Origin of the sequence: Nocardia sp. NPDC059236 (assembly GCF_042754085.1) — a bacterium.
Taxonomy (GTDB): Bacteria; Actinomycetota; Actinomycetes; order Mycobacteriales; family Mycobacteriaceae; genus Nocardia.
Map to the genome: position 1 here is coordinate 1 of NZ_JBHZAF010000027.1, position 56087 is coordinate 56087.

54 protein-coding genes and 3 pseudogenes (1 of these 57 running past the window's edge) are annotated in these 56087 nt (G+C 66.7%); 36 read left to right on the forward strand and 21 right to left on the reverse strand.

What is annotated here, in order from left to right:
* Positions 1-182: 182 nt before the first annotated feature.
* On the forward strand, positions 183-662 hold the full coding sequence (locus tag ACFXIV_RS41840; protein WP_379402606.1) for an SUKH-3 domain-containing protein: 480 nt from the start codon (positions 183-185) through the stop codon (positions 660-662).
* A gap of 112 nt (positions 663-774) precedes the next feature.
* Here the strand turns inward: ACFXIV_RS41840 and ACFXIV_RS41845 are convergent, their stop codons facing one another.
* The 3 genes from ACFXIV_RS41845 to ACFXIV_RS41855 form a co-directional block, all read right to left on the reverse strand.
* Positions 775-1707, reverse strand: a complete 933-nt coding sequence (locus ACFXIV_RS41845) for a hypothetical protein (protein WP_379402605.1) — start codon at positions 1705-1707, stop codon at positions 775-777.
* 158 nt (positions 1708-1865) lie between these two features.
* On the reverse strand, positions 1866-2894 hold the full coding sequence (locus tag ACFXIV_RS41850; RefSeq protein WP_379402604.1) for an SEC-C metal-binding domain-containing protein: 1029 nt from the start codon (positions 2892-2894) through the stop codon (positions 1866-1868).
* 494 nt (positions 2895-3388) lie between these two features.
* Complete coding sequence (locus ACFXIV_RS41855) at positions 3389-5212, reverse strand: plasmid pRiA4b ORF-3 family protein (protein WP_379402603.1); 1824 nt, start codon at positions 5210-5212, stop codon at positions 3389-3391.
* A gap of 216 nt (positions 5213-5428) precedes the next feature.
* On the opposite strand from ACFXIV_RS41855, the gene ACFXIV_RS41860 reads away from it, so the two are divergent.
* Positions 5429-6145 carry an LppP/LprE family lipoprotein gene (locus tag ACFXIV_RS41860; protein WP_379402602.1) on the forward strand — a complete coding sequence of 239 codons (717 nt, stop codon included), beginning with the start codon at positions 5429-5431 and terminating at the stop codon, positions 6143-6145.
* A gap of 192 nt (positions 6146-6337) precedes the next feature.
* Here ACFXIV_RS41860 and ACFXIV_RS41865 read toward each other — a convergent pair whose 3' ends face one another.
* Positions 6338-9745, reverse strand: a complete 3408-nt coding sequence (locus tag ACFXIV_RS41865; RefSeq protein WP_379402601.1) for a DEAD/DEAH box helicase — start codon at positions 9743-9745, stop codon at positions 6338-6340.
* Between the two features lie 429 nt (positions 9746-10174).
* Here ACFXIV_RS41865 and ACFXIV_RS41870 point away from each other — a divergent pair, with 429 nt between their 5' ends.
* Complete coding sequence (locus ACFXIV_RS41870; RefSeq protein WP_379402600.1) at positions 10175-10540, forward strand: hypothetical protein; 366 nt, start codon at positions 10175-10177, stop codon at positions 10538-10540.
* 148 nt (positions 10541-10688) lie between these two features.
* Complete coding sequence (locus ACFXIV_RS41875; protein WP_379421435.1) at positions 10689-12428, forward strand: DUF6531 domain-containing protein; 1740 nt, start codon at positions 10689-10691, stop codon at positions 12426-12428.
* Here ACFXIV_RS41875 and ACFXIV_RS41880 read toward each other — a convergent pair.
* Positions 12373-12834 (reverse strand): ATP-binding protein, encoded by a 462-nt coding sequence (locus ACFXIV_RS41880; RefSeq protein WP_379402599.1) that lies wholly within the window; start codon positions 12832-12834, stop codon positions 12373-12375. The two genes, ACFXIV_RS41875 and ACFXIV_RS41880, sit on opposite strands and share 56 nt — an antisense overlap.
* A gap of 277 nt (positions 12835-13111) precedes the next feature.
* On the opposite strand from ACFXIV_RS41880, the gene ACFXIV_RS41885 reads away from it, so the two are divergent.
* From ACFXIV_RS41885 to ACFXIV_RS41895, 3 genes are all read left to right on the forward strand, one after another.
* Positions 13112-14779, forward strand: coding sequence for a DUF262 domain-containing protein (locus ACFXIV_RS41885; protein ID WP_379402598.1), 1668 nt, complete (start codon positions 13112-13114; stop codon positions 14777-14779).
* Positions 14780-14883: 104 nt separating this feature from the next.
* Entirely contained in the window at positions 14884-15240 is a 357-nt protein-coding gene (locus tag ACFXIV_RS41890) for a hypothetical protein (protein WP_379402597.1), read from the forward strand.
* A gap of 465 nt (positions 15241-15705) precedes the next feature.
* Entirely contained in the window at positions 15706-16086 is a 381-nt protein-coding gene (locus ACFXIV_RS41895) for a hypothetical protein (RefSeq protein WP_379402596.1), read from the forward strand.
* 158 nt (positions 16087-16244) lie between these two features.
* On the opposite strand, the gene ACFXIV_RS41900 is transcribed toward ACFXIV_RS41895, so the two are convergent.
* Positions 16245-16847: a YbhB/YbcL family Raf kinase inhibitor-like protein gene (locus tag ACFXIV_RS41900; protein WP_379402595.1), complete on the reverse strand. Its 603-nt coding sequence runs from the start codon at positions 16845-16847 to the stop codon at positions 16245-16247.
* A gap of 473 nt (positions 16848-17320) precedes the next feature.
* On the opposite strand from ACFXIV_RS41900, the gene ACFXIV_RS41905 reads away from it, so the two are divergent.
* The gene (locus tag ACFXIV_RS41905) at positions 17321-18454 is read left to right on the forward strand and encodes a CapA family protein (RefSeq protein WP_379402594.1); all 1134 of its coding nucleotides are present in this window, start codon (positions 17321-17323) and stop codon (positions 18452-18454) included.
* Positions 18455-18797: 343 nt separating this feature from the next.
* On the opposite strand, the gene ACFXIV_RS41910 is transcribed toward ACFXIV_RS41905, so the two are convergent.
* Positions 18798-18941, reverse strand: a complete 144-nt coding sequence (locus ACFXIV_RS41910) for a hypothetical protein (protein ID WP_379402593.1) — start codon at positions 18939-18941, stop codon at positions 18798-18800.
* A 90-nt stretch (positions 18942-19031) separates the two neighbouring features.
* Between ACFXIV_RS41910 and ACFXIV_RS41915 the strand changes: the two genes are divergently transcribed.
* On the forward strand, positions 19032-20012 hold the full coding sequence (locus ACFXIV_RS41915; RefSeq protein WP_379402592.1) for an alpha/beta hydrolase family esterase: 981 nt from the start codon (positions 19032-19034) through the stop codon (positions 20010-20012).
* A 51-nt stretch (positions 20013-20063) separates the two neighbouring features.
* On the opposite strand, the pseudogene ACFXIV_RS41920 reads toward ACFXIV_RS41915, so the two are convergent.
* Positions 20064-20243, reverse strand: a pseudogene (locus ACFXIV_RS41920) (IS5/IS1182 family transposase); the annotation flags it as partial.
* Between the two features lie 131 nt (positions 20244-20374).
* On the opposite strand from ACFXIV_RS41920, the gene ACFXIV_RS41925 reads away from it, so the two are divergent.
* The 5 genes from ACFXIV_RS41925 to gcvT all read left to right on the forward strand — a co-directional run bounded on the left by ACFXIV_RS41925 (position 20375) and on the right by gcvT (position 25465).
* Positions 20375-20998: an antibiotic biosynthesis monooxygenase family protein gene (locus ACFXIV_RS41925; RefSeq protein ID WP_379402591.1), complete on the forward strand. Its 624-nt coding sequence runs from the start codon at positions 20375-20377 to the stop codon at positions 20996-20998.
* Positions 20999-21366: 368 nt separating this feature from the next.
* Positions 21367-22050: a hypothetical protein gene (locus tag ACFXIV_RS41930; protein WP_379402590.1), complete on the forward strand. Its 684-nt coding sequence runs from the start codon at positions 21367-21369 to the stop codon at positions 22048-22050.
* Positions 22051-22052: 2 nt separating this feature from the next.
* Entirely contained in the window at positions 22053-23192 is a 1140-nt protein-coding gene (locus ACFXIV_RS41935; protein WP_379402589.1) for an exonuclease domain-containing protein, read from the forward strand.
* Positions 23193-23269: 77 nt separating this feature from the next.
* Positions 23270-24286 (forward strand): alpha/beta hydrolase, encoded by a 1017-nt coding sequence (locus tag ACFXIV_RS41940; protein ID WP_379402588.1) that lies wholly within the window; start codon positions 23270-23272, stop codon positions 24284-24286.
* A gap of 78 nt (positions 24287-24364) precedes the next feature.
* Positions 24365-25465, forward strand: coding sequence for a glycine cleavage system aminomethyltransferase GcvT (gcvT, locus tag ACFXIV_RS41945; protein WP_379402587.1), 1101 nt, complete (start codon positions 24365-24367; stop codon positions 25463-25465).
* Between the two features lie 247 nt (positions 25466-25712).
* Here gcvT and ACFXIV_RS41950 read toward each other — a convergent pair whose 3' ends face one another.
* Entirely contained in the window at positions 25713-26549 is an 837-nt protein-coding gene (locus ACFXIV_RS41950) for a hypothetical protein (protein ID WP_379421434.1), read from the reverse strand.
* Positions 26550-26661: 112 nt separating this feature from the next.
* On the opposite strand from ACFXIV_RS41950, the gene ACFXIV_RS41955 reads away from it, so the two are divergent.
* Complete coding sequence (locus ACFXIV_RS41955) at positions 26662-27762, forward strand: branched-chain amino acid aminotransferase (RefSeq protein WP_379389608.1); 1101 nt, start codon at positions 26662-26664, stop codon at positions 27760-27762.
* A gap of 92 nt (positions 27763-27854) precedes the next feature.
* Here the strand turns inward: ACFXIV_RS41955 and ACFXIV_RS41960 are convergent, their stop codons facing one another.
* Positions 27855-28568, reverse strand: coding sequence for an MBL fold metallo-hydrolase (locus tag ACFXIV_RS41960; protein WP_354847762.1), 714 nt, complete (start codon positions 28566-28568; stop codon positions 27855-27857).
* A gap of 115 nt (positions 28569-28683) precedes the next feature.
* Between ACFXIV_RS41960 and ACFXIV_RS41965 the strand changes: the two genes are divergently transcribed.
* Positions 28684-29559: a hypothetical protein gene (locus ACFXIV_RS41965; RefSeq protein WP_379402585.1), complete on the forward strand. Its 876-nt coding sequence runs from the start codon at positions 28684-28686 to the stop codon at positions 29557-29559.
* A gap of 136 nt (positions 29560-29695) precedes the next feature.
* Here the strand turns inward: ACFXIV_RS41965 and ACFXIV_RS41970 are convergent, their stop codons facing one another.
* Together ACFXIV_RS41970 and ACFXIV_RS41975 are read right to left on the reverse strand one after the other, a co-directional pair.
* Positions 29696-30661, reverse strand: coding sequence for a carbohydrate kinase family protein (locus ACFXIV_RS41970; protein ID WP_379402584.1), 966 nt, complete (start codon positions 30659-30661; stop codon positions 29696-29698).
* Positions 30662-30865: 204 nt separating this feature from the next.
* On the reverse strand, positions 30866-31216 hold the full coding sequence (locus ACFXIV_RS41975; protein ID WP_033089671.1) for an iron-sulfur cluster assembly accessory protein: 351 nt from the start codon (positions 31214-31216) through the stop codon (positions 30866-30868).
* 194 nt (positions 31217-31410) lie between these two features.
* Between ACFXIV_RS41975 and ACFXIV_RS41980 the strand changes: the two genes are divergently transcribed.
* Positions 31411-32082 (forward strand): DUF3043 domain-containing protein, encoded by a 672-nt coding sequence (locus ACFXIV_RS41980; protein WP_379402583.1) that lies wholly within the window; start codon positions 31411-31413, stop codon positions 32080-32082.
* A 68-nt stretch (positions 32083-32150) separates the two neighbouring features.
* Here ACFXIV_RS41980 and ACFXIV_RS41985 read toward each other — a convergent pair whose 3' ends face one another.
* Positions 32151-32375 carry a hypothetical protein gene (locus ACFXIV_RS41985; protein WP_379402582.1) on the reverse strand — a complete coding sequence of 75 codons (225 nt, stop codon included), beginning with the start codon at positions 32373-32375 and terminating at the stop codon, positions 32151-32153.
* Entirely contained in the window at positions 32372-32494 is a 123-nt protein-coding gene (locus tag ACFXIV_RS41990; RefSeq protein WP_364616437.1) for a hypothetical protein, read from the reverse strand. The genes ACFXIV_RS41985 and ACFXIV_RS41990 overlap by 4 nt, the downstream gene beginning before the upstream one ends.
* Before the next feature lie 86 nt (positions 32495-32580).
* Here ACFXIV_RS41990 and ACFXIV_RS41995 point away from each other — a divergent pair, with 86 nt between their 5' ends.
* From ACFXIV_RS41995 to ACFXIV_RS42025, 7 genes and pseudogenes are all read left to right on the forward strand, one after another.
* Entirely contained in the window at positions 32581-33546 is a 966-nt protein-coding gene (locus ACFXIV_RS41995) for a helix-turn-helix domain-containing protein (protein WP_379402581.1), read from the forward strand.
* A 60-nt stretch (positions 33547-33606) separates the two neighbouring features.
* The gene (locus tag ACFXIV_RS42000; RefSeq protein ID WP_379402580.1) at positions 33607-33879 is read left to right on the forward strand and encodes a hypothetical protein; all 273 of its coding nucleotides are present in this window, start codon (positions 33607-33609) and stop codon (positions 33877-33879) included.
* A 97-nt stretch (positions 33880-33976) separates the two neighbouring features.
* Positions 33977-35821 carry a nicotinate-nucleotide--dimethylbenzimidazole phosphoribosyltransferase gene (gene cobT, locus ACFXIV_RS42005; protein ID WP_379402579.1) on the forward strand — a complete coding sequence of 615 codons (1845 nt, stop codon included), beginning with the start codon at positions 33977-33979 and terminating at the stop codon, positions 35819-35821.
* Between the two features lie 201 nt (positions 35822-36022).
* Positions 36023-36769, forward strand: a complete 747-nt coding sequence (locus ACFXIV_RS42010) for an adenosylcobinamide-GDP ribazoletransferase (protein ID WP_379402608.1) — start codon at positions 36023-36025, stop codon at positions 36767-36769.
* 301 nt (positions 36770-37070) lie between these two features.
* Positions 37071-37877: a DUF4239 domain-containing protein gene (locus ACFXIV_RS42015; RefSeq protein ID WP_379402578.1), complete on the forward strand. Its 807-nt coding sequence runs from the start codon at positions 37071-37073 to the stop codon at positions 37875-37877.
* A 42-nt stretch (positions 37878-37919) separates the two neighbouring features.
* The gene (locus ACFXIV_RS42020; RefSeq protein ID WP_379402577.1) at positions 37920-38885 is read left to right on the forward strand and encodes a hypothetical protein; all 966 of its coding nucleotides are present in this window, start codon (positions 37920-37922) and stop codon (positions 38883-38885) included.
* Positions 38886-39002: pseudogene (locus ACFXIV_RS42025) on the forward strand (2-keto-4-pentenoate hydratase); the annotation flags it as partial.
* 20 nt (positions 39003-39022) lie between these two features.
* On the opposite strand, the gene ACFXIV_RS42030 reads toward ACFXIV_RS42025, so the two are convergent.
* A complete protein-coding gene (locus ACFXIV_RS42030) occupies positions 39023-39886 on the reverse strand; it encodes a MetQ/NlpA family ABC transporter substrate-binding protein (protein WP_379402576.1) in 864 nt (287 codons plus the stop codon).
* A gap of 147 nt (positions 39887-40033) precedes the next feature.
* Between ACFXIV_RS42030 and ACFXIV_RS42035 the strand changes: the two genes are divergently transcribed.
* From ACFXIV_RS42035 to ACFXIV_RS42045, 3 genes are read left to right on the forward strand one after another with little or no spacing between them, the layout of a single operon-like run.
* Complete coding sequence (locus tag ACFXIV_RS42035; protein ID WP_379402575.1) at positions 40034-40909, forward strand: MetQ/NlpA family ABC transporter substrate-binding protein; 876 nt, start codon at positions 40034-40036, stop codon at positions 40907-40909.
* On the forward strand, positions 40906-42009 hold the full coding sequence (locus ACFXIV_RS42040) for a methionine ABC transporter ATP-binding protein (protein WP_379402574.1): 1104 nt from the start codon (positions 40906-40908) through the stop codon (positions 42007-42009). Before ACFXIV_RS42035 ends, ACFXIV_RS42040 begins: the two co-directional genes overlap by 4 nt.
* Before the next feature lie 26 nt (positions 42010-42035).
* On the forward strand, positions 42036-42698 hold the full coding sequence (locus ACFXIV_RS42045) for a methionine ABC transporter permease (protein ID WP_364616575.1): 663 nt from the start codon (positions 42036-42038) through the stop codon (positions 42696-42698).
* 28 nt (positions 42699-42726) lie between these two features.
* Here the strand turns inward: ACFXIV_RS42045 and ACFXIV_RS42050 are convergent, their stop codons facing one another.
* The gene (locus ACFXIV_RS42050) at positions 42727-44145 is read right to left on the reverse strand and encodes a DUF1254 domain-containing protein (protein ID WP_379402573.1); all 1419 of its coding nucleotides are present in this window, start codon (positions 44143-44145) and stop codon (positions 42727-42729) included.
* 138 nt (positions 44146-44283) lie between these two features.
* Between ACFXIV_RS42050 and ACFXIV_RS42055 the strand changes: the two genes are divergently transcribed.
* Positions 44284-44670: an amidohydrolase family protein gene (locus ACFXIV_RS42055; RefSeq protein WP_379402572.1), complete on the forward strand. Its 387-nt coding sequence runs from the start codon at positions 44284-44286 to the stop codon at positions 44668-44670.
* Positions 44671-44898: pseudogene (locus ACFXIV_RS42060) on the forward strand (amidohydrolase family protein); the annotation flags it as partial.
* A 55-nt stretch (positions 44899-44953) separates the two neighbouring features.
* Here the strand turns inward: ACFXIV_RS42060 and asnB are convergent.
* Positions 44954-46921 (reverse strand): asparagine synthase (glutamine-hydrolyzing), encoded by a 1968-nt coding sequence (gene asnB, locus ACFXIV_RS42065; RefSeq protein ID WP_379402571.1) that lies wholly within the window; start codon positions 46919-46921, stop codon positions 44954-44956.
* 314 nt (positions 46922-47235) lie between these two features.
* Here asnB and ACFXIV_RS42070 point away from each other — a divergent pair, with 314 nt between their 5' ends.
* Together ACFXIV_RS42070 and ACFXIV_RS42075 are read left to right on the forward strand one after the other, a co-directional pair.
* Positions 47236-48354: a cytochrome c oxidase subunit II gene (locus ACFXIV_RS42070; RefSeq protein WP_379402570.1), complete on the forward strand. Its 1119-nt coding sequence runs from the start codon at positions 47236-47238 to the stop codon at positions 48352-48354.
* Between the two features lie 12 nt (positions 48355-48366).
* On the forward strand, positions 48367-48783 hold the full coding sequence (locus tag ACFXIV_RS42075; protein ID WP_354847810.1) for a cytochrome c oxidase subunit 4: 417 nt from the start codon (positions 48367-48369) through the stop codon (positions 48781-48783).
* A gap of 132 nt (positions 48784-48915) precedes the next feature.
* On the opposite strand, the gene ACFXIV_RS42080 is transcribed toward ACFXIV_RS42075, so the two are convergent.
* Both ACFXIV_RS42080 and ACFXIV_RS42085 read right to left on the reverse strand, forming a co-directional pair.
* Positions 48916-49734 carry an SDR family NAD(P)-dependent oxidoreductase gene (locus ACFXIV_RS42080; RefSeq protein ID WP_379402569.1) on the reverse strand — a complete coding sequence of 273 codons (819 nt, stop codon included), beginning with the start codon at positions 49732-49734 and terminating at the stop codon, positions 48916-48918.
* 122 nt (positions 49735-49856) lie between these two features.
* On the reverse strand, positions 49857-51116 hold the full coding sequence (locus ACFXIV_RS42085) for an FAD-dependent oxidoreductase (protein ID WP_379402568.1): 1260 nt from the start codon (positions 51114-51116) through the stop codon (positions 49857-49859).
* Positions 51117-51283: 167 nt separating this feature from the next.
* On the opposite strand from ACFXIV_RS42085, the gene ACFXIV_RS42090 reads away from it, so the two are divergent.
* From ACFXIV_RS42090 to ACFXIV_RS42100, 3 genes are all read left to right on the forward strand, one after another.
* Positions 51284-52486, forward strand: coding sequence for a hypothetical protein (locus ACFXIV_RS42090; protein ID WP_379402567.1), 1203 nt, complete (start codon positions 51284-51286; stop codon positions 52484-52486).
* A 114-nt stretch (positions 52487-52600) separates the two neighbouring features.
* Positions 52601-53155 (forward strand): NADAR family protein, encoded by a 555-nt coding sequence (locus ACFXIV_RS42095; protein WP_379402566.1) that lies wholly within the window; start codon positions 52601-52603, stop codon positions 53153-53155.
* A gap of 29 nt (positions 53156-53184) precedes the next feature.
* Positions 53185-53721 (forward strand): NUDIX domain-containing protein, encoded by a 537-nt coding sequence (locus ACFXIV_RS42100; protein ID WP_379402565.1) that lies wholly within the window; start codon positions 53185-53187, stop codon positions 53719-53721.
* Here ACFXIV_RS42100 and ACFXIV_RS42105 read toward each other — a convergent pair.
* A complete protein-coding gene (locus tag ACFXIV_RS42105; protein WP_379402564.1) occupies positions 53718-54137 on the reverse strand; it encodes an SRPBCC family protein in 420 nt (139 codons plus the stop codon). The genes ACFXIV_RS42100 and ACFXIV_RS42105 overlap by 4 nt on opposite strands.
* 200 nt (positions 54138-54337) lie before the next feature.
* Here ACFXIV_RS42105 and ACFXIV_RS42110 point away from each other — a divergent pair, with 200 nt between their 5' ends.
* The gene (locus ACFXIV_RS42110) at positions 54338-54670 is read left to right on the forward strand and encodes a hypothetical protein (protein ID WP_379402563.1); all 333 of its coding nucleotides are present in this window, start codon (positions 54338-54340) and stop codon (positions 54668-54670) included.
* Between the two features lie 3 nt (positions 54671-54673).
* Here the strand turns inward: ACFXIV_RS42110 and ACFXIV_RS42115 are convergent, their stop codons facing one another.
* On the reverse strand, positions 54674-55423 hold the full coding sequence (locus ACFXIV_RS42115; protein ID WP_379402562.1) for an SDR family oxidoreductase: 750 nt from the start codon (positions 55421-55423) through the stop codon (positions 54674-54676).
* A 351-nt stretch (positions 55424-55774) separates the two neighbouring features.
* Here ACFXIV_RS42115 and ACFXIV_RS42120 point away from each other — a divergent pair, with 351 nt between their 5' ends.
* Positions 55775-56087, forward strand: the 5' portion of a protein-coding gene (locus ACFXIV_RS42120; protein WP_379402561.1) for a QsdR family transcriptional regulator. Its footprint extends 284 nt past the window's final position; 313 of the gene's 597 nt are visible here — the first part of the coding sequence; the start codon lies at positions 55775-55777; the stop codon falls past the right edge of the window.

The following is a 56087-nucleotide window of genomic DNA, read 5'->3' on the forward strand; positions in this document are numbered from 1 at the left end:
TGGTACTGCACTCGACAGGGTGTGGGAGAGTAGGACACCGCCGGAACATCCTTCGCGAAGGCCCCCAGCTCATGCTGGGGGCCTTCTGCGTATCCAGGGCAAGTCAACCAAATCGATACGTGCCTAACACGATTCAGCACCGAATAGTCTCTATGCGCTTCTATTGGCCGAATCCAATCACGTTGCAAGCTCTCACAGCCGCGGGCTGGACCCCACGTCGCCGAGTAGACATCACCGAATGGATCGACCGCCTGGAGGCCGAAGGCTTCCAGGTCTCTCGCCCCGCGGCATCAATCCTCGAATCCTTCGGCAAACTCGCCATTCGCCCCCCGGACCTCGCCGGCGCCCTGTGGCCTTCCGACCTCATCTTCTTCGACCCCATCGACGTGGCCAACGGCATGTACGACCGCTACGCCGACTTCGAATCAGCCCTCGGCCACCGCATGACCCCCCTAGCCGCCAACGCCACCGGCACAACCTTTCTCCTGATGCTCGACAACGGCAACGTCGTCTCCGATGGCATCCTGGCCCTCCACCTCCTGGGCCCCAGCTTCCCCCAGGCCCTCGACCTCATCCTCCGCCGCCACCGCACCCCCGACCAGATCCTCACGTACCACCGCGGCCGGCCGATCTCAGCAGCCCGGCAAACCCGAGCATCCTAGGTGTCGGCACAGCCTCAGAGTCATGGTGACGGGTGCGGTCCACCCGTCACCAACGTCGAGTTCTGCCGCCTAGCGCGAGGTCATCTGTGCCTGACGCCGTAATCCGGCAGGTTTATGCGGGGTCCTCGAAGACGCTGTCGACGGTGCGGGCCGTGATGGATTTGTCCAGCCAGTCGAGGAGACGTTCGGGTTCTGTGCAGGACGTGATGCGCTCACGGGCCGCGGCGGTGATGGTGACTCCGTTTCGCTCCAGTGTGTGAATAACGGCTACGGCAAGCCCCTCCGCACGTCCTTCAGCGAGTCCTTCAGCGAGCCCTTCAGCGAGCCCTTCGGCATGTCCCTCGGTGCGGGCCTGCGCGCGCAGGCGCTGGGAGGTTTCGGAGCGGAAAAAGGAGAGGTCCACGGTCATCAACTGCCTCCAGAGTCGTCCGGCCGGGCTTTTGCCCAACCCGAGTTCAGTGAGTTCGGCGAAGATCAGTGCGTCGTCCTCGTCGACTTTTTGCAATGCGGTGGCCAGCGTTTTCAGTATGTCACCGATGCCGGGGTCGTTGGCATGGGTGATCGCGGAGAGGGTGGCCAGCGGAATATCGCTGATCGCCTCCTGTAGATCGGTTACCGGCCGCACGTTGTGCGGGCCCAGGACCAGGGGCCGGACGACGAGGCTGGCCCATTGGCGTGGGCCGATATGTTGTGGACCGGCGGCCCATGCCGCGGTCGCGGCGTCCTGGCATACGACGAGCAGGACCGGGTGCAGGTCGTACTTCGCGTGGACGTGTGCGAGGTAGTAGGCCCATGCGCTCGGCTTGCGCTTGTCGTCTCGGCTCTGCGCCTCCACCAGTAGCAGGAATGGGCCTTCGTCGGTGTCGACGCGTAGGAGTGTGTCCACGCGCCGCTCCAGCGGTTCGATCTCAGTGAGATCGTTGGGTAACAGCGCCACGGTATTCGGTTTGGGGAACGGCAGATTCAGCGCGTCGAACGCGCGGCCGAAGACGTCCGGGTGGCGTTGGAAGAGACGGTGCATCGCTTCGTGTTTGGAGCCGACCATGCGATGAAGCTATCGCGTCGGATCGAATGTGTGTGCGATTGTTGTGATGTCGTCCGGACCCTCCCGATTTGCACGGGACTCGGCGGGTTGGCGACCGGGTGCAACCGGGAAGGTTCCTCGCGCTCGTTCCGCGCGTCGAGCGCCTCATCGGCGGGATCTCAGTCCGGTCGCCCGCAGCACTTCTTGTACTTGCGGCCGGAACCGCACCAGCAGGGGTCATTTCGGCCGGGTGGCCAGGGTGCGGCGTGGTGGGCGGTGTCGACGAGTTGCGTCGCGAAAGCGGCTCGCGTGGCGGGTAGTTCGGGGTTGGTGTCGGTTCGGGCCGCGTATTCGGCGAGCCCATCGACGGTCGTGGTGATCACCCGTGGCGACCGTCCCGGCTCGAGCTCACGCAGGGAGTGTTCCACCGCCGCGCGGTGCTCATCGAAGGTGTCGTAGGCGTGCATGGCCGGCCATCGCCGAATGGCTTGTGCGAATTCGTGTTCCGGGAAGAACAGGACAGCGGCTCGTACGGGTTTCGTGGGGAGGTCGCGTTGGGTCAGATCGGCGATCACGCGCGCGCGGTGCTGGTCGACGCCCAAGTCGGTCTCATCCTCCGGCAGTCCGAGCAGTTCGCGGACGCGGGCGCGACCCGAGGCCAGCCGGAATCGTGTCAAGGATTCCCGGGCATCATCGTCTGCCACGGACATCCGCACCCGATCTAGTCCCGATTCGAACCAGCGCAGTGCCTCCTCGAGATCCCCGTGCTCCTCGAAGGCCTCGCCAGCGATCTCGTACGCCTGGTAATCGTCGGATCCCTCCGCGAATACCACCTCGAGCAGGTCGTAGGCCTCCTTCTCGTCGCCGTGCTCGAGCAGGAATGTCGCATACCAGACGCGCGCGTCGGCGGCGACCGGACCGCCGTCGGCGATGGCGTCCAGATACCGCCGCCGTGCTTTGTCGTAGTCGCCGGCCGTCGCCCAATACGAGGCGGCCTCGGTGAGGTTCTGTGCTCGGTCCAAAGGTTCGCCCGTCGCGGCCTCCCGCTCGTAGTCCTGGGCGATCTCCTCGGGAGGCTGCTGAAAGCCCGCAAATTCCGCCGTGACCGCCGCCAATTCCGCAGTCAGTCGGGCATTCTCGGCTTCCAGCCGCTCCTTCTTCCGCCGCAGTGCGTCGAGCTGGCCGTCGTCGGTCGCTTCAGCGGGCATTCTTCCCCTCTTACGATGACGGTGGTTTCGGGTTTCGTCACCACTCGGGGAAGCATACTGACCGGGGCTGGGCAGCGTGGTGTCTCGCGGCTCGGGATTGCGGCGGGTCAGTCTTGCATGAATCCGATCCAGAGGTAGTCTCCCTCGAAGGCGCAGCTGCGCTGAGCCTGCCGGTTCTGCTCGTCGGGGACTCCGATCACGCAATCACTCCCGCAGCCGGAGTTGGTACTCGCGACGCTCTGGGGAACGCCCTCGCGGTCTATGAAGCTGTCCGCAGCGCGAACTCGCCCGCGGATGCGATGGCCCCGCGTCGCCGGCAAATCCTTGTCGATCGGGAACCGGCGCGGCGCGTGATTCCGCGCCCGCGCACATAGAGGTCGATGCTCGCCCGAATCTGTTCTCCGCCTCGCTGTTCCATTAAGCCCGGGGCCAGGTCCGCGTAGTTGCCGTCTCATTCATCTCGCACAACGAGTGGGTGACCATTCTTCGGACACCTACCGCAACAGTATCGACCGCGCGAACTCGGCTGCGTGTGAACTGAACTGGCGTCCGAATGTGGTGCGGTCCCGCCGTAAGAGGTTCATCCGTTCGAACACGTCGCTCAGGTGCCCGACCGCGGAGGTGATGTCCACCGTCTCGAGCGGGGTCCCGTCGGCGAGCCGCCAGCCTGTGGCGGTCAGGAGGTCGGCGACCATGCGGTCGACACCATCGGTCACACCGGCAGCGATTGCCATGAGATACAGCAGGGCTGGCTCGTCCCCGTACTTGCCGATCTGTTCACCGGTCTTCGTTGCCAGGTGCCACCACAACGCAATCGGGTCATCGCGGAGTGCACGGCCTTTCGTTGTGGCCGACAGCTTGCCGCGGTATTTGCGCACCAGGCCCATCTGCTGCGCCGACGCTCGCAGCTGTGCCACGGGTGGCGTCAGGTCTTCGCGATTGCCCTTCCCGATCCAGTCCTCGTCCATGCTCAGCTCGCGGAAGATGGACGCCACGACGGCCGGTGGAAGATATCCGGCTCCGGTCAGGGCGATGCCGCTGGTTCCGAGATGCTCGATGAGGCAGCGATAGGGGCGTACCGCGGCGGAAGCGGTTTCCTCGTCGATGTGTACCGGGATGCCGAGCTGTACACGATCGATCAGGTGTCGCAATTGATTTCGAGCCGGCGGCGGTGCTGTCCGCTGGAGTATGACGACGTCGCGCATCAGCTCAGGCAGATCGGCGTCGGTGCTGTCGATCGGCCCGGGCTCCCGTTCGGCGGGAATCTCCAGGTCGATGGCGGTGAGGCGCTCGTTGATCGTGTCGGGGTCGAAGGGCATCGGCGAGTAGTAGTTCTGATCGATGTCCTCGCCGTACATACTCCGGAACTTGGCCACCGCCCGACGATGCTCAGGATGTGCGGGATCAGTTGCCGCAATGATCAATTCGTATCCTCCGACACCGCCGCAGTCCTCCGGCGGACCTGGCCTTCGGCCGTCCGTGCACAGTGCGCGAGCAGCGCTGGGCTCGCGCGGTGACACGGCCTCCAACTCGATGACGTGCTGCCAGTCGTCGCCGAAGTCGTAGAGGTAGTACAAGATGTCGCCGACGTCGACCAGCACCTCATCCACGCGGACTTGCTCTTCGGGGATCCCCGGCTCACCCTCGTCGGCTTGGTACGCGCACAGGTAGTACTCCGTACGTCGGTCGTAGTACGCTGGCCCGCTGCCGAACTGATGCAAGTGACTGTCGGTCCAGCCGAACGCGGCCTGAATGGCCGCATGCAGTTCGTCGAGGAACAGTCCGGACGAGAGCTCGAGCCGCCGCCACACGGGCGGTTCGGTATCCACCAGATCGATGCGAACGCGATAGGTCATCGCCTGCTCCCGCCGTGGTCGGCGTCGAGAGGGCACCGACACCTCTTCCGCCTCGCGGGGGCTCGCCGTCAACTGCCCGATCAGCGCTTTCAGATCATCGGGATGCAGCTGTGCCAGCATTTGCTCGATGACGGGATCCAAATCGCGCTGAGGCATAGCGAGCACGCTACTCGGCCCCCAGCTGCCCGCCCACCCGTGGACGCTCACGGGGTCCGCCGCCCGGTTTGCCGACCCAATGCCAAGCCTGGCAATCGGCACATCGATCGAACGACAGATCGTGAGATCCTCGAAGGCCGAAGGCCCGAGGTGACGGGTGGCCTTGGTGACGAGCGCCGGCGCGTTACTGCGCCCCACGCGGACGGTGTCGGGTTGCCAGATCTCCTTGCGACCAATACGGCTTCCTCCCAGCCGAATACAACCAGCCTGGGGGTGTGCGTTAGTGGTTTCGCTCGGGGTGTCCACGACGCGCTGTGGCCGATTGTTTTGTTCGGGATTGACTGTCGTAGCGTCGCCGTCCGAAGCTTCTCAGCGGTCTGGGTGAATTGTGTTCGCGCCCCTGACTTTTGGGGCATCACGCCCACAAACGCTCCGTTAACGCCTGCTTGACTGGACCCGATGACCAGTTTGTCCTTCCGTTTGGATGGAAGTCGGGGATGGCGTATCGATGCGAGGAGAAATATGAAGGCCAGATCAGTGCTGTTCGCCGCGTTCGCCACCGTCCTCGTGGCGGCCGCGAGCGGATGCTCCGGCAGCTCGTCGACCCAGGCGGGAACAGCGAGCACGACAGTCGCCGCATCCCAGGGGACGACCGTACCGGCGCAGGGTAACCAGTCGGCTCCGCCTCCCGCCCAGGCCCCGGGCGGCCAGGGTGGCAATCCATCTGCGGGCGATGCCAATTCGCCGCAGCCTGCACCTGCCACCAGTGCCGCGACCGACACGCCGCAGCCCACGATCGTGCCGGTGACCACGAATCCGGCACCCAACGGCAGCGGCCACGGACTGTGCTTCGACCTCAATTCCGGGCTCGCCAACTCGGCGATCAAGAGTCTCGCCTCGACCTCGAACGGCGGATGGGGCAATCCGTCGGCGAGCAATGACCCGATCTCGGCGGGCTGCGATGGCGTGCTGTCGTGGATGACGGTGGAATCGGGCAATATTCACCCATACACCCATGTCCTGTTCTTCACCAACGGCACCTACCTGGGTACCGCGACATCCAACCCCTACGGCTACACCGAGGTCATCGGAAAGACCGCGAATACCGTCTCGGTGCAGTACAAGTGGGCGAAATCCAGTGACGCCCTGTGCTGCCCGAGCGGCGGCCCCAGCGTGGTGACCTTCACACTCTCGGGTGGCAAGGTAGTGGCGAAGGGGCAGTTCCCGCCGAGCAATTGAGTGTCAGGCCGATGCTCAGAGCGGGCGGACCGCGTCGGGTGGCGCTGCGCTTCTTCGATGTCCCGATGCCCCAGCATCCTCCGCGCCGCACATAGTGGCGATGAGGTCGAGCCGTGCGGGCACTGTCAGCTCGCGCGGTGACCGATGTTCGGTTCAGGTCGGGGACATCGAGCGGTGTGCAGTGAGTATTGCTCACGGGGCGTCGGACCGACGTCTGAACGAGGCCGCGAGAACGTCGAAGTAGTGCTGCTCGCGCCACAATTCGTGGTAACCGATCACATAGAAGCGTCGTTTCGCACGGGAGATGGCGACATTCAGCAGATTGGGTTTGGCCGCTGCCCAGCGCCGGGCCCCCTCCCTGTTGGCGGGCGTGCCGAGCACGAGGATGACCACATCGGATTCCTGGCCTTGGACGGTGTGCACCGTGCCGACGTTCTCGTCGGCGAAGTCCCAGTCGACGACCTTCTCGGCGACCACCTTGGCTCCGCGCACCACATCGCGAAAGGGACTGACCACGCGAATGGTGTTCGGCGGCACCCGCATCCCGTTGATCAGCCACTCCAGTAGCTCCGTGAGTTTGTCGCCTTCCGCGGGTACCCAATTGCCTTCGGAGACACCCGATGTCACATCGAACCAGGTGTTCTCGCCGGGGAACGCGCCGCGCGCCGCGGTGCCGTACACCATGAGGTCGCCGCCGTAGGCGATCGTGTTGGAGATCGCGAACATGGGCCGGTCACAGCGGCGATGAACGCGCAGCGGCGCCCCCACCCAGACATTCTCGCCGCTCTCCGGATCGGCCAGATACGTGCCGTAGTGCGCCAGCCGGTCGGCAACGCGCTGGGCGGAGGTGAAGTCGGGTGTCCATTGTTCGTGGATGCGGTTGTGTTCGAGCAGCGCTCGTTGCGCCGCCAGCGGCAGAGTCACGATCGGCTCGAGCTGGCGCGGGTCTCCGACGATCACCGCTCGCCGAACCCGCCAGAGGCCACCTACTGCCTGCTGCGGTGTCGCCTGCCCGGCCTCGTCGATGAACAGCCAGCCCAGGCTCTCCCGGCCCAATCCCGCGAACAGCCGGGGGAGCGAGGCGAACGTGGTCGAGACCATCGGTACGAGCAGGAACAGGGATTGCCATATCGCGGTGAGTATTTCGGCGCTGGGTTTGGGATCGAGCGGGCCACGCAGCAGGGCGGACAGGACCGCCAGGTTTCCGCGCAGCTGTGGTGCGGCATCGAAAGCGAATGCCCGATGCACACACAGCGCCTGCAGGAACAGCCGATGCCTGGCCGCCGTGAACTGCTCGTCGGCCCAGGCGTTGCACAGCTGAAATCGGTGTTCATCGTTCAGTACAGGCCCGAATGGCACTGTGTCGCGCCAGCGTTCGCATGCCTGATCGACGCGCCGGGCGGCTTCCTCATGGTCCTGGACCGCTGCCGCATGTCTTTCCAGGAGCTGACGGCCCCGCGCGGCGATTGCCTCCCATGCCTGTGCGGCCGCGGTGACCGCGGGGGCAGCGGCGTCGGACCGTAGTCTGGCGGATCTCCGTGCCGTGAGCAGGATTTCGTTCTGTGCGCGCCATTCGCGTCTGTTGCGGAACAATGTGCGCAGCGATTTCCAGAATCCGGGCTTGGCCGGTTTGTGTTCCTCGATCGCCTCCCGGGCGGCTCTCAGGGCCGCCTCCGCGGCGTCTCGCTCGGCCTCGGCCCGCGCATGTTCTGTTCGCCGGCGTTCGTACTCCCGCTCGGTTTCCCTGATCTCGCGGTCCGATGTCTCGAGCACTTTCGTCAGCCGCGCCAACTCCGCGATATCGTCGGCGACGCCCTGGCGCTCGGCCGCAAGTTCACGCACCTCGCTCAGCGCACTGCGGAAAGCCTCGCGCGCCGTGCGCCACCCCTCCGCCGTCGCGGGATCGGCTGCTGCTCGTGCGAGGAGCCGCTGCATTCCCAGAACCCCGTCGTCGGCTGGTTCCTCGGCCGGATCGGTGTCCGGCCTGGGCTGGGCGACACTGTCCTTGCCCCACCAGAAGCGCTGGGAGAAGTCTGAACGATTGGCCATATTGCCCAGCACCGCGGCGATCAAGCCCCATGCCTCGCCGCCGAGGATGTGTGAGGCGAGCTCCGGGAAGTAGTTCGCCGCGAGCGCCTCATCCAGTGCCCCCTGTACCGCTTCCACCGCCGGTATCTCGGCCGTGACGTTCGTGGCGGCGTCATTGCCGGCGGTGGCGAGGATGATCTCGAAACCCGTGACGTTCGGATTCGGGGCGTTGACCTTGAACTTGTACCGGTCGACCTGAACGGTGCCGAGTGGACGTGTGAAAGCCGATGCGGGACTGTCGTATTCGGTCAGCCGGAGCGCCCTCTCCACGACGATCGCCGCGAGCGCGTCCCGCAGCATGGTCGTCTTGCCGGTGCCCGGCGGCCCATTGACCGCGAAAACTCCTGCCGATTCCGATAGTTCGGCCATCAGTTGATTGACCGCGAACTGCTGGCTCAGCACCAGCGGCCTGCGGACATCTCCCGGCCATCGGCCGCCGGGAATCCGATTCGGGCTCAGACCCGCGATGACCGCGGGCTGGTCCGCTCGCACATCCACCCGCTGCGCCGGATCGCGGCCCTCGGACAGATAGTCGCGCAGGGCGTTTCCCAGGCCGCCGCGGGCGACCGCCTGCTCGATATCGGCGAGATCCTGCGCGATGAAGCTGTTCAGGAAGTCGGTCTCGGTGTCGGCGACCCGCTTCTCCGATACTTGAACACATCTCACGCGGACGCCCCGTACTTCGAGCGATCCGGTGATCCCGAGCGCATCGCTCAGCTCGCTGGTGAACTGATGCAGGTCGTGGGCCGTGAAATGAAACGCAGGTGGTCCGCTCGATTTGTCGCCGTCTTGAGCCTTGGCGGCGGCCGATTTGGCGATCATCTTCTCCACGAAGGTGCCGGCCGTGGCACCCGCGATCCCGCCGGCGACCGGGCCCGCGACGGACGTCACTGCCGCCGCTGTGGCCGCTGTGGCGGCGGTCCCGAGGCCCTTGGCCAACGCTTCACGTCCGGCCGACTTGCCTCGATCGCCGACCGCCCTCATGAGCGCGAACCGCTGGGAAACCGCCTCGCCGAACCCCGGTGAGGCGAGTTCGTTCAGCCCGGCGACGAATTCCCGTTCGTCCGCGTCGAACCCGTCCAGCCAGCGCCTGTCCCGAGGGCCCGGCGACCGCAACCGCCCCATGGCCCAGGCGCATGCCGACAGCTTCGGCGAGTCCTCCACCAGTGTCCCCTGCTGGTCGAGAATGAAAGCGCACATCGCGGTGGTGCCGATCGGCCGCGCATCCGGTGGCACCTGGTCGGGACCGAAGGCTCGCACCAACTCGTCTCGTGAGCGCTCGATCTGAAAGAGCCCCGCGTACACGGTGAACCGCCATGTCTTGCCCGCCGGCAGTGGGTGTTCACGCCACAGGGGATGGTCGGGCTCCCACGGCACTGGCCCGTTGACGTCGATGTCCACCACGAACGGACCGGGCTCCCGGGCCACCCGTTTGGGAACCTCTCGGGGGCTGAACATCTCGATCGCCCGCCAGAACCTCAGCAGCTCTGTAGCCCGCTCTTGCCCACCCATGGCATCGTCCCCGTCCGCTACCAATCGCACCCCGGAAGATTTCTACGGTACGGGATGAGAACTGCGTTGTCGCGAGAAATGTTGGTATAAAAGGGTTTTCGTATCAAATAGGCCCGACGGGTCAGTTTGTTTGGCGCCGGTCGACGTATCGTTCCGGCGATCTTCGGCTCCGCGCAACACGTGATCGACCTGCGGCAGTCAACACTGTGATCGTCTCGGCGGCAGCATCGGTGAACGCCATGACGAACTGATCGAAGTCGTGTCCGTGCCAGTGATGGTTGCCTGCCGGTCGACGCCGATAGAGGTCCAGGCCGGGTGGTTTTGGATGCCAGGGTGAGATCAGGATTGTTGTAGGGTCGGGCGAGCTGCTGTTCACCGGGGGAACTGCCTGCAGGGGGTGCTGTGACAACTGATGACGGTCGAGCCGAGTTGCGGTCGGAGATCGCGGCGTTCTACTCCGGATTCGGGCAGCCGGATTTGCTGCGCCGCGCCTTTGATGATGCTGTGTTGCTGGTGCCGTTGATCGGCGATGACGAGGTCTACACCTCGCGGGTTCGGGGAATCGATTGGATCTGCGCGTTCACCAGCGCCGAGGAATACGCGCGCTACATGGTTGCTCGCGAAGTGCTGGAGGATCAGTCGTACCGATATCAGCTGGTGCTCGGGGCGAGGCTGATCGCATGGGCGACAGCGCGACCCGAGCCAACAGGGGTGTCGATCGACTGCGTGGGGGCGCAGCCGGTGGCGTTCCCGCCCGAGCTGTCGGACGAGGTTATCGAGGGGGCGATGGTGTGACTGATGAGTTGAAGGTCGATCCGGCGGTGCTGACGCAGGCGGCGAATGGGATCAATTCGATCATCGGCGGATTGTCGGATCTGGGGATCAAGGAGACCGGCGCGATGGGGCGCGGGTTCGCCCTGCCTGCACTGAGGACCCGGTCGACATCGCCACCGGGGCGTTCCTGCTCCCGGAAACCGACGTCGACTTGCCTGGTGTGCTCGGGCTGGTGCTGCGGCGCACCCATCGCTCCAGCTACGGGTTCGGCCGGTGGTTCGGCCCTTCCTGGTCGGCAACGCTGGACACGCGTGTCATCGTCGACAGCGAGGGCGTCACCTTCCTGAGTGAGGACGGTGTCCTGCTCGCATTCCCGCACGCCGACATCGGAGTGGCCGTGCAACCGTTGTCTGGAGGTTGTGGCTGGATCCTGACTCGGACCGAGGCGGGTAGCTACCAGGTGTGCGATCCGCAGCGGGAATTGGTGTGGCACTTTGCGCCCGAACCTGGTCTTGCGGGTCTCGATGCGCGGTTGGGCAATCTCGCTGTGTCTGCGATCGCGGACCGTCACCACAACCGAGTCCGATTCCATTACGACGATGACGGTTCCCCGGTAGAGGTGTCGCACTCCGGTGGCTACCGAGTCGCCATCGAGAGCGCCGCGGGCCGTGTCACCGGGTTGATGGTCGTTGACAGCAACGGTTCCGGGACCGAGATTCGCACGCGGGTGCGAGAATTCGCCTACGACTCCGGGAACCTGGTCGCGGTGATCAACGCGGTGGGCGCGACCACGCGCTATACCTATGACGACCAGGCGCGCATGTTGTCGTGGACCGATTCCAACAACAACAGCATGGTCAATACCTTCGACGGGGCCGGACGTGTGGTGCGCCAACGCGGTACCGACGGGGTGTTGAGCTGCGACCTGGAGTATGTCGACTTTCCCGACAGCACAGGCAGTTTGACCACGATCACTAATTCCGTTGGCGCAGTGACTACGCGCGGCTTCGACCGTGATCTGAGGCTCCGCGACGTGGTCGACCCCGTCGGTGGGCATACCCACATCGACTACAACACTGCACGCAATCCGCTGAAAGTTGTTGCCCCTGACGGCGCCACCACAACCTACGCTTACACCGGTGAGGGAGACGTGGCTCGGGTCACCCGACCCGACGGCGCGACCATCAGCATCGACTATCAGGCTCACAATCGGCCGACTGCTGTCGCCGAGCCCGACGGCAGTGTGCACCGTCAGGAATGGGATGAATCAGGCAACCTGAGCGCCGTCATCGATGCTGCCGGGGCACGGACAGAGTTCCACCACCATCCCAACGGCGCGATTGCGTCCGTGCTCGGACCGACCGGGGCACGAACCGTCGTCGAGGTCAATCGTGCCGGTCTGCCGGTGGCGATGGCCGACCCTTATGGCGCAGTCACTCGGATCGTCCGGGATGGTTCAGGCCGTCCCGTCGAAGTCGCTGACCCATTGGGGGCAGTGACCCGCTTCGAGTGGGCGGGTGACGGAAAACTGTTGCGCCGCACTGACCCCGACGGCTGTGCCGAATCTTGGGTATGGGATGGGGAAGGCAACCTCCTCAGGCATACGGATCGTGCGGAAGCGGTTACGTGCCTTACCTACGGTGCGTTCGATTTGCTCGAATCCCGCACTGACCCTGACGGATCGGTGACCCGCTACACCTGGGACACCGAACGTCGGCTCGCCACCGTCAGAAACTCGCTGGGACAAATCTGGAGTTACGAATACGACATTGCGGGACGGCTGGTCGCAGAAACCGATTACAACGGTACGGCTACCAGCTACAGCCATGATCGCACTGGTCGCGTCACGACCATCACGCCGTCCGGCGGGCGGCGGTGCCGAAGACGGGGATCCCTGTCGCGTTGTTGAGGACTTCGGTGATTACCTCGCTGTTCTCCGCGAACGTCATCGATTCGAAGCTCACGCGCAGATGCGGGTGCAACCGCTGCCAGAGCACTGTGTAGGCGATGTCGAATCGGTGGAACTTGATCTTCCGGGAACCGTATTGGGATCGCAGCACGGCAAGTGCCTCGATCGACTGCCGGTGGCTCGGCACTTGGAAGTCGACGGTCGCGGTGGGGTGCGCGTCCGAGGCTCGTCTGCGCAGTTCTGCCAGCAATCGCGATTTTCCGATGCCACCGACTCCGGTGAGCAGCAAGACTTTTGGAGTGTCCGATGGTTCGGCAAGTAGCTGATCGAAGAGAGCAAGCACTCTGTCCCGGTTCACGAACGGTCGGCCGATTGCTCCTGGTTGATAGCGTGCGATCAGCGCCATAGAGCCTTCCCCCTCGCCGTGGCTACGGGGCAATTGTCCCCGATGATCAGGTCGAAAGGGCGGAGTTTCGGAGGTTGGCGGACTCTTATGTCAGGTTGTCGAGACCAACCGCCCGGCACTATTTACGAAGGCGCTGGCGGGCGACCGATACGGTGACCGATTCAACGGGAAGATGCTCGAGCTGGTGTTTTCCGGTCAGCGGTTGTCGGACGCATCCGTGTGCGCGGCCGCCTCGGTAGGGTGGTTCGGCGGACCACTCGAACCATAAGGAAGCTTGGTGTTCTCTCCCGATCAGCTGGTTGTCGTGATACCCCGCGAGGACATCGAAAGGGGGGACCTGGGGCCCGCCCTCGAGGCCCTCAACTCGTGCTTCGTTTCGCCGGAGCGCGCCCGAATTTTCATGGGCGCAGTCGAACTGGTCATCGAAGGTTACGAGCACATCCCGACCGAACTGTTCGAGATGGAACCGGTCCGTCAGTTCGTGCGACGGCTCGACGATGAGTTTCCCTACTGGTTGTATTTCCTCGGTCTGGGTGGCCCCTCGCTGCGGCTGATCTTCGGCTGCTTCCTGCCGCCGTTCCTCGATGAGGCCGAGCGGCGCCAGCAATTCGCGCACCGTCTGGGGGCGGTGATGGAGAACCGGTGGCTGCCCGCCATGAGCGACGTCGCGGCATTCGCCGGGCTCGCTGCGGCCGAGCTGGACGCCCGCACCGCCAGCGTCTTCGACCACTACTTCCGTTCCAGCGCACCGGCAATCGCGACATCACCGGCCGACACCACCGTGACTTTCCGCGATCAGGCCGCAGCCGTGGTGGAGGAAGTCTTCTACGGTGAGCCGACCGGCGTCGAAATCGAGCGGGATGACCACCCGTTCGACGGCCGCCCGGCGGCACCCTGGGATCCCGAACAGATTCGGATCTCCACCCGCACGTTCTCCCTGCGCAATGTTCTCGACATGATCGACGACGGCGATCTCGAACTGGCCCCCGATTTTCAACGCAACCGAGTGTGGAAGGGGCGTCAGAAATCCAGGCTCATCGAGAGCCTGCTGCTGCAGATTCCCCTGCCCGCCTTCTATTTCGCCGAGGACCGCAGCGGGATGTTCCGCGTGGTGGACGGCCTGCAGCGGTTGTCCACCGTGCACGAGTTCGTGAAGGGCGGTTTCGCTCTCGACGAGCTCGAGTACCTCGATGGCGAGCGCGAGAAGACCTTCGCGGAACTGGATCCGCCACTGCGACGCCGCCTTCACAACGCCCAGATCGTGGTGCACGTCATCGAGCCGTCCACCCCCAACCGCGTCAAGTACGACATCTTCAAACGCATCAACACCGGTGGAGAGCCGTTGAACGCCATGGAGATCCGGCACTGCATGAGCAGCGCGCGCAGCCGGAACCTGCTCAAACGGTGTGCCTCCGCCGAGGTCTTCCACGCGGCGACCGGCGGCGTGCTGCGAAATCACGTCCGCATGAACGACCGCGAGGCCGTCCTGCGTTTCCTCGCCTTCTACACCCTTCCGGATCTGCAGGAGTACGACTCCTACGGGTCGTTGGAGAACCTGCTCGACGCCACCACCGAACTCATCGACGACGTTGGCCAGATCTCCGACGCTCACCTCGAATCCTGGTTCGCCGCCTTCGAACGCGGCATGATCAACGCGCGAATCATTTTCGGCGACTATGCCTTCCGGCGCTGGCCCGCCGGCAACGATCGGCGCTCACCGATCAACCGGGCGCTGCTGGAGAGCTGGGGTGTCGTTCTGTCCGCTTACCACCCCGACCAGCTCGAGCGCGCTCGGCCCCGAATCGTCGCCGAGGCTCGCGCGGCCATGGCGAAGAACAACGAATACATCGCCGCGATCAGCGCCTCGACCGCCGACCCCAAACGCGTGCGGGTTCGCTTCGAGGTTGCGCGCCGGATTGTCGAGGACGCGGTCGCGCTGTCGTAGGTGTGGCGGGGACATGCGCGGCATTGATTGGCGTGTGGCCGCTGCCGCCGATCCAGTTCTGCACATCCGCAGCTGTCCCGCGTCGCGGGGCGGTGTAGTGGTCGATGGCCATCAGTAACCGATGTGCGTCGAGCAGGTCGTCCAGCCTGATGGTGCCCGTACCGGCCGCATCGACCATCGCGATCAGGGCCTTGACCGCCGCCAATTGCGACTTCGCATCGTCGCTGGCCTTACCTCCGGCGACAGCGTTGCCGAAGGCTCGCCAGCCCGCATCGATATGTTCGATCTTCGAGGACGCAACAGACTCACTGCGCAGCAGGAAGCTGGCCAGTGGCACGAAGCTCGCCGAACCCGGTCTCGAGGCGGGCTATCGCAATCAACGGCGCTTCGTGGGTACGGGCAACGGGCCCGGTCGGATCGCAGTCGAGCTCGCCTATCCTGGGGCGGATTCGCGACCGTGATCCCATCAAGGGTCCGATCCGCCCGCGAGCTGTGACGCTGACCGGGTTCCAGACGCGCTCTTCGCTGCGGTGTGGTGGCCAGTTCACGCGGTCTCGTTCGAGTCAGTCGACCAACTCTCCGCTTGGCTGACTTTATAGGTGTTAAACGTAGCTAGCGCCGACCTTGATGTACTTTGTGTGCTCCTCACTCTCGGTGATGAAGGCCCGGTTCATCGGGGACGGTGAGCAGTGGGAGGCGACGGGCTGACCAGCCGCGACCGAAAGACGTCGGCGTGGATGGCCTACTTCGAATCTTTGCCGTAGCCGAACTGGCGGGCCAGGGCCCAGTTGATCTCTTCGACGAAGGGGTTCTCGAGCAGACGTGGTTCGGAGCAAGCGACGTCACATGAGAAAAGCGGGCCGATCGTCCTTTCTCTCGGGCATTTGGGCCTTGCTGCTGAGACCTAGAGGAGTGATCGTGGATTGATGACAAATGTCTCGAATCTGACCGCGCCGGAACGACGCCAGCTGGCCCAGCACACGCTGGACTCGCTGACGGACCGGGCGGGGCATACGTTGACGCAGGTGCGGTGCGGTTGTGGTCACCGCGTGGCGGCGGTGTTCGATACGCCGGCCGGCGCGGTGTATCAGTCGGCGACCGGGCCGCACGCGCACGGGTCGCGTGATTTCGTCGATGCTGCGCACAGCGCTCGCGGGCATGGCACCCGGTTTACGGATCTGCTTGCCGGTGATGGCTTTGTCGATGACGCGTTGCCCGCTTCCTGCGAGTGCGGGCCGCACACACTGTCGCGGTTCCGGCTCCAGGAAGCCGTCGCGAACCACGAGCATAAGATTCTGCTGCCCTGATCAGCGATCACAACGCCGTAGCCGTGCGTCACCAGCGGTGTGGCGCCGGTCTGCCCGCGAAAGCTCAGCCGGTAGCCGTCCACAGCGCACTCCTCCCCGCGACCCTCCCGCCCGCCCTTGAACAGGCGGTCGCCCCGGCGTGCCATGCGCTCGGGGGCTCAGTTCGAGCTCAGGGCGGAGTTGAGCGTGTAAGTGCCGACGAGGTCGGCTTGCCCCAGGACGTGGCCGATCATCGCTTGGCGCAGCTGTTTTCCGGTCACTGCCTGCTGTAGCGGCAGCTGTTCGACATCCAGGGCGCAGACGGTGAACACGTAGTGATGGATGCGCTGGTCGTTCCAGGGTGGGCAGGGGCCGTCGTAGCCGTAATGATCCATTTTCGCACTGCTGAAGTCGTTGAGGCCGTACCGCGCATGATGGGGTGCAGCCGGACCCGCCCCGCCGTGCGCGGTCTGGAGGCTGCCTGCGGCGATCTGCCGCACGTCGGCTGGGATATCGAACAGCACCAAATGGTAGAAGTCGTTGCGCGGCAACTCCTCCGGCACCGTTCGCCCCTCGATGTTCACGTCCGAGCCGGTGCGGGGTACGTCGGGGTCGCAGCACACGACCGCGAACGATCGTGTTCCCGCCGGCACCTCGTCCCACGCCAGATGCGGGTTGCGATTGGCGCCCGCCCGGACATGGTGCACGGCATCCGGTACGCCGTAGGCGAACGTGGCCGGAATGCGCGCATTATCGTCGAACGAATCACTTCGGACCTTCATAACGATGCCTTCCACTCATGCGGCCCGATTAGCCTCCGCTATGCAGGTGGCGATGGCGATGAGGTCGCAATCAACACAGCTCGTCGGTGGGATCATTCTGCGGCGTTCCCGCGCCATTGGGGGAATCTAATCTTGTCGGTCGACCACACTGTCGTCCGAACCTCTGCCTGAGCGAATCAATTCGTGCGATACATAGATTCTGCGCTTCTGCCCTGCCCCCGCCCAGAAGCGAAGGTCATCGGAACCGTATCCCCACCGCTACAATGAGCATTACGGACTGCTCGTGCCCGCCAACTCAGCGGAAGAGAATTACCGCGGCCAGCCGCCTTCGAGTCGGTCGTGAACGGTCAGATGACATTCGGTCGCTGGGTCGGGGACCGTCGGCCCGGGCGAATCTGGTTGGGGTCGTGAATCATTGATGAAGCCGGGAAACCCGGTGTCCTGCCCGAAGTGGTGAATCGATCGATAAAACGATGACGCAGACGAGCAGTCCACCGCAACAGAGTCCGGTCACCGTGCTGCTGGGCGGTGATGTGATGCTCGGTCGCGGCGTCGACCAGATCCAGCCGCATCCGGGTGATCCGATGTTGTACGAACCGTGGGTCGATGACGCCCGCCGCTACGTCGAGTTGGCCGAGAAGACGAACGGGCCGATACCGTACCCGGTCGACTCCGACTGGCCGTGGGGCGACGTGGGGCCGATGCTCGACCAATTGGCGCCCGAGGTCCGGCTGATAAACCTTGAAACATCGATCACCGCCGACGGCAGATTTGCGCCCGCCAAGGGCATCCATTATCGGATGAACCCCGCCAATATCGCGACACTGAAAGCGTTTCGGCCCGACGTCTGCGCGTTGGCCAACAACCACATCCTCGATTTCGGAAACCGCGGTCTGCGCGACACGCTCGATACGCTCGACGCGGCGAGCATCGGCACAGCCGGGGCGGGAACGAGCATCGACGCGGCCTGCCGCCCGGTGGTTGTGGAGCTGGGCACCGGGCTACGGGTGGTCATCGTCTCGGTTGCCAGCACCAGCAGCGGCGTGCCGCTGGCGTGGGCCGCGCAGCATGATCGGCCGGGAGTGTGGCTGCCCGGTGATCCGCTGGGTCGTAGTGCCGCCGACCATGTCGCGGCGGAAGCGTTGGCGCACAAGCGTCCCGGCGATACTCTGATCGTGTCCGTGCATTGGGGCCCGAACTGGGGCTACGGGATCGGACGGAGCGAAATCCAATTCGCGCAACGGCTCATCGACGCCGGCGTCGACATCGTGCATGGGCATTCATCGCACCATCCTCGCCCCGTCGAGATCTACCACGGCAGACCGATTTTCTACGGCTGTGGTGATGTCATCGACGACTACGAAGGCATCCCCGGATATGAGTCCTACCGTCCCGAACTGCGGCTGCTCTATCTGGTTTCGGTCGAGCCCGGCGGGCAGCCGACCGGAATCCGGATGCTGCCCATGCGGGTACGCCGCATGCGGCTCGAACATGCTTCCCGGGCCGATGCCGATTGGCTGGGTAAGACGCTCACTCACATCAGCCGCCGATTCCACACCCATGTCGACCGCGGAGCCGACGACCTGCTCGAGATCCACTGGGGCTGAGTCGAACTCACGCCCCGAGCTGAAACAGATCCACAGTCCAGGGCCTTCGCTCACCGCAGCGGCACCGACCCGTCGCCTTCGCCGAGATGGTCAACTCGTCGCCCACGGCCAGCTCGAGATGTCGAGTCTCTCGGCGCCAGAATGCCGGATGGCGTTGCTACCGCTTCGCGAACCCCGGCTTCGGCGCGCTGATCCCGACCTGCTTCGCACGAGACCGGCGGAAAGGATTGCGGCGAAGGGGGTTCCACTGCGCGACAGCGCTTCTGACGTTGACGAACCACCACGCGACCGATTCGACGGTGCGTACGCCCTGCGCATGCCGCCGGTGCACAGCACGTCGACATCATCGATGCTTGCCGCCCGCGCACGTCCGGGTGATCAGTGTCGCCAGCTTTCTTGCCTGTGACTCACCCGGTCCGGTCTGCTCGGCCAGCCGCATCACCGGAACCAGGCCGGCAGGCGACACGAGATTTTGATCTTCGAGCACCGCGACTCCGCGGCGAACATATGCGAAACTTGCCCCCGCAGTGCCCTTCTAGAACTGGACCGATCACTGCCTGGGCACAGCCTGGCAGGGATGCTCGCGTCCGCACCCCATATTTTCGTCATCATCACCACCCGCGGGATTGCCTATTGGATCAACCCTGGGCGGCCAGCCCTGACGAGGAGGAGTTCGGCGATGAGTTTGCTGCGCGTCGGCAGCGTTTTGGGCACTTTACTGACAGCTGTTGGGGTGATTGTTGCCGTCCTTGTGCCGACCGGGCCGATCGCTGGGGTGGCTTCGGCGGCGGGCTGCACGCTCACACCGACCGGTGGCACTGTCACACGAACGATCGGTACTCGCAGTTACACGCTCAACGTGCCACAGGGATTGACCGGGCCGGCGGTTGGGTTGCTGATCAGCCTGCACGGCACCGCCGACACCTCGGCAGGCATCGAACGCGAAACCGGATGGAGTTCCTACGCGGCGGATCACGATTTCATCGTCGCCTACCCGCAAGGCACCGAGTTCGACAAAACCTGGCACTTCGAGCAGGGGTCTGTGGACGTCACCTTCCTCAAACAAGTCGTCACCGACATCGAATCGACCTGGTGTGTCGACACCCACCGCGTCTACGCCGACGGCTGGTCCGATGGGGCGATCATGTCTCAGCGGATGGCCTGCGACGCCGCGGACCTGTTCGCCGCTGTCACCTCGTGGGAAGGCACTGACCCGACGGACCCCAACCCCCTCGAACCCAGTGCCGTTGGCACCCCGTGCACACCGAGCCGCCCTATTGCGGTCGGAATATTCCAAGGGGCGTTCGACCCCATCTCCAACCTCGGGGTCGGCCTCGCAAACGTCCGTGACTGGACCCGCCGCGACCGTTGCCCAGCGACAGCAGACCCCACCTCCGACCGTTACGGCACCCATACGAACTATCAGCCCTGCGCTGCCGGAACGAACGTCGCGTGGCGAGTCGAATACAACACGACACACCAGTGGCCCACCGGCGCCATCGGCCAGGATCTACGCGATCAGCTCTGGAACTTCCTCGACTCCCGCACCCTCCCATGACCACGGCACTCGTGCCCATCCGGGCGATTCGGCGATCAGGCGCCCGGTCAGCCACGAGATCGTGCGCTCGATAACCCGCCGGTGCCGTCCGAGATGCTGCGACGATTCGATGCCCTTGCGAGCGATGCGGACGGCGATCTCCCGGCCGCGGATCCAGCGGCGCAGATCGGCGACGTCATAAGCCTTGTCCGCGTGCAGTTTCGCGGGTTTGCGTCGACGCGGTCCGCGCCGCGAACGCACGGACCGTTGTTCGAATGGCACGGAATAGCCACACGCTATTGCCGTGGTGATCGGGAGGGTGCACTGTGAGAGACACCGGTGGCGCCACCGGGCGCTGCCTCTGTGCAGAAAGGAGGTGGATCGTGTTCGCACGGTCTACCACGCTTCAGGCGCAACTTTCCGCTCTCGAATCCGGGATCGCACATGTGCGGGACGAGGCTATGCCGCAGCTGGACGGCATTCCCGGCTGTATCGGGCTTTCGTTGCTGGTCGATCGGAAAACCGGCCGGTGCATCGTGACGACCTCGTGGGAATCCGAGGAAGCGATGAGGGCGAGCGCCGAGCGGGTGATCCCGATTCGTGATCGCGCGGCAGAGAAATTCGGCGGCAGTCCGATGGTCGAGGAATGGGAGATCGCGGCCATGCATCGCACGCATCCGACGCCGCAGGGCGCGTGTGCGCGCGTCACCTGGGTGAAGACCGATCCCAGCAGGATCGACAGCGCCATCGAGGTCTACCGGGACCACACCTTGCCCGGTATGGAGCAGCAGCTCGATGGATTCTGCAGCGCGAGCCTGATGGTGAACAGGTCGTCGGGCCGTGCCGTCTCGTCCAGTGTCTATGACAATGCCGAGGCGATGGAACGCAATCGGAACGCGTCGGCCGCGTTGCGCGTGGACGCCGCCCGGCAGGCAGGCGTCGAGGCCGTCGACGTCCGCGAATTCGAGTTGGTATTGGCGCATTTGCGCGTCCCCGAACTGGTCTGACCTCGAACGGGGGTCGGCGAAACGGCAGGTCGAGACCGGAGGTTCGACACGTCGGGCCCATCCCTGAGCAGGTGGTCACAGCAGCACGGCCGCGGCGGGCGGCCGTGCTCGGTCGGTCGGTAGTGAGTTGGACATGGATCCTGCGGGCGATCGTGGGGTCGCTATCTTCGCAAGCTGATTCACCGTGGGAAGCGCTGATTCACCGTGGGAAGCAGGGTGGGGTTGGGCGCGCGGGCGGGTTGTGTGGTGGAACACTGGTCAGTCGGAACTGTTTGGCTCCGTTGATGATTCGCGCGGGGTTGGCGAAAGTTTGTCGGGGGGATGCTCTAACGTAACGCGGTATCTGTCCGTCACGACCGTGGAGCGTTATGGCTGCCTCGTTCGACCTTCATACCCTTGCGGTGCTCGGTGCGGCTGGGGAGCGGCTGGTCATCTGGCATGTGAATGTGGGCGCGGCGCTGGGGGAGTCGCGGCTATCGGGTGCTTGGGTGCTGGAACGGTCGCGCGCGGCGGAGATCGAGAGCCTCACGGTCGGATATCCGATCGTTGTGGCAGGCAATGGCGCTCCTGCTTCCGAAGCTGTGGGTAACGACGCCCAGACTGCTGGCACGGTGGGTATTCGCGCTCAGCAGGCCGGGACGGCGGGCGAGGGTGACCAGTTGGCGGACGTGGTGGGTGTTGGGGCCGCTGCGGCGGGAGCGGGCAGTCGGATTGTCGGGGCTGCCGGGATTGTCGATGTCGATGCGACTGTCGAAACCGTCCGTGCCGCAATCGAATCGGCCGACCAGCGGTTTGTTGAGCATCAGGATGCGAGCGGTGGGAAGCTCACCAGGCCGCAGTGGCCGGTGATCGTGGCGCCGGATGAGGTTGCGCTGCCGCAGTTTCAGGTGGATGTGGCCGATGATCACATTCGGCCGGTGCTCACGCTGGCGCGGGGGCTCGCGGATCTGGCGGATGCGTGGGCGGCGTTCGAGTCGCTACGGCTCGCCCGGCCTTTTCTGGAGGACCTCGGTGGCGCGGCCGCACGGCCGTTGCCGCTCGCGGTGCGGTGAGTATGGCGGGACTGTCGTTCGCCGCCATCGATGTCGAGACCGCTAATTCCGCGCGGGGCAGTATCTGCGCCGTCGGTGTCACCGTCGTGCGGGATGGGCGGCGCGGGGAGACCGCGTCGTGGCTGTGCCGGCCTCCCTCGGGGCTGGACTTCTTCAACTGGCACAACATTCGCGTGCACGGGATCTCGGCTGCCATGGTCGCCGACAAACCGGAGTTCGCGCAGCGCTGGCCAGAAGTGGAAAGCCTGGTCGGCGAGCTTCCCGTCATTGCCCACAATGTCGGATTCGACAGCAGTGCGATACGGGAAGCCTGCGGCCGCAGCGGAATTCGGATACCCGCCTGGTCCTATAGCTGCAGCCTCGCCCTGGCCCGCCGCCACCTGAGCCTCGACAGCTACCGGCTGCCGCACGTCGCGGCCGCTCTGGGCATCGACTTCACCAACCACCACGACGCGGCCGCCGATGCCGGTGCTGCAGCCGACATCGTGATCGCCCTGGCCGCCAGAGCCGGAGCCGATTCGCTGGCGGCACTCGAGCGCATGGTGATCGACCGTCCTTTGCGGATCGACCGGACATCGCGAAAGTCCGCAGCCGGCACGCTGATACCGGTGTCCAGGCGGAGGGCGAGGCAACCGTCGGAGTCCGCAGGCCGGACAATCGAGACGCCCCTGCCAGCGGGCCGGACGATGGAGACGCCGGGGTCTGCGGGGCGGGCCGTCGAGGCGCCACTGCCTACGGGGCGGACCGTGTCGACTGCTACCGAACGCTCTCCGCGCCGATCCTGGTTCGGGCGTGAGGATTTGGTCCTTCCGACTGTGACCGGCACCGATCCATCTCACCCGTTGTATGGCGAAATCGTGGTCTTCACAGGTGATCTCGCTGCCATGACCCGCCAGGAAGCGTGGGATGCCATCGCTGCATGTGGCGCGACTCCTGCTCGGAACGTCACTCGGCGTACGACTCGGCTGGTCATTGGTGACGGCTTTCGTGGCGTCGATCCCGACGCGTTCACCACGACGAAGGCGCGCCGGGTCGCTGAGCTGCGGACGCGGGGGCAGCGGATCGAGGTCATGGATGAGGCCGCGTTCGTGGCCTGTGTGGGTGCTGGGACCGGGTTGTCCGGAGGTCGGGGCAGGGTGTGAGAAGTGCGTTGTTGCGTGGTTTTGACGGGCTCGGTAAAGAAGGTGAGGGGAATCGGTCGAATGAGTTAGAGGCGGAAATGACGAGTGCAGGTGGTCGGCGTCGGTGGGTGGCGGCGGGAATCGCCCTGGTGGCGGCGGGCTTTGCTGTGATGCCGGGGCTCGCGTCCGCTGCGGAACCGCTGAATTCCGGTGCGGCATTCGCGGCCGACGGCTCGCATATCGACCATCTCGTCCAGCGGGACGATCGCAAATCCACCGTATTCGTGTATTCGGCTGCGATGAGCCGTGTCATCGAACTCTCGGTCATTCGTGCCACCGACAATTCCGCGCCGCGTTCGACCGTGTATCTGCTCAATGGCGCAGAGGATGGCATCGATGGGAATGGCAACGAGGTCTCCTGGGAAACCCGCACCGATGTCGTCGACTTCCTGGCCGACCAGAACGTCAATGTCGTGAACGTCCTCGACGGCCGCTACACCTACTACACGGACTGGCAGTCCGACGACCTGATGCTCGGCCGCAACAAGTGGACCACCTTCCTCACCCAGGAACTCCCGCCCGTCATGGACGCGGCCCTCGGTGCCTCCGGCCGCAATGCCCTTGCAGGAGTGTCGATGTCGGCGACCTCCGCGCTCGCCCTCGCCGAATCCGCCCCTGGCCTCTACCAGAGCGTCGGCTCCTTCAGCGGCTGCGCCCAGACCAGCACCGACCCCGGCCGCCGCTACCTGCAGGCCACGGTTCTCTCCGGCGGCGGCAACCCTTGGAACATCTGGGGTGTCGACGGCTCCCCGGCCTGGACCGCGAATGACCCGTCCACCCCCGCCAACCTCGAGAAACTCCGTGGCACCGACCTCTATTTGGCCGCTGGAACCGGTGCGAACCCGGCCGCGGCGGGTGGCGGCCAAGTCGGCGCGTCCAGCACGGCACTCGAATCCACCGTCGAAACCTGCACCCGCGCTCTGCAATCCAGCATCGAAGACCTGAACCTCCCGGCCACGTTCGATTACCTCCCTGGCGGCGGCCACAACTGGACCTCGTGGCAGGTCGACTTTCACAATGCCTGGCCCGGAATCGCTCGCAGCCTCGGCCTGTGAATCGAGGCACCACGCCGGACGGCCACCCGTTCGGTTCCGCTGTCACTCGGGTGCGGGCGGGCCGATAAGCTGCTCCGGGTGACCGACGAGAAGCTGCTGCAGGGACCCATCCACGCCGTCCATGTCGAGCTGGGCGCTACCTTCGCTCCGTTCGGGGGGTGGGAGATGCCGGTTTCGTACGCGGGCACCGTGGGGGAGCACACGGCGGTGCGCACCACTGTCGGGCTTTTCGACGTCAGCCATCTCGGTAAGGCGACGGTCAAGGGTGCGGGTGCCGCGGCCTTCGTGAACTCGGCACTCACCAATGACCTGAATCGGATTCGCCCGGGAAAGGCGCAGTACACGCTGTGCTGCACGCCGGAGGGCGGGGTCATCGACGACCTCATCGCCTACTACGTGAGCGATGACGAGATCTTTCTGGTGCCCAATGCGGCGAATACCGCGACCGTGGTGGCGGAGCTGCAGAAGGTCGCGCCGGAGGGCATCACCGTCACCGACGAGCATCGCGGGTATGCGGTCTTCGCCGTGCAGGGTCCGCGGTCGGCGGAAGTCCTCGCCAAGCTCGGCCTGCCGACCGACATGGAGTACATGGCCTACGCCGACGCCGAGTGGGACGGCCGCCCGATCCGGGTGTGCCGCACCGGCTACACCGGTGAGCACGGCTACGAGCTGCTGCCCCGCTGGGCCGACGCCGAGGCCGTCTTCCGCGCGCTGGTGAGCGAGGTGCAGGCCGCCGGCGGCCAGCCCGCCGGACTCGGCGCGCGCGACACCCTGCGCACCGAGATGGGCTACCCGCTGCACGGACACGAACTGTCGCTGGACATTTCGCCGCTGCAGGCCCGCACCGGCTGGGCCGTCGGCTGGAAGAAGCCGGAGTTCTGGGGCAAGTCGGCGCTGGAGGCCGAGAAGGCGGCCGGTCCCCGTCGAATCCTGATGGGGCTCAAGGCGATCGACCGGGGCGTGCTCCGGCAGGGCCAGACCGTGATGCGCGGTGACGCCCAGGTCGGCGAAACCACCTCTGGCACCTTCTCGCCCTCCCTCAAGGTCGGCATCGCCCTGGCCCTCCTCGACACCGCCGCGGGCCTCGAGCCCGGCGACGAAGTCGAGGTCGACGTCCGAGGTCGCCGCCTGCGCTGCGAGGTCATCCGCCCCCCGTTCGTCGAAACCCGCACTGCCTGAGCAGGTTTCCTGCCCATAGAGAGATCCGCAGTAGACGCTGAGCCGCTTATCCGACCGGCCGCCCTGGTGACTACGACGCCATCGCGCGCGTCGTGGACGACTGGTGGGCCGGTCGGTCGTGGCGGCGGTTGCCAGGCTGTTCCTGGATCACTTCGCCGCGACCAGCCTGGTCGCCGAACAAGCGAACACGCTGGTGGGCTTCCTGATCGGAATCCCGGCTGCACCAGAGCCCATGCCGCTCTGTGTCTCAGCCGCACCAGGTGCCGACGACGTCGTTGTCCTGTTTGCAGGCTGCGGCGTCGAGTCCGGCGGGGCGGAGGGAGTTGAACATCGTTCGGATGGTGTCGTCGGTGGCCGTGCCGTCCGTGCCCTGGTCGGCGTAGAGGACCATGACCACGGATTGGCCGTTGTTGCCGGGCACCGCGACGGCGTGGACGATCGAGATGGCCGGGTGCGAGCAGTCGTTCGGTCCCGGGTTGGCGAGGGTCGCTGTCACGTGTGCGGCGGGTTTGCCCTGCACCGTGAGGGTTTCGACGTTACTCAGGGTGTAGGTGGAGTTGGGGCGGTCGTCGTTGGCTCCGGCCACGGTGGCCCAGCTGCCGGCCACGTCCTTGGCCGCGGCGGACACGTCGCCCAGTTTCGAGCCCGTCACGCCCGCGATGGCTTTCAAGTGGTGGCCGTCGCAGGCCTTCGGGGAGAGTTCCGCGGCGCCGCTCATGACCACGCGCCCGCCGCCGCCCTCGAAGCCGACGATGGTGGTCGGTGTCGGGACCGTCCAGCCCTGCGGTACGTCGTACACGGCATTGCGCGAGATGGAGTAGGACGTCTGCCATCCCGGCGTGAGTGAGGCGATGGTGGATCTCGGTGCGCTCGCCGTCGTGGTGGGTAGCGGTTTGGTGCGGGTCGCGGTGTCCTGTGGCCCGTATTGGTCTGCGGGCAGCGCGGTTCCGGTGACGGTGTGTGCGGGCGTCAGCGCTGCTACGACGAGGATGGCGACCAGGCCCAGCACGCTCACTGCGATCAGCGCGATCAGCAGGGGTCGGTGCGAACTGGGCGGCTTCGACAGCGGATGCTCCGGATACACGCCGTCCACCCTATCCAGGGGCAGGGACGACAGCCGGTTACCGAACCGTCCGGCTCGGGGGACAGGGGTAGCCCGCACCAGCCGGTCGAGGGCAGGAATTAGACTCCCGGTCATGACTCTTGCCGCGCAATTCACCCGTGTACCGCATCCCGCGCCACTACCGGCGGAGCGGCGACAGGAGATTCTCGCGGAGCCGGGGTTCGGGCGCTACTTCACCGATCACATGGTGTCGATGGATTACGTGGACGGGCAGTGGACCAACGGCCGCGTCGAGCCCTACGGGTCGCTGGCCATGGACCCGGCCACCATGGTGTTCCACTACGGCCAGGCCATCTTCGAAGGTCTGAAGGCCTACCGTCAGGCTGACGGCAGCATCGCCACCTTCCGGGTGGATGCCAATGCCGCGCGTTTCCGCCGCTCCGCCGCGCGCATGGCGATGGCGCAGCTGCCCGAAGAGCTGTTCATCGAATCGATCCGCCAGCTGCTCGAGGTGGACGCGGACTGGGTGCCCGCCGCCGGCGGTGAAGAGTCGCTGTACCTGCGGCCGTTCATGTTCTCCACCGAGGTCGGGCTGGGCGTGAAGCCCGCCTCCTCCTACAAGTACCTGCTGCTCGGCGGTCCCGCCGGTGCGTACTTCCCGCGCGGCCTGAAGCCGGTCAAGGTGTGGCTGTCCACCGAATACGTGCGCGCGGCTCCCGGCGGCACCGGTGAGGCCAAGGTGGCGGGCAACTACGCCGCCTCGCTGCTGGCCCAGCAGCAGGCCGCCGAGAAGGGCTGCGACCAGGTGGTGTGGCTGGACGCCTGCGAGCACCGCTACGTCGAGGAGATGGGCACCAACAATCTCTTCTTCGTCTTCGGCAGCGGCTCCGACGCCCGCCTGGTGACCCCGGAGCTGTCCGGCTCGCTGCTCCCCGGCATCACCCGCGACTCCCTCATCACCCTGGCCGCCGACTCCGGTTACAAGGTCGAGGAGCGGAAGATCTCCGTCGAGGAATGGAAGAGCGGCGTCGAATCCGGTGAGATCACCGAGGTTTTCGGTTGCGGCACCGCCGCCGTGGTCATTCCGGTCGGCTCGGTCCGCTCCGCCGAGGGCGAATTCACCATCGGCAGCGGTGAACCCGGCGAGGTGACCATGGCGCTGCGCGAGAGCCTCACCGGCATCCAGCGCGGCACCTTCGCCGACAGCCACGGCTGGCTGCGCACCATGGCCTGACCGGCCCGCGGAACGAAAAGCGCCCGCCCCGAACGAATTCGGGGCGGGCGCTGGGCATTTCAGAGGTGCGGGACATGGCCCGCAGGAGCCGGTCAGCTGGGCATGAACATGTGCCACTGCTCCAGGGTCTGGGGGCGCATGACGTAGTTGTGTTCCTTGATGTGGGTGAGCGACGCGCTGGGCTCGTCCGAGTACCAGTGGCCCGGGTAGACCGTCGGGTTCGACTTCAGGTCGGCCAGGTAGCGCAGGCTGCGGAACATGGCGTCGGAGTCGCCGCCGGGGAAGTCGGTGCGGCCGCAGCCGTCGACGAACAGGGTGTCGCCCGCGATCAGCCGGTCCTCGAACAAGAAGCACTGGCTGCCCGGCGTGTGACCGGGGGTGTGCAGGAGTTCGATCTCGAAGTCGCCGACCGCGACCTTGTCGCCGTGCGCGTGACCGGTCAGCTCGCTGGGCGCGATACCGGTGACATTGGCGACCCAGGGCAGTTCCTCGGCATTGACGTGGACCGCCACATCGGTCTTCTCCAGCAACTCCTTCACCCCGCGCAGGGTGAAGCCCATCATGGTGCCGCCGACGTGGTCGGGGTGGTGGTGGGTGGCCAGGACTCCGGTCAGCCGCATGCCGTCGGCCTCGGCGATGTCGGCCAGCTGCCCCGCCTCGTACGCGGGGTCGACGACCACGCATTCACCGCTGTCCCGATCCCCGATCAGGTAGGCGAAGTTGCGCATCTGCGTGGCGATCGGATCGCCCACGGCCCAGTCGCGCCCGGAGAGCAACTGGCGAAAGTACAAACGGTCGGAGGCCATGCCTGACAGCGTATTGCCCGCCCGCCAGAACCAGGCATCCGGATCCGGGCAATATGTCCGAAATTGCCGTTTGACCAGGGGATTTGTTGTCGGTCGGTGTTGCTAACCTGCCGCCATGCCCTCGGTCCTGCATGAAGTCGTCATCGACCTGTTCCGGCACCGCCCGCAACTCGTCGCCGAACTACTTCCCCTGGTGACCGATATCTCCCTACCCGAATTCGACCATGCGCGACTGGAATCCGGTGACTGCCCCGATATCGATCCCACGGAGTACCGTGCCGATGCCGTGATCGTGCTGGCCACCGGCAACACACCGCAATTGGCTGCCGTGGTGGAGGTCCAGCTGCGGCCGGACCCGGACAAAGGCTGGAGCTGGCCGGTCTATCTGACGACGCTGCGCGCCCGATTGCGTTGCGACACGGTGCTACTCGTCCTCTGCCCGAATGGGCACACGGCTGCGCGGTGTCGAAGGCCGATTCCCGTGGCACCCGGATTCATATTGACGCCGATAGTGATGAGCCCGTCGGATGTGCCGATCGTGACCGATGCGCGCATCGCCGCGGAGAATCCGGAGCTCGCGGTGTTGTCGGCCGTCGCTCATCGGAACGCGCCGGAGCGGGACGCCATTCTGACCACGCTGGCCGCCAACGTTGTCGACGCGCCGAACGGTGAAATGTACATTGACCTGGTAATGGCTGTCCTGCCACGGGCGGCCCGGCACTTCTTGGAGAGCCTTATGACCGCCGGAACATACAAGTACAAGAGCGAGTTCGCCCGGCGTTACTTCAGTCAGGGCGAAGCTGAGGGCCAGGCCAAAGGGGAGGCCAGAGGGGAGGCCAAGGCGCTGCTGGCGGTCTTGCGGAGCAGGGGGATCACCGTGGACGAGTCGACTGTCGCTCGCGTCGGGGCGTGCACCGATATCGAGCAGCTCGACGTATGGCTCGACAGGGCAGCGACAGCACGCTTTGCCAACGAGGTGTTCGGGGACTGACGTCCGGTCGCACTCGAGGCTCGATGCCGACCTTCGCCCGCCGAGGTCGGTGAAGAGCACGGACATGCTTGCCGCGACACGAATCTGCACGCCGACCATCTGATCGGCGTGCAGATTCGGTAATTGTCCTGGTTGGTCAGCGCAGAATGGCCTCGATCTCGTCGGTGGCCTCCGGGCCGTACGTCTCGCGCAGGCGCTTCATGGCGACGTCGTGATCGAGGGTCCAGTCCTGGGGGCCAACGGTTTCCAGGACCAGGACCGCCACCAGCGAGCCGAGCTGGGCCGAACGCTCCAGGGACAGGCCCGCGGACTGGCCGGTGAGGAAGCCCGCGCGGAAGCCGTCACCGACGCCGGTCGGGTCGACCTTGGCGATGTCGGGGACCACGTCCACGTGCAGTTCGGTGCCGTCGCGGTCGACGATCTTGGCGCCCTTCGAGCCGAGGGTGGTGACGCGAATGCCCACGCGCTCACCGATTTCCGCCTCGCTCAGGCCGGTCTTCTGGAGCATGATGCCCCATTCGTACTCGTTCGTGAACAGGTAGTCCGCGCCGTCGATGAGGCGCAGGATGGTCTCGCCGTCCACCAGCGCCAGCTGCTGGGAGGGGTCGGCGGCGAAGCGGATTCCGGCGGCGCGGCACTGATCGGTGTGGCGCAGCATGGCTTCCGGGTCGTCGGCGCCGACGAGCACCAGCTCGAGGTCGCGGCCGAGCTGGGTGATGTCGATCTCGCGGGACTCGGTCATGGCGCCCGGGTAGAAGGAGGCGATCTGGGCCATGGTCTCGTCGGTGGTGCAGACGAAGCGCGCGGTGTGGGCCTCGGTGGAGACGCGCACGGCCGAGCAGTCGACGCCGTTGTCCTCCAACCACTTCCGGTACTCGCCCCAGTCCTGGCCGACGGCGCCGACCAGCAGCGGGGTGCGGCCCAGCACGCCCATGGCGTAGCTGATGTTGCCGGCCACGCCGCCCCTGCGGATGACCAGATCATCGACGAGGAAGCTGAGCGACACGTGCTGCAGCTGGTCGGCCAGCAGCACATCGGAGAACTTGCCCGGGAAACGCATGAGGTGATCGGTCGCGATGGAAGCGGACACGGCGATGGTCACGGGGTAGATCCTTCGGTGACGTGCGGCTGCGCACCGGGATACGGAGATGACAGACGCGGGGGCCGGCGGTGGATTACGCGGCCGACAGGGCCGCAGTTCGAAACTACTCTGTCCGAGACAGGGTATTCCAGATCTCGTATGAGTCAGCGCACACAACAGCGCGGAACATCCGGTGTCGGACGTTCCGCGCTGATGGGCGCTATATCAGTTGAAGCTGTCGCCGCAGGCGCAGGAGCCGGTGGCGTTCGGGTTGTCGATGGTGAAACCCTGCTTCTCGATGGTGTCGACGAAGTCGATCGAGGCACCCTGCACGTAGGGGGCGCTCATGCGGTCGACCGCGAGCTTGACGCCGCCGAACTCCACGACCAGGTCGCCGTCGAGGCTGCGGTCGTCGAAGAAGAGCTGGTAGCGGAGGCCCGCACAACCACCGGGCTGGACTGCGATGCGAAGGGCGAGATCGTCGCGGCCTTCCTGATCCAGCAGCGCCTTGGCCTTCGAGGCGGCGGCATCGGTCAGAGTCACACCGTGAGTGGTGGTCTCGTTCTGCACAGTCATGAACTCTCCTAAGGGACCTGTTTTCAACCCGTGAAGGCGCACGGCTCGATGGCTACCAACACCTGCTGGCAGGCGACTATTCCCTATCCTACGCGGCGCGTATTCCCCGGACGGCCCAGGTTGTGCAGTCGCTGACAGATAGCTGGTGAGGTGTTCGACACAACAATCCGGGAGACCAGGATTTTCCGGCAGACATGTCATCGAATAGCCTGGTCGGCGTGAAGTTCCTGCGCCGTGGCGAGTCCACCCCCACCTCCGACAGCTCCAGCACCGATGCCGTCGCCGCGGTGGAGGACAAGACCGTCACCCTGGGCAAAGGGCGGCCGACCCCGTCACGGCGGGAAGCCGAGGGCCGCCGCCGCGGTCCGGTGGCGCCCGCGCCCAAGACCGCCAAGGAGGCCCGCGCCCGCCGCAAGGCGCTGCGCGGGACCCGCGAGGACCGCAAGGCGTCCTCGGCCGAGCGCAAGGCCGATGCGAACGATCGTCGCTCCCGCATGCTCGCCGGTGAGGAGCAGTTCCTGCTCCCGCGCGACAAGGGCCCGGTCAAGAAGTACGTCCGCGACATCGTGGACGCGCGCCGCAATCTGCTCGGCCTGTTCATGCCGCTGGCGCTGGTGCTGATCCTCAGCATGATCCTGTCGCCGGCGCTGCAGGCGATCGTCACGCTGGCCATGCTGGTGATGATGCTGTTCATGATCATCGAGGGCGTCGTCCTCGGCCGGATCGTGAACAAGCGGGTCCGGGAGCGCTACCCGGACACTGCGGATTCCTCGTTCTCGCTGGGCTGGTACGCCTTCGTGCGCGCCTCGCAGGTGCGGCGCATGCGCGCCCCGGAGCCGCAGGTGAGCCCGGGCGACGCGGTCTAATTGCCGCTGCTGCCGTCGGCGCTGACGGCGCTGGACGGATTCCCTGACGGGCGGTGTCTCACCGCCCGTCAGTTGTGTTCGCGGTAGGTCGACAGGGCGCGGATCTCGAGCGCCATGCGGTCGCGGTCGCGGTCGACGACCTGGCCGGAACCGGCCATCTCCCAGGCGTTTTCGCGGTGGAAGGGGACGGCCCGGCCGGCCGCGGCCAGCAGGGCGACGATGCGGCGGAACATGGTGACTGCCTCGGGGGTGCCGGTCGCGGTGCGGAACTGACCGGAGGTGATGGTGGTCATGCGCGGATCTCGCTCTCATCGAGGGGTTCGGTGGTGTCTCCGGCCATGAAGCCGAAGGTCAGGGTGCCGAGCGCTGCCATGGCGGTTCCGGCTGCGACGATTGCGGACAGTGCTTGCATGGCAGTAAGTTTTCTCTAGAGAAGTTCCTGCCAACAGTGGCTGTTCTGACATTGTTCGCAAATATCCGGCCAGAGGGGATCGGACCATGCTCTCGAAGGTCGCCGTCGTACTCAACGACCACCTCGCCATGTTCGAATTCGGCGTCGTCTGTGAGGTTTTCGGCCTCGACCGGACCGCGGACGGACTGCCCGCCTTCGACTATCGGGTCTGCGGTGCGGAGCCGGGGAAGCCGCTGAAGTCCAGCTCACCCGGCATTCACGTGACTCCGGAGTACGGGCTGGAGGAGCTGCGCGACGCGGATCTGGTTGCCATTCCGGCCTTTCCGATCTTCGCGGACAATCCCTTCGATCGGCGCGTGGTGGATGCCGTGCGGGACGCCGCGCAGGCCGGGGCCACGGTGCTCACGGTGTGCTCGGGGGCCTTCCTCGCCGGCGCGGCCGGACTGCTCGACGGGCGCAAGTGCACCACACACTGGCGATATGTCGATCTGCTGGCGGAGCAGTTTCCGCAGGCCTCCGTCGATCCCGATGTCCTGTACGTGGACGAGGGCAATCTCATCACCAGCGCGGGCACCGCGGCCGGCATCGACGCCTGCCTGCATCTGGTGCGGCGCGAGCTGGGCAGCAGCGTCGCCAATGCCATCGCGCGCCGCATGGTGGTGCCGCCGCAACGCGATGGCGGGCAGCGGCAGTTCATCGAGCGGCCGGTGGTGGACTGCGATTCCGACAGCCTCAGCGAAACCCTGCACTGGATGGGTGAGCATCTGGAACTTCCGCACACGGTCGAAGCGCTGGCCGCGCGTAGCGCCATGTCGACGCGCACATTCGCGCGCCGCTTCGCCGCCGAGACCGGGACGACGCCGGTGAAATGGCTGACCGGGCAGCGGGTGCTGCTGGCCAAGCAGTTGCTGGAGGACACCGACCTGGATCTCGAATCCCTCGCTCACCGTTGCGGATTCGGGTCCGGGGTGCTGCTGCGCCATCACTTCCAGCGGGTGGTGGGGATCGCGCCCGTCGAGTATCGGCGGCGGTTCGGCGCCCGCGTGTCTTGAATGGCTGGTGCCTGAAACAGGCGCTGTCCGAAGCAGTGCCTCCGGCTACGATGCGCAACCGTGCGTTGGGGAGTGATGATCGCGGCCGTGCCCATGGCGGTGCTGGTGGCCGGTGGGACCGCCGGGTGCAAGGATCCGCGGAATGCGGCGGGGGACTGTGTAGTGGGGACCTCGCCCGATTCGCATGTGAAGCCGGCGCCCTGCTCGGGGCGGCACGACGGCAAGATCATCGCGAGTGTGAACCATCGATCGGACTGCCCGCAGGGCACGGACTGGTCGTATACCGCCAAGGACCTGAAGGTCATGTGCGTGCACAACGAGCAGAGCTCCTGAGCCGTATCCGGACGCGGGCGGTGAGACTGCCGTCCGCAGGCGTGTGATCGCCGTGCCTACTCGGCCGGAGCACAGCTGCAGTTGATACCGTGCTGACGTGTCGCACACTGCTCAGACAACCGATCGGCCGCTGCGGACCCTGGTGCTCGGTGGCGCCCGGTCCGGGAAGTCGGCTTACGCGGAACAGTTGGTCGCGTCGGAGGCGGTGCGGTACGTAGCCACCGCGGTGGCCGATCCGGCCGACGCCGACTTCGCCGAACGTATTGCGGCGCACCGGGCTCGGCGGCCCGCGAACTGGACGATCGTGGAGGGCGACGCCGTCGCCGCACTGGCCGAGGCCACCCCCGTCACCCTGGTCGACGACCTGGGCACCTGGCTGACCGCGCGCCTCGACGCTCGCGCCGCCTGGGAGTCGCCGCGCGGCATCGTCGCGCCGGATATCGATGCGCTCGTCAGCGCGGTGGCCGGATACGGGCAGCGGCTGATCATCGTCAGCCCCGAGGTGGGGCTCGGCATCATTCCGGCGACCGCCTCCGGTCGTCTGTTCCGCGATGAGATCGGCACGCTGAACCAGCGGCTCGCGGAGGTTTGCGACGAGGTCTTCCTGGTGGTGGCCGGGCAGCCGATGCGGATCAAGCCGGACGTCGCGGCCGCACTCGCGGATGCGGCCGCAGCGAATTCTGCCGCCGCAGTGGCGACGTCGGCCCAGGCTTACGGAGCCGACGCGGATGAGGCTGCGGTGCAGCCGGTTTCAGCAGCAGGAGCGACGACTGTAGCCGCACTGGGTGCCGCGGCCGGTGCGGGCGCGACGGCCGAAGCTGATTCGGATGAGGCTGGCTCTGCGACCGCTGACGGACCGGTTCTGACCAAGCCCGTGCGGATTTCGTTCGGGCCGGTGCAGGGTCCCGACGCCGGGGTGCGGAAGGCCGCGGAGGAGCGGCAGTTGCAGCTGACCAAGCCCGCCGGGGCGCTGGGGCGGCTGGAGAAGCTGGCCAACTGGGTCGCGGCATGTCAGGGTGTGTGCCCGCCCAAGCAGTTCGAGCGGGCTCGGGTGGTGGTCTTCGCGGGCGATCACGGGGTGGCGCAGCACGGGGTGTCGGCCTACCCGAGCGAGGTGACCGGGCAGATGGTCGCCAACTTCCTGAACGGCGGGGCGGCGGTGAATGTGCTGGCGCGCCTGGCCGATGCCACCGTCCGGGTCGAGGACATCGCGGTGGATTCCGATACCGCGCCGGAGATCTCGCGGCACAAGGTGCGGCGGTCCAGCGGTTCCATCGATCGTGAGGACGCGCTGACCGAGGCCGAGGTGCAGGCGGCGCTGACAGCGGGCGCGACCATTGCCGACGAGGAAATCGATTCCGGCGCAGACCTTCTCATCGCCGGTGACATGGGTATCGGCAACACCACGCCCGCCACTGTGCTGATCGCGGCCGTCACCGACACCGAGCCGGTGATCGCCGTCGGCCGCGGCACCGGCGTCGACGATGCCGGATGGATCCGCAAGACCGCCGCCGTCCGCGACGCCATGTGGCGGGCCCGCCCGGTGGTGAAGGACCCGGTTGCCCTGCTGCGCACCGCATCCGGCGCGGACTTCGCCGCCATGGCCGGCTTCCTCGCCCGCGCGGCGGCCCGCCGCACCCCGGTCATCCTGGACGGCGTCGTGGTCACCGCCGCCGCCGTGGTCGCCGACCAACTGGCCCCGGGCGCCCGCGCCTGGTGGGTGGCGGGCCACCGCTCCAGCGAGCCCTCCCACACCATCGCCCTCCAGCGCCTCGACCTCGAGCCCCTGGTCGACATGAGCATGCGCCTGGGCGAAGGCTCCGGCGCGGTTGCGGCTCTGCCGCTGCTCCGCGCCGCGGTCGCCACCCTCGGCGAAATGGCGACCTTCGATTCCGCCGGAGTCAGCACCGCCGACACGGGCGCCGAAGCCGCCGGTGCCTAGCTCCCCACCGCTCGCGGCACCGAGTCCCGCCTCGCGAGACGCGGTGCCGCGCAACCCGGTACGACGCCAAGCGGTCGTTACGTCCCGGCCGAATGCCGCCGCCCGCGACCGGCGCGCGCACGGCAGCTCCGCCGATGTGCCCGGCACCGGGGTGGTCGGAGCTGTGCAATGGGCAGTGTGGGAACGGTTCCGGGGGATCGCGTGAACGCGGTTCGGCTGGCGGTGTCGTGGTTGACCGTGCTGCCGGTGCGGGGGCCGGACGAGGTGGATCGGGCCGTGGCGGGGCGGGCGATTGCGTGGGCACCGCTGGTCGGGGTGCTGCTCGGGGGACTGGGCGCCGGATTGCTGTGGGGGCTGGGTGAATTGGGGGCCGGGTGGCTGCTGGCCGGGTTTGTGGCGGTGGCCGGGCTGGCGTTGATCACGCGGGGGATGCATATCGACGGGCTGGCCGACACCATGGATGGGCTGGGGAGTTATGGGTCGCCGGAGCGGGCTCGGGAGATCATGAAGAGTGGTGGGGCGGGGCCGTTCGGGGTGGCGGCGCTGGTGTTCGTTATTGGGATTCAGGCGGTTTCGCTGGGGGCGTTGGCCGGGGGCGGGCGGTGGCTCGCGGTGGTGGTCGCGGTCGCTGTCGGGCGGGTCGCGGTTGTGCTGGCCTGCCGGAGGGGGATCGAGGCGGCTCCGGGTGCAGGATTCGGGGCGCTGGTAGCGGGGACGCAGCGTCCCGTCCTGGGTTTCGTATGGGGTGGGATCGCGTGTCTCGCAGCGGTGTTCGCCACCGGGAATCCGTGGCAGGGGCCACTGGCCGTGGTGGTGGCGCTGGCAGGGGCGATGTTGCTGGTGCGGCACTGTGTGCGGCGGTTCGGCGGCCTCAACGGTGACGTGCTCGGTGCTGCACTGGAAGTGAGCGTCACGGTCGCTGCCGCAGTGCTGTCGTTCGCCTGCTAGGTGGTGCGGCGGGATTCCTCGCCGCCAACTGCATGGGCTGAAGGTCGGTGCCATCGGCCGGGAATTCGGCAGCCGGAGCCAAGCTCGCGGGATCGGGACGAAGGTGTCGGCGGGCAGCATCCGTTGGGCTCAGTCGATGAGCAGCGCGACACGCCGAGTATGGGAAATATCGAGGCGCGCAGTGGATTTGCCGCATTCGTCGCAACCGGGTGGCAGTTCGTTTGCCCTTCGCGATCCGACCGCCCGGTGGCCGCGAATACCTCATGATCGCAACTGCCGTGGGTGGGAATGGAGTCGTGCAATGCTCGGAATCCTGATGCAGCTGGGTGTGCTGGTGTTGTTCGCGGTCGTGGCGGTGGGGGTCTTCGTCGTCGGGGATCGGGTGCGGCCGAAGTCGTGGCGGCACAGCGACGATGCGGGGGCGGGGCACATGATGCTGGACATGGTCAATATGTTCTTCGCGGCCATTGTGGCGTTCGTGGTGGTGATCCTCTGGGAGCAGTACGACACCTCCCATGAGCACACGGTGAGCGAGGGCAAGGCGCTGGTCAGCGTGTACGAGACCGCCAATGACATGCCGGCGCAGGATCGTAAGCAGATCCAGTCGCTGGTGACCGACTACACCAAGCAGGTGATCGGCGACGAGTGGAAGGTCATGGAGGAGCAGCGGCGACTGAGCCCGGCCGCGCAGGCGACGCTGGACGATCTGCGCCAGGCGGTGGCCTCCGCGCCCGCCACCGACGCCGATGCCAAGTCGACCCAGGACAAGGCGCTCACCGCGGTGGACGCGATCGCCGAGGCTCGCTACGACCGCGGCCTGGATGCGGCATACCGACTGCCTGGATTCCTTTATGTGGCACTGTGGTTCGCGACCGTCATGCTGCTGTTCGGCACGGTCTTCTCCGGCGTGGTGGTCACCAAGCGCAGCATCCTCATGACCGGACTCTTCGGTGTGGTGATCGGCGCGGTCATCGTGGCCATCTACCAGCTGGACCAGCCGTTCTCAGGCGGCAATCACGTCTCCAAGGACGCCTACGAGCTGGCCCTGGCCCGCTTCCAGCACATCGCCTCGGACGCGCCGGTGGCCAGCGGCGGCAATCCGCGCTGATCTGCTCGACCGAGCAACCCGCACTTGGCTTTCGGAGGCAAGGTGAACGGAACTCGAAGAACAGCCCGAGGATTCGCGGCGGCGACGGCGGTACCACTGACCGCGGCGCTGCTCGCCATTCATCCGAAGGTAGCGGCCGCCGATCCCGGACTACTGGAGCTCCCGCCGATCGGTGAGATCATCAGCGGCAGCGCGTCTCCGGACACCGGGGCCGCACCGATCGACGCGTCCACGGGGAGTGCACTCGGGCTGGGCACAGGCAGCAGCTACACCGGTAGCCAGGGCGGCGCCGGCAAGGGTGGGGCCACCACCGGCAGCTCGGCGGGAGTGGCGCAGAGTCCGGTGGCCGGAGTCCCGCTCGGTACCGGCGCGTCCGGCAGCGCCGAACCAGCGGACGGAACCGCGTCGCGCACAGCGGATCTCGCAATACCCGGACCGGCCACGGAGAGTCCGGCCGCCGCCCCGAACACCCTCGGCGGCCTGCTCGGCCTGAACTCGGGCAGCGTGCTCACCGCCTGTGCGGGCAGCGCTGTGCTGGGCAGTGCGGCACTGGGTTTGGGCCTTCTGACCGGCAGCAGCATGGGCTCGGGGTTGATCGGCCCCGGCTTCGTGCCCGGGTCCAGCGGGCTGGTCGGGCCGGGCTCGGCCGGAGCGGGCAGCGTGGCGGTGGGCAGCGCGGCCACCGGAAGCGCACTGCTGACCTGCATGCTCATGCTGCCGGTGCGCATGGCGCCGGGACCCGGTATCCCGCTGCAGATCCCGCCCGCGCCTGCCATTGTGCCCGCGGCCGCACCGATACCCGTACCGGCGCCTGCGGCGATTCCCCCTGCCCCGATGCCGGTTCCGCCGCTGCCGCCCCCACCGCCGCCCGTCGAGTACGCCGCCCCCGTCCCACCCGAGCAACGGCTGCCTCTAACCGCTCTCCAGGTCATGACCGTCATGATCATCACCATCATCGCCGGGGCCCGCGCCCGCCTCGCTCGTGCCCACCGCGGAGCGGTCGACTAGCGCAAGGTCGCCTCAACCGCGGTGCGCCTCGAGGCAGGCGACATCGTGCTGCCCGGCTCCTGCACCCGCGCCGTCGACGCCCGCCCGGGCGACGAGTTCATCGGCGAGTTCGCGGGAAGCAGTCGTCGAGTCGAAAGTCATTGCCGGAATCTGGCTTCCAGGTCAGTTGAGGTGGCTTGGAGATCAGCCGGGGTGTTGGTCTTGAAAATGCCCTGGAATCCCGCCTCGGCCTTGATCGCCGCCTCCACCTCCGGGTCGTGGTAGATCTGCGTCAGCTGCACGTACTTCGGGTTGTCCTTGTCTGCGGCCCGCGCGGCGAAGATGTTGATGTACTGCTTCAGGTCCGGACGGTTCGGGTCATCGGTGTAGATGATCCGATCATTGGTCAGCCCCGCCTGCCGCGCCCAGGTGTCGTCGACGTAGGCGGCATCCACGCTGTCCAGCGACGCGGCGGTCAGCGTCGGGTCGATGGTGGTGAGCCGGACCTTGGAGGCGGACTTGTCGACGTCCTCGAGCTTCGAATCCCACGAGCCGCCGTTCTTCAGCACGATCAGCCCGGCGGCGGCCAGGTTCAGCAGCGGCCGCACCTGATTGGCGGGATTGTTGCTCAGGGTGATCTCCCCGCCCTGGGGGATCTCCGACACCGACCTGTGCTTCTTCGAATACAGGCCCAGCGGATAGATCTCCGTGGCCCCGATCGGCACGAGCGTGTCGTTGTTGCGGGCGTTGTAGTTGGCCAGATACCGGATGTGCTGGAACTTGTTGAGGTCGATGCGCCCCTGGGACAGCGCCGGATTCGGCTGGTTGTAGTCGGTGAAATTGGTGAACTCGACCGTGATGCCCGCGGCGGCGGCCTTCCTCTTGAACACGTCCCAGTGCGGTTGTGAGAGATCGTTCACGCCGATGCGGACCACGTCGCCATGGTGTTCCGTGCCACAGGCGGCCGTCAGGGCCAGCGCGAACAGGACCGGAATCACCAGGAAACGGCGGAATTTTCGCATTTCAGGCACCGTAGGCGAGCGGTCGTCGCGGCCGGAAGCGTTTGGCTCCCCGGGATCGCAATCATTGCCCGGCGATTGCCCGCACGGTTGCATGGCCGGGTTCGATTTCCACCGGTCACGAAGCAGTACAAGCATGCGGGAGCACGAGTGAAATTCCATCGGGTACTGGCGATCCCGGTCCTGGTAGCAGCCGTCGCGAGCCTCACCCTCACGGCCTGCGGCAGCAGCGGCGACTCCGGCGGCACCACGGTGCGCATCGGCACCACCGAGTCCGATCCGCACTGGGACGTCTTCAAGGACAAGGCCAAGGAACAGGGCATCAGCCTGAATATCGTCCACTACTCGGACTACTCGCAGCCGAACACGGCGCTGGCGCAGAAGCAGATCGATGTGAATCTGTTCCAGCACTTGCAGTTCCTGGGGCAGTACAACGTGGCCAACAATCAGGATCTGACGCCGATCGGGGCGACGCAGATCGTGCCGCTGGGGCTCTACTCCAAGAAGCACAAGTCGGTTGCCGAGATCCCGCAGGGCGGGGAGATCGCCATTCCGAACGATCCGACGAATCAGGCGCGGGCGCTGTTCGTCCTGCAGGCGGCCGGGCTGCTGAAGATCAACGGGTCCGTTCGCCAGCCGACGCCCGCCGACGTGGACAAGGGCGCGTCCAAGGTGAAGGTGACCGCGGTCGACGCGGCGCAGACGGCGCTGTCGCTGGAGTCGGTGGACGGGTCCGTCGTCAACAACACCTACCTGCTCAAGTCCGGAATCGATCCGAAATCCGCGCTGTACAAGGATGATCCGGGCAATCCCGGCGCCGAGCCGTACATCAATGCGTTCGTGACCCGGGCCGCGGACAAAGGCAATGCCACCTACCTGAAGCTGGTGGACATCTTCCACAGCCCCGAGGTGCAGAAGTCGGTGCAGGAGGATTCCAAGGGCACCGCGCTCGAAGTGACGAAGAGCGGGCCCGAGCTGGAGCAGATCCTGGCGCGGGTGCAGCAGACGATCCGCGACACCAAGTGAGCGACGACGGTGCCGCAACCGGCGAGAATTCAGCCGCGACCGGCAGGAACTCCGTCGCGGCCGTCGAATTCCGGTCGGTCACCAAGGTTTTCCGGACCGGTAAGCAGGGCCACACGGCGCTCGACAACATCGACCTGCGCATCGAGAAGGGCGAGATCTTCGGTGTGATCGGCTATTCCGGCGCGGGCAAGTCCACGCTGGTCCGGCTGATCAACGCCCTCGAGCAGCCCACCGACGGCACCGTGCTCGTCTCCGGAGACCCCATCACCGGCGTCCCGGAATCGCGGGTGCGGCAGCTGCGCCGCGATATCGGCATGGTGTTCCAGCAGTTCAACCTGTTCCGCTCGCGCACCGCCGCCGGCAATATCGAGTACCCGTTGAAAGTGGCGGGCTGGCCACGTGCACGGCGGAAGGCGCGCGTGGCGGAACTGCTGGAGTTCGTGGGGCTTTCGGACAAAGCGCGCAACTACCCGGACCAGTTGTCCGGCGGCCAGAAACAGCGCGTTGGCATCGCCCGGGCACTGGCCACCTCGCCGTCACTGCTGCTCGCCGACGAGGCGACCTCGGCGCTGGACCCGGAGACCACCGGCGAGGTGCTGCGGCTGCTGAAGAAGATCAACCGCGAGCTCGGCGTCACCATCGTGGTCATCACCCACGAAATGGACGTCATCCGCGCGGTGGCAGACCGCGTGGCAGTGCTGGCCGAGGGCCGAATCGTGGAGTTGGCCAGCACGTTCGAGGTGTTCTCGGCACCCGCCGCCCCACCCACCCGATCATTCGTCGAGACGGTCCTGCACAACCGTCCGACCGCCGACGAACTACAGCGGCTGGGAGAACGGCGTGCTGGCCGCCTGGTGACCGTTGCCGTCGACGACGAGAACGGGATCGGTCCGGCCCTGTCCGCCGCCGCAGCCCAGGGCGTGAGCTTCGAGATCGTCTTCGGCGGCGTGAGCACCTTGCAGGACAAAACCTTCGGCAGCCTGACCCTGGCCCTGGACGGCCCCGAGGACGCCGTGCGCCAGGTCGCCGAGCGCCTCGAGTTGGGGGCATCCGTTCGCAGGGCGGCGGTGGAGGCCGAGAGCGATCGGAGGAGTGCATGAGCGGCGGTGTGAGCAGTTTGGCTGCGGTGCATACGGATTGGGATCGGCTGCGGCCTGTGCTCAGCGAGGCTGTTGGGACCACGATCTACCTGGTGCTGCTCACCTTTGTTGTCGGCGGCACCATCGGGCTGGCGTTGGGGACCGCGCTCTATACGACGCGGAAGGGTGGGTTGCTGGCGAATGCGCCGATCAATCTGGTGTTGAACGTGCTGGTGAATGTGGTGCGGCCGATTCCGTTCATCATCTTGCTGGCTGCGTTGGGGCCGGTGACGCTGAAGGTGATCGGGACGACGATCGGGACGGATGCGGCGGCGTTCGTGATGATCGTGGCGGCTTCGTTCGGGATCGCGCGGATTGTCGAGCAGAATCTGGTGACCGTGGATCCGGGGGTGATCGAGGCGGCGCGGTCGATGGGGGCGGGGCCGCTGCGGATCATTCTCACTCTGCTCATTCCGGAAGCGTTGGGGCCCTTGGTACTCGGGTACACCTTCGTTGTCATCGCCATTGTCGATATGTCCGCGATGGCCGGGACGGTCGGCGGGGGCGGGCTGGGCGACTTCGCGCTGGTGTACGGCTATCAGCGGTTCGACTGGCAGGTCACGCTGGTGGCGACGCTGATCATTATCGCCGGGGTGCAGGGCATTCAGTTCCTCGGCAACTGGCTGGCCCGCCGGGTGCTGCGCCGATGAGGACGCGCGCGACCCGGCGGGACATTGGTCAGCTCAGCTTCTCCAGCTTCGGGACCTGCCACTGCCCGTTCAGCACCTCGTCTTTCGGCGCGTATAGCCGCAGGGTGAGGGAGAACGGGCCGGTCTCCGGAATGGGCAGCCAGTGTCCGTCGGGCACGTCCGCGCCGGGATCGGCGCTCTGCACGGCGATCTCGACCGTGCCGTCGGCGGCGGGTTTGAGCGGCACCAGGTGGCCCACAGAGTAGATGCCCGCCGGATTCTGGATCAGGTAGCTCTGCTCGTCGTAGGCCGTGAGCGACCAGAACGCGCCGACCGGCGGCAGCTGATCCTTGGCGAAGGTCACCCGGAATCGGCTGCCGCTCTCGGCCTTCGTGTCGATGCTCGGATACACCGCGTCCCGGGGCAGATTCGCGCCCAGGCCGACCGCCGCGACCTGCGCCCGCAACATGTAGTTCGTGCCGTACGTGCCGATATTGAGATCGAAGGTCCAGTCGTTCTGATGCTGGGCCTGGGGGTCCCGGAAGGCGGCGAGCTGTTTGCGAGCATCGGCGATGGCCGCGGTGAGGACGTCCGGGGGCGCGGTGCTCGCGGTGGCGTCGGCGGTGATGCCGATGGCGGCGAACCGCTTCATGGCCTCGGCGTCATCGGGCGCGGGCGGGTTGCGGGCCATCACCGCGCACATGCGGGTGAAGAAGGTGGGGCCGTCCATCTTCATCACCATCTGGGCCGGGACGCCGCCGCCCGCGAGCTGGGCGCCCGGGCCGCCGTGCACCGCGCTCGGGTCGGCGCTCCAGTCGCTGAGCGGGGCCAGCTTCAGCTTCTGCTGCAGAGCCCGCACGTGCTTGATGTCGTTGTCGCCCTTGTACTCGATGCGGCCGAGCAACCAGCTGGTGTCGGTGGGCATGGCCAGCTGGGTCATGCCGTCGGGCACCGTGCCCTTCCAGCCCGGCCCGGTGACCAGGTAGGTGTACGGCGGGCTGGTAACCCCGTCGTCGAGCCGGGGGTTCGTGCTGGCCGGATCGTGCACCGTGTTGGTCCACGCGTCCAGGAGCTGCATGAGCCAATATCGGCCGGATTCGATGGCGGGCACCTGCACCACCATCGGCTCGGTGCTCAGGTCCAGCCAGGCCTGCGAGTAGAGGGTGTCCAGGTTGAGCCGGACCACCTGCTTCTCCTCCGGCGTGGGCGGATTCTGGTGCACGAATTGATTGGCCGGGCCGCCGGTTTCGCGGGTGACGTCCATGAGCACCAGCGGAAATCCGAAGATGTAGGCATCGGTGGCGATGGCCCTGGGGTCGTTGGAGGCGGGGGTGGTGGTGGTCGCGGTCGAGCTGCTGCCCGACTTGCCGCAGGCGGCCAGGCCGAGGGTGGCCAGCGCGGCGGCGCCGAGTCCGAGGGCCGAGCGGCGGTTGACGCGCGGGGCGTCGCCAGTGGACGGGAGATCCATTGATACCGAGTCCTTTCCGAGAGGGTGTGGTGGCGAGGAGGACTTCCGGTGAAACGAACACCCTATTGCAGTAGCACTGCAAGTATAGTGGCTAACCAGTGGTTACCGTACTGCTGCGGCAGCGAGGGAGCGCGCAAAATGAGCTCGGCCGATCTGATCGTCACCGGTGGACCGATCGTCACCGTCGACGCGAACCACCCGAATCCCACCCACGTCGCCGTGACCGACGGCCGGATCGTCGCCGTCGGCGGGGACGAGGTGCTGGACCGGCGCGGCGGCGGCACCGAGATCGTCGATCTGGGCGGGCGGGCGCTGCTGCCGGGATTCGTTGAGGCGCACACCCATCCGACCCAGGACCAGATGATGTTCACCGACCTGGTCGTCGACATCCGCCCGGTCACCACCTGCCCCGCCGCCGAGGACGTGCTGCGCACCATGAAGGAGACGCTGGCCGCCGCGCCCGCCGGGCGGCCCGTCATCTTCTACGGCGGCCCGGCGACCGCGAGCACGCCCGGGGCCTCGTGAGTCCTCGCCCCGGAGGAGCGGATCAGCGTCGACGACGCCCTCGCCGCCCAGACCATCAACCCCGCCTGGCAGCTCTTCGCCGAGAACATCGCCGGATCCATCACCCCGGGCAAGTACGCCGATCTCGTTGTCCTGGACCGCGACCCGCGCACGACCGACCCGGACACCTGGCACGACATCGCCGTCCACGCCACCTACCTCGCGGGAAACCCCACCTACCAGGCATAGACGAACGTGAAGGGCCGCGCACCCGGACGGGTGCGCGGCCCTTCACGGAGGACGACTACAGGTTGACCGGGTAGGTCGGTTCCTGGATCTCGGGCTTGATGCGGTTCTCGACGAAGATGCCGTGCCAGATCATGAAGACGATCAGGGTCCAGAGGCGGCGGCTGTGGTCGACCGGGCCGGTGCGGTGGGCCTCCAGCATGGCCAGGATGGCCTGTTTGTTGAGCAGGTGGTCGGTGCCGGACTCGGTGATCTGGGCGCGGGCCCAGTCGTAGAGCTCCGGGCCGCGCAGCCAGTGGCGCAGGGGGACCGGGAAGCCGAGCTTGGCGCGGTTGAGGACATGCGGGGGCACGATGTCCGTGAGCGCCTGGCGCAGGGCGTATTTGGTGGTTTCCTTGGTGATCTTCTGGTCGACCGGGATCTTCTCGGCGACCTTGAAGACCTCGGGGTCCAGGAAGGGGACGCGCAGTTCCAGGGAGTTGGCCATGGTCATCTTGTCGGCCTTGACCAGGATGTCGCCGCGCAGCCAGGTGAACAGGTCCAGGTGCTGCATGCGCGCCACCGGATCCCAGTGGTAGCCCTGCATGGCGTAGATGGGGGCGGTCACGTCCTGGTGGGTCCACTCGGGGCGGAATTCCCGCAGCACCGAACGCAATTGGGCGTCGTTGAAGCTGCGGGCGTTGCCGTAGTAGCGCTCCTCCAGGGTGAGCGAGCCGCGGTGCAGCAGGCTCTTGCCGCGGGTGCCCTCCGGAATCCGGTCCGACAGCCTGCCCGCCAGCTTGCGCAGCGGCTTGGGCAGGAATTCGAAGGGCTTGAGCGACAGCGGTTCCCGGTAGATGGTGTAGCCGCCGAACAGCTCGTCGGAACCCTCGCCCGACAGCACCACCTTGACGTGCTTGCGGGCCTCCTTGGCCACGAAGTACAGGGGCACCAGCGCCGGGTCGGCCACGGGCTCGTCCAGGTACCAGACGATCTCGGGAATGGCGGCCGCGTACTCCTCGGGGGAGACCATGCGGATGTAGTGCTTGGCGCCGATGGCCTCGGCGGTCTCGGCCGCCACATCGGCCTCGGAGTAGCCCTGCCGCTCGAACGCCGAGGTGAAGGTCAGCAGGTTCGGGTTGTGCCGAATGGCCAGCGCCGCAATGGCGGTGGAGTCGATGCCGCCGGACAGGAACGCGCCGACGGTGACGTCCGCGCGCATGTGCTTGGCGACGGAGTCCTCGAGTGCCTCCGCGATCTCCCGGTACCGCTTGGCCTCGCTGCCCGCCGCGAACTTCTGCACCCGGAACTGGGGGTTGAAGTAGCGGGTCACCCGCGGGGTCTCGCCCGGCTCGACCCAGGCGTAGCAACCGGATTCGAGGCGGCGGACGTCCTTGTGCAGGGTCTCGGCCTCGGGCACGTACTGCAGCACCGTGTAGTGCTCGAGCGCGCGCGGGTCCAGGTCGTCGGAAAGCTCCAGCGCCGGAAGCAGACCCAGCAGGCTCTTCTTCTCGCTGGAGAAGGCGGTGCCGCCGGCGCCGGTGGCGATGAACAGCGGCTTGATGCCGAACGGGTCGCGCGCCAGGAACAGCTTGTTCAGCTGCGTGTCCCAGATCGCGAAGGCGAACATGCCGCGCAGCCGGCTCGCGGCCTTGGCGCCCCAGTAGTGGAAGGCGGCCATGATGGCCTCGCCGTCGCCCTCGGTGCGGAACATCGGCTCATCGCCGAACTCCGCCTCGTGCGCCTCCTTCAACTCGGCGCGCAGCTCGAGATAGTTGTAGATCTCGCCATTGAAGGTCATGGCGTACCGCTCGGGGTTCTCCGGCGGACCCCAGCGCAGCGGCTGGTGCGAGTGCTCGATATCGATGATCGACAGGCGGTTGAAGCCGAAGATCATGCGGTCGTCGTTCCAGGTGCCGCGCTCGTCGGGGCCACGATGGCGCTGGCAGTGCAGGGCCTCGTACACCTGTGCCGCGGTGGTTTCGACCGTCCGCCCATCCGGAGTAGTAGCCGTTGTAGCTGTCAGAAATCCGAGCAGACCACACACTGCGCCGAGAACCTCTTTCCGGGGTCTAGGGATTGGGGCGTACCCGCACGGGCACGCTGGACGCGAAACCTACTGCCCGAGTATGCCGTACCCGGGCAGATCCCGCCGCCAGAGGCCGTATCCACTGCATATGAGGTTTCCGGAGTGTCGAAAGGGACCCAGTCACAACGGGGGCGGTTCTTTGGTCTACGCTGCGTAGTACTTGGGAAACTCTCAGGGTCGGTTGCGCGTTCGCGCGTATCCTCCCCGAGGTCCAGAACTGTGCTGAAAATGTGTCGCCCGGCGGAAGGGAGTCCGGGCGACGCGGTGTCGGAATGACGACCAGGAAGGCGTTGAGCGTGGCGCACAAGGCGAGCGAGGCGATAGGGGCACGACCCGCCCGGGGTCGGCGGGGCCGCATCCTTCGGCGGGCCGGGCTGGCGGTGTCCTTGGGGATGACCGCGATGCTCGTCTCCGGCTGCTCGATCGACAACCCGTGGCTTCGGTTCGGCTGGCCCTCGGGCATCACGCCGCAGGCCACCCGCATGCGCGAGCTGTGGACCTGGTCCGTGCTCGCCGCCCTCGCGATGGGCGTGCTGGTGTGGGGCCTGACCTTCTGGACCATCGCGTTCCACCGCAAGAAGCCGAACTCCCCGGAGTTCCCGCGGCAGACCGGTTACAACGTGCCGCTGGAGCTGAGCTACACGGCGATTCCGTTCGTGATCATCGCCGTGCTGTTCTACTTCACCGTGGTGGTGCAGAACTACGTCCACGAGAAGGTCGGTAACCCGGACGTCGTGGTCGACGTGACCGCGTTCCAGTGGAACTGGAAGTTCGGTTACCAGAAGGTCGACCTCAAGGACGGCAGCCCGGTCTACGACGGCGTCGACACCGAGCGCCAGGACATGAACCAGGACATCAAGGACCGCTACAAGGAAGCGACCAAGGATGGCCACCCGCAGCCGGGCCCGAACAACGGCCTGCCCGCGAACGACATCTCGTACCTGCACTACGACAAGGTCGAGACCGTCGGCACCTCCAACGAGGTTCCGGTGCTGGTCCTGCCGTCCGGCAAGAACATCGAGTTCCAGCTGGCCGCCGCGGACGTCATCCACTCGTTCTGGGTGCCGGAGTTCCTGTTCAAGCGCGACGTGATGCCGAACCCGAAGCAGAACAACTCGGACAACGTCTTCCAGATCACCAAGATCGAGAAGGAAGGCGCGTTCGTCGGCCGGTGCGCCGAGATGTGCGGCACCTTCCACTCGATGATGAACTTCGAGATCCGCGTGGTGTCCCCGGCGGACTTCCAGAAGTACATGGACGCGCGGATCAAGGACCACAAGACCAACGCCGAGGCGCTGGCCAGCATCGGTCAGTCGCCGGTGGCGACCTCCACCAAGCCGTTCAACACCGACCGCAAGGCGCGCGGTAACGAACTCGCCGACGCCAAGTGAGGATGAACTGACATGAAGGTCGAAGCTCGCATCTTCGAACTGATCACGGTGTTCTTCGTGATCGTGGCCGTCGTGTACGGCTACTTCACCGGCCGCTCGCGCACCGGCGTCGAGTGGGCGGGTACCACCGCCATCGTGCTGTCGGCGGGCCTGGCCCTGATCGTGGCCACCTACTTCCGCTTCGTCGCCCGTCGTCTGGACCTGCGTCCCGAGGACTACGAAGAGGCGGAGATCGTCGACGGCGCCGGCGACCTGGGCTTCTTCTCGCCCGGCTCGTTCTGGCCCATCCTGCTGGCCGGTGCGGGCTCCATCGCCGCCCTCGGCTTCGCGTTCTTCCAGTTCTGGCTGATCGGCCTCGGCGTGATCTGCATCCTGGTCGCCGCCGGCGGCCTGGTGTTCGAGTACCACCTCGGCCCGGAAAAGCACTGACGTAGCTCACGAAGCGCCCCACCCGGATTCCGGGTGGGGCGCTTTGCTGTTCGCACATGGGTTGGGAATGTGACCGGGGGAGAACGGGTTTCGGGCTCGCGGGGTGTGAGTCCGAGAGACTTTCGGTCGAGCTCAGATACCCAGGGCGTGCTTGAGGCGGGTGGTCCGCGGGGACATGGAGGTCAGGCCCAGGAGGGCTCGGGGGAAGCGGGGCTGGATTTGCGGCGGGCGGGTGCGGATGGCGGTTTCGATCCAGCGGGCGGCCTCGGCGGGGTCCAGGGCGGGGTTCTCGGGGAGGTGGGCGGGGGAGCCGGAGCCGAGCGTGAAGGCGGGGTACCGGACCGTGGTGACGTGGATGCCGCGGGGGGAGAGTTCGGCGTCGGCGCATTGGCCGAAGGTGGTCCAGGCGGCCTGGGCGCTGGCGTAGGAGGCGAAATTGGGGGCGGCGCCGGTGTCGGCGCTCCAGGGGCCGACATTCACCACGTGGCCGGAGCCGCCGGCCAGCATGGCGGGCAGCAGGCCGAGGGTCAGGCGCAGGGGTCCGAAGTAGTAGGCGGCCATCATGCGCTGGTAGTCGCGGAAGCGGTCCAGGGATTGCAGCACCGGGCGGCGGGTGGGGCGGCCGGTGTTGTTGACGAGGACGTCGACGGTGTCGAACTCGGTGAGCAGCCACTCGACCAGCTGATCCACATCGCCGAGGGCGGAGATGTCGCAGCGGAACCAGTGGGCGCGGCCCCCGGCCTCGATGATGGTGGCGCACTCCTCGACCAGCTGAGAGCCGTTGCGCGCCACCAGGATTACCTCGGCACCGTGAAAACCCAGTAGTCGCACGGTCTCTCGGCCGATCTCGGAGCAGGCGTCGGTGACGACGATTCGTTTGCCCTCGATGGGGCGTTCCCCCGCAAGGGATCCAGCGGTGCGGGGACGGCGGGCAGCACGGAATTCGATCATGGGACAGGCAACCTTCATCTGAGGATTGAGCATGAACCATGCACCGACACCCCGCCGACAGTGCCGATACCGCCGCCCCGCCCGGCTGCTAACCGATAGCTGGCGGTGCGGCGGAACACATTCTATTCGGTCGGGTCATAACGCCGGGCGCGTTCGGCGAGACAGATCTCGTCGATTGCGGACACGATGTCCCGCAACAGTTCCGAGGGCAGCGCCGCCGGCCGCAACCGGCAGGTGAAGGTGATGAAGCCGTGGTCCTCGTTGTCGAGTTCGCGCAGGTAGCGAGACCGTACGCCATAGGTCATGGCCGAGATGACGGTGAAGCAGCCGGTGCGTTCGCGGTGCCCGGCGAACAGGTCGTGCAGGCCGTGGAAGACCCGGGCGTAGGAGGACAGGGGCGCGAAAACCGAGACGCGGTACGCCGGTCCGCGCTCGGAGGAGCTGATGACGGTGTCGGCCAGGTACTCGGCGTCGCGCAGGGTCAGCACCTTCGGAGCGAACATGAGCGCGCCGGCGGCGGCATTGCGGACCGGCATACCGGCGCGGCCGCCCGCGGATGCGGCGATGGCGCCCAGCGACTTTCGGGCGCGCGCGCCGACCTCGCGGCGGGCGCGCAGCGAGAGGTTGGGGGTGGTGGGGTGCAGGCTCGACCACTGGCCGAAGCGCACGGTGCCCAGCTGCACGGTGCCGGTACCGACCGGCCGGGCAACCTTCAGGGGCGCGGTGTCCACCCAGCGGCCCACCTGCAGCATGGCGTCACCCGGCGACTGGATCTCGCGATAGGAGTGCTCCACCCAGGTGTCGAAGTCCAGGAACCGGTGCGCGTCGGTGGTGAGCCAGGTGCGGTCCTTGTCCACACTGGTGACCTCGAGCGTCAGCGCGGTGATGATCCCGGTGCGCCCGCCGCCGCCCAGGATCCGGCGGAACCGCTCCGCGTGATGCGTGCGCCCGCAGGTGCCGAATCGCCCGTCCTGATCGACGTATTCGAGCTCGACCACATTGTCGCTGAACATGCCGAAGCGATGCGACGCCGCCGACAGCCCGCCCACTGCCGCGAATCCGCCCGCTGTGATGTCCCGATGGTCGCCGACCACGGGCAGCCCGAGCCCGTGTGCGCCCAGCGTCCGGTCGATGTCGTAGAGGCGCGCCCCCGCCTGCACCCGCACCGTCCTGGCGTCGGCGTCCACCACCTGGACCCGGTTCATCTTCCGCAGGCTCAGCACGCCGCCCTGATCGGGCAGCGCGAGCTCGTCCTCCGGCCGTTCCCCACCCCGGATGATCAGCGGTTTCGTCGAACGACGTGAATCCCGAACGGTCCGAACCACATCCGCGGTATCGCGGGGCAGAAATTCGTCGGGGTGGGTGGAGACGGGCGTGCTCATGGCGCTACAGCTAACCATAGTCACGCGCATTGTGCTCGTCCTTGGACGGGCGTCCTAGTGAGCACTGCGCGGACACGCCGTGAACAGCGCGTTTTAGGTTGTGGGACACAGGTTCCCTGCGGGTTTGCGGGCAGCGTTTGTCGCCCCTCGCGCGTAGAGTCCGGGCCATGAGTTTCCTGGGCGGGGTGTTCGGTTCGCCACGAAATCGGTTCGGCAAGAAGGTTTTGGAACAGGTGCTCGGCTACGAGGCCGTGGAGACGGCGCACTTCGACACCGAGGCGTTCGAGATCGGCTACCGGCTGAAGAACGGGTACGTCGCCAAGATGAACCTGGGCACGCTGTACCGCCGGTTCGACGGGAAGATCACCGCCGGGCTGTTCCAGGCCGTCGACAGCCTCATCCTGCCGCCGGAGGCGCCGCAGGGCTGGGAGCAGGTGGCGCCCAGGCTGCGACCGGTGCTGCGGCGGGCCGGGTACGGGTCGGGCACGATCCGGGTCGGTGAGCTGGAGGGGCGGGACCTGGTGCTCTCGCGTCCGGCGCTGCCGTTCCTGATCGAGATGGTGGTCATCGATCTGCCCAGCACCGTGCAATTCGTGACGAAGCAGGAACTGTCGAGCTGGGGCGTGGACGCCGAGCAGGTCTACGCCGTCGCGCACGCCAATCTCACCGAGCTGGCCATGAACACGCTGGAGGCCCTCGAACCGCCGCAGGGGATGCGGGTGATGGACTTCGTCGACGACGACGGCGAGAGCTATGTCGGTTCGCTGCCGCTGGTGGCCGGGTGGCTCGAGGGCGTGCGGGCTCGAACCGCCACGCGCCCACTGCTTTTCCTACCCGGGCACCTGGGCATGCTGGTCGTGCTGGGCGCGACGCCCACCGCCCTGCCGCAACTGCTGGCGCTGGCGGCGGAGCGGCTCGAGGGGGCGCTGCGACCGCTGTCCGCGGTTCCGTACACCGTCGACGACAACGGCGACGTGGTTCCGTTCGAGGTGGCCGCGGATCATCCGGTTTACGGGCTCATCCGCCGCGCGCAGGCGCAGCTCGCGGTGGCGGCGTATCACGCGCAGACCGAGCGGCTGCGCGCCGAGGCGGAGCGCGAGGGCGCGATCATGGAACTGCTGCACGTGCGGGCGCCCGACGGCAGCGAGTACACCATGACCTCCTGGACCGACGGGGTCACGAATCTGCTGCCCGCCGCCGATTTCATCTGCTTCGTCACCGGCGACGGCGATGTCTTCCGCGTCGCCTGGGAGGACGTGTCCGGGCTGGTGGCACTGGAACTCGCCGCCGAGTACGACCCACCGCGCTATCGCGTGCACGACCATCCGCCCGCCGAGATCATGAACCGCCTGCGCACACTCGCCAGCTGACTGTGTGCCCTGCGACCAACTCGGTGCCCTGCAACCAAGTCGGTGCGGCGGCGCGCCGTCGGTGTGGCGCGTTATCCGCACGATTCTGTCGCCTCGGTCGGCTAGGGTCGCGGCGTGGACAGGGCGCAGCTGACAGCGGACATGGCCGACGGGGCGAGACCGGAGTTCCTCTTCTTCTGGGGGCACACCCGCACCCCCGGCCACGAGGTCGGCAAGTGGGTGCTCAGCCAGTGGTGGCAGGTCGAATTCAGCGTCGACGGCCAGAACTATGGCAGCGCAGAGCATTTCATGATGGCCGAGAAGGCTCGCCTGTTCGGCGACGAGGACATGCGCACCCGCATCCTGTCCAGCGACACCCCCGCCGACGCCAAGCGCATGGGGCGCGCCATCTCCGGCTTCGACCAGGACACCTGGGAAGCCCATCGCTTCGACATCGTGCTGCGCGCCAGCATCGCCAAATTCGGCCAGCACGACCAGCTCCGCGACTTCCTGCTCGCCACCACCGGCAAGGTGCTCGTCGAAGCCGCTCCCCGCGACACCATCTGGGGCATCGGCCTGGGTGCCGACAACCCCTCCGCCGCCGACCCGGCGCGCTGGCGCGGCGAGAACCTGCTGGGCTTCGCCCTCATGGACGCCCGGGACGCCCTGGCCCCGGCCCGCCAGTCCTGACCCGCCCCGCGGTGGGGGAGGATCGGGGGATGGACACGCTGCGGAGTCGTGAGGTGTACGCGAATCGGTGGATCACGCTGCGAGAGGACGTGGTTCGGCAGGCCGACGGGGAGGAGTCGGTGTACGCCTACATCCGGAAGGCGGATTTCGCGATCGTGATTCCGTGGGATGGCGAGCGATTCCACCTGGTCGAGCAGTATCGGTATCCGCTGGGGCGCAGGTGCTGGGAGTTCCCGGGCGGGGCGGTGGCGGGGGAGAGCGATCCGATCGCGGTGGCCCGGCAGGAGCTGCGGGAGGAGACGGGGTTGCGGGCCGGCCGGCTGACGGCGCTGGGGAAGGTGGCGCCCGCCCCGGCCACCAGCACGCACTACGGGACCGTGGTGCTGGCCACCGAGCTGACGGCGGGGCCGCACGAGCGGGAGCCCTCCGAGATGGACATGGAGTCCGCCTGGTTCACCCGGGACGAGGTGGAGGCCATGATCCTGGCGGGCGCGATCGTGGATGCCCAGAGTGTGGCCGCGTATTCCCTGCTGTTGCTGCACGAAAGGCGCGGCGGGCTGGGCTAGCCCCGGTCGGCGTGCTCGATGAGGCCCGCGACGACCTCGGGGAAGTCGGCGGTGATCTGGGGGCCGATCTCGGGGCCGAGGGTGGCGGCGGCGGGGCCGGTGATTTCGGTGCGGTAGACGACGCGGGTGGCGCCGGAGGGCAGGGCGTCGAGGCGATGCTGGGTCAGCACCTCGAAGCCCTCGCCCAGGAAGACGTCGCTCCAGAGTTCGCCGTCGACGATCTCCACGAAGCACAGCTCCACGGTGTCACCGTCCGGCGAGGTCATGCGGAAGGTGGTGCCGGGCGCGAAAGGCCCGTCCAGCTCGAAGGTTTCGATGCCGGGGTTCCATTCGGGCCAGCGGCTCGGGTCGGACCAGCTGCGCCACAGCGCCTCCCGGGGCACGGTGGTCTCGGCGCTGTGTTCGTACTCCCACATGATCTCGTCCTCGATCGAAGTTCAGTCGGATAGACGGTTTATCACATTCGAAACCTGAAGATCCGCTGAAGGTGAACCGCGATCGCCCTTGCGTCTTGCCGGGAATGGCGTTTAATCGGCGTCGCGGTCCATGCATCGAAGGGCCGGGGGATTGATCATGGATCGTATTGGTGCACACGACGATACGAAGAGTGATCGATATGCGCGGAAAACTCCGACCGGCACTGATGGTGGTCGCCCTGCTCACGGCTCCCCTGGCGACCGGCCTGGCTACCGCTCACGCCGTGCCTGCGGCGGGCGTCACCGCGGCCCGCCACCACGATGGCGACCAGGATCAGGACGGGAACGGCGATCAGGACGGATCCGGCGGTGGCCAAGGCGGATTCGGCGATCAGAACGGACCCCGCGACCAGGGTGACTGGTGGTTCGTCCACCACTGCATCCAGCAGCACGAGTGGTGGCAGCAGCGCTGCCGGCGCGACGGCCCCGACATGTGGCACCGCGGTGACCCGCAGCCGAACGGCAGCTGGTAGGCCTCACCATTCGATGCGGCCGTACTCCTCCTGTCCCCAGATGTGACCCCAGAACGTGCCCGTCGGGCCGTCGGCGGGCAACGTCGCGAGGTGGACGCTGGGCTCGGCGCCCTGTTCGGCGGTGCGGAAACCGCTGTTGGCGTTGAGATCCGTCGCGGTGTAGCCGGGGTTGGCGGCGTTCACCTTGATGGGGGTGTCCTTCAGTTCGAGCGCGTACAGGACCGTCACCATGTTCACGGCGGTCTTGGACGAGGTGTACGGGATGGCCGAAACCATTTGCGACATGGGGCTGTTCGGATCGGTGCGGCCGACCAGCGAGCCGACCTCGCTGGACACGTTGACGATCCGGGCCGCCTCGGCGCGCCGCAGCAGCGGCAGCAGGGCATTGGTGACAGCGACCAGTCCGAACACATTGGTCTCGTACACGTGCCGCAGGGTGGCGAGGGTGCCCGACGACGGCTTGCCGTCACCGTCGAGGCCGCCGCTGATGGCGGCATTGTTGACGAGAACGTCGAGCCGGCCGAAGTCCGCTTCGATCTGGGCGGCGGCCGCGGCGATGGACTGTTCGTCGGCGACATCGATCCGGACGAAGTGGGCGTCCGCGCCCTCGGCCCGCAGTTTGGCGGCGGCGGCCTGCCCGAGTTCGGGATCCCGCGCGCCGAGCAGGACGGTCATGCCGCGCGCGGCCAGCTGCCGGGCGGTCTCGTAGCCGATGCCCTTGTTGGCGCCGGTGATGAATGCTGCTTTGGTCATGCGAAAAGCATCGCCGCACTGGGGTTTCGGTGGGAGGCCCAAGTTGTACCAGGTTGGGGTGGTGGTCAATTGCTTGACTTCCTGTTTCCTTCGATGCATTTCACGCGGAGGCGTGTCCCGGCATCGGGGCCCAGCACGGGCCGGCCGCTTCGGACCACGCGGCACGTGGTGCGGATGTTCTCCCGATCGGGTGGCTGAGAGGTGTTCGCCGGACCGAGACTGCTCCCTTGGGCCGCATGCGTTGGCGTGGAACATCGGCCCGCCCGCGCGAACGGGGGATTACGCCCTCTGGGTCAACTCTCACGCAACAAATACTTGATTCGTTGCATCAGATGTGAGTATGTTGCATCCATGAGTGGTCTCGGTCACAACAGAGCTCTCGGCAATCAGGCGGTCGCCCTCGCACGGCGCAAATTCCTCGACGGCGACCGGCTGGACATGCAGAAGCTCGCCGCCGAACTGGGCGTCGACCGGTCGACACTGTTCCGCTGGGTCGGTAATCGGGACCAGCTGCTCGCGACGATCCTGTGGTCTCTGGCCGAACCGACTCACCGCGCCGCGGTGGCGGCGACCACACGCACCGGCGTCGCCCGGATCGCGGACGTGACGCGCATGTTCGGGCAAGCGCTGATCAACGCGCCGTTCTTCCGGACGTTCCTGCGCC

Coding starts and splice junctions, on each gene's coding strand:
- ACFXIV_RS41845 (WP_379402605.1), bottom strand. CDS start 1,707: ATGGTCGGCTCCAAACACGAAGCGATGCACCGTCTCTTCCAACGCCAC.
- ACFXIV_RS41850 (WP_379402604.1), bottom strand. CDS start 2,894: ATGCCCGCTGAAGCGACCGACGACGGCCAGCTCGACGCACTGCGGCGG.
- ACFXIV_RS41860 (WP_379402602.1), top strand. CDS start 5,429: ATGAAGGCCAGATCAGTGCTGTTCGCCGCGTTCGCCACCGTCCTCGTG.
- ACFXIV_RS41865 (WP_379402601.1), bottom strand. CDS start 9,745: ATGGGTGGGCAAGAGCGGGCTACAGAGCTGCTGAGGTTCTGGCGGGCG.
- ACFXIV_RS41880 (WP_379402599.1), bottom strand. CDS start 12,834: ATGGCGCTGATCGCACGCTATCAACCAGGAGCAATCGGCCGACCGTTC.
- ACFXIV_RS41890 (WP_379402597.1), top strand. CDS start 14,884: ATGGCCATCAGTAACCGATGTGCGTCGAGCAGGTCGTCCAGCCTGATG.
- ACFXIV_RS41895 (WP_379402596.1), top strand. CDS start 15,706: ATGACAAATGTCTCGAATCTGACCGCGCCGGAACGACGCCAGCTGGCC.
- ACFXIV_RS41900 (WP_379402595.1), bottom strand. CDS start 16,847: ATGAAGGTCCGAAGTGATTCGTTCGACGATAATGCGCGCATTCCGGCC.
- ACFXIV_RS41905 (WP_379402594.1), top strand. CDS start 17,321: ATGACGCAGACGAGCAGTCCACCGCAACAGAGTCCGGTCACCGTGCTG.
- ACFXIV_RS41915 (WP_379402592.1), top strand. CDS start 19,032: ATGCTCGCGTCCGCACCCCATATTTTCGTCATCATCACCACCCGCGGG.
- ACFXIV_RS41930 (WP_379402590.1), top strand. CDS start 21,367: ATGGCTGCCTCGTTCGACCTTCATACCCTTGCGGTGCTCGGTGCGGCT.
- ACFXIV_RS41935 (WP_379402589.1), top strand. CDS start 22,053: ATGGCGGGACTGTCGTTCGCCGCCATCGATGTCGAGACCGCTAATTCC.
- ACFXIV_RS41940 (WP_379402588.1), top strand. CDS start 23,270: ATGACGAGTGCAGGTGGTCGGCGTCGGTGGGTGGCGGCGGGAATCGCC.
- ACFXIV_RS41955 (WP_379389608.1), top strand. CDS start 26,662: ATGACTCTTGCCGCGCAATTCACCCGTGTACCGCATCCCGCGCCACTA.
- ACFXIV_RS41960 (WP_354847762.1), bottom strand. CDS start 28,568: ATGGCCTCCGACCGTTTGTACTTTCGCCAGTTGCTCTCCGGGCGCGAC.
- ACFXIV_RS41965 (WP_379402585.1), top strand. CDS start 28,684: ATGCCCTCGGTCCTGCATGAAGTCGTCATCGACCTGTTCCGGCACCGC.
- ACFXIV_RS41975 (WP_033089671.1), bottom strand. CDS start 31,216: ATGACTGTGCAGAACGAGACCACCACTCACGGTGTGACTCTGACCGAT.
- ACFXIV_RS41980 (WP_379402583.1), top strand. CDS start 31,411: ATGTCATCGAATAGCCTGGTCGGCGTGAAGTTCCTGCGCCGTGGCGAG.
- ACFXIV_RS41985 (WP_379402582.1), bottom strand. CDS start 32,375: ATGACCACCATCACCTCCGGTCAGTTCCGCACCGCGACCGGCACCCCC.
- ACFXIV_RS41990 (WP_364616437.1), bottom strand. CDS start 32,494: ATGCAAGCACTGTCCGCAATCGTCGCAGCCGGAACCGCCATGGCAGCG.
- ACFXIV_RS41995 (WP_379402581.1), top strand. CDS start 32,581: ATGCTCTCGAAGGTCGCCGTCGTACTCAACGACCACCTCGCCATGTTC.
- ACFXIV_RS42015 (WP_379402578.1), top strand. CDS start 37,071: ATGCTCGGAATCCTGATGCAGCTGGGTGTGCTGGTGTTGTTCGCGGTC.
- ACFXIV_RS42030 (WP_379402576.1), bottom strand. CDS start 39,886: ATGCGAAAATTCCGCCGTTTCCTGGTGATTCCGGTCCTGTTCGCGCTG.
- ACFXIV_RS42050 (WP_379402573.1), bottom strand. CDS start 44,145: ATGGATCTCCCGTCCACTGGCGACGCCCCGCGCGTCAACCGCCGCTCG.
- ACFXIV_RS42055 (WP_379402572.1), top strand. CDS start 44,284: ATGAGCTCGGCCGATCTGATCGTCACCGGTGGACCGATCGTCACCGTC.
- ACFXIV_RS42070 (WP_379402570.1), top strand. CDS start 47,236: ATGACGACCAGGAAGGCGTTGAGCGTGGCGCACAAGGCGAGCGAGGCG.
- ACFXIV_RS42075 (WP_354847810.1), top strand. CDS start 48,367: ATGAAGGTCGAAGCTCGCATCTTCGAACTGATCACGGTGTTCTTCGTG.
- ACFXIV_RS42080 (WP_379402569.1), bottom strand. CDS start 49,734: ATGATCGAATTCCGTGCTGCCCGCCGTCCCCGCACCGCTGGATCCCTT.
- ACFXIV_RS42085 (WP_379402568.1), bottom strand. CDS start 51,116: ATGAGCACGCCCGTCTCCACCCACCCCGACGAATTTCTGCCCCGCGAT.
- ACFXIV_RS42090 (WP_379402567.1), top strand. CDS start 51,284: ATGAGTTTCCTGGGCGGGGTGTTCGGTTCGCCACGAAATCGGTTCGGC.
- ACFXIV_RS42100 (WP_379402565.1), top strand. CDS start 53,185: ATGGACACGCTGCGGAGTCGTGAGGTGTACGCGAATCGGTGGATCACG.
- ACFXIV_RS42105 (WP_379402564.1), bottom strand. CDS start 54,137: ATGTGGGAGTACGAACACAGCGCCGAGACCACCGTGCCCCGGGAGGCG.
- ACFXIV_RS42110 (WP_379402563.1), top strand. CDS start 54,338: ATGCGCGGAAAACTCCGACCGGCACTGATGGTGGTCGCCCTGCTCACG.
- ACFXIV_RS42115 (WP_379402562.1), bottom strand. CDS start 55,423: ATGACCAAAGCAGCATTCATCACCGGCGCCAACAAGGGCATCGGCTAC.